At 72.6% G+C, this 55,746-nt stretch carries 52 protein-coding genes and 2 pseudogenes (1 of these 54 only partly in view); 21 read left to right on the top strand and 33 right to left on the bottom strand.

The window, feature by feature from the left end:
- Window positions 1-56: 56 nt before the first annotated feature.
- Entirely contained in the window at window positions 57-488 is a 432-nt protein-coding gene (locus J3486_RS04035; protein ID WP_207818949.1) for an Hsp20/alpha crystallin family protein, read from the bottom strand.
- Between the two features lie 127 nt (window positions 489-615).
- On the opposite strand from J3486_RS04035, the pseudogene J3486_RS43860 reads away from it, so the two are divergent.
- The 3 genes and pseudogenes from J3486_RS43860 to J3486_RS04025 form a co-directional block, all read left to right on the top strand.
- Window positions 616-1,079, top strand: a pseudogene (locus tag J3486_RS43860) (type III effector protein); the annotation flags it as partial.
- A 246-nt stretch (window positions 1,080-1,325) separates the two neighbouring features.
- Window positions 1,326-4,121, top strand: coding sequence for an AAA family ATPase (locus J3486_RS44880; protein WP_307804675.1), 2,796 nt, complete (start codon window positions 1,326-1,328; stop codon window positions 4,119-4,121).
- A gap of 49 nt (window positions 4,122-4,170) precedes the next feature.
- The gene (locus J3486_RS04025) at window positions 4,171-6,945 is read left to right on the top strand and encodes a LuxR family transcriptional regulator (protein WP_207818509.1); all 2,775 of its coding nucleotides are present in this window, start codon (window positions 4,171-4,173) and stop codon (window positions 6,943-6,945) included.
- Between the two features lie 129 nt (window positions 6,946-7,074).
- Here the strand turns inward: J3486_RS04025 and J3486_RS04020 are convergent, their stop codons facing one another.
- The 6 genes from J3486_RS04020 to J3486_RS03995 are packed head-to-tail and all read right to left on the bottom strand — an operon-like array spanning window position 7,075 to window position 12,252.
- Complete coding sequence (locus J3486_RS04020) at window positions 7,075-7,920, bottom strand: alpha/beta fold hydrolase (RefSeq protein WP_207818508.1); 846 nt, start codon at window positions 7,918-7,920, stop codon at window positions 7,075-7,077.
- 38 nt (window positions 7,921-7,958) lie between these two features.
- Window positions 7,959-8,438 carry a cupin domain-containing protein gene (locus tag J3486_RS04015; RefSeq protein ID WP_207818507.1) on the bottom strand — a complete coding sequence of 160 codons (480 nt, stop codon included), beginning with the start codon at window positions 8,436-8,438 and terminating at the stop codon, window positions 7,959-7,961.
- A gap of 26 nt (window positions 8,439-8,464) precedes the next feature.
- The gene (locus J3486_RS04010) at window positions 8,465-9,454 is read right to left on the bottom strand and encodes an alpha/beta fold hydrolase (protein ID WP_207818506.1); all 990 of its coding nucleotides are present in this window, start codon (window positions 9,452-9,454) and stop codon (window positions 8,465-8,467) included.
- A 60-nt stretch (window positions 9,455-9,514) separates the two neighbouring features.
- A complete protein-coding gene (locus J3486_RS04005; RefSeq protein WP_207818505.1) occupies window positions 9,515-10,321 on the bottom strand; it encodes an SDR family NAD(P)-dependent oxidoreductase in 807 nt (268 codons plus the stop codon).
- Window positions 10,318-11,127: an alpha/beta hydrolase gene (locus J3486_RS04000; protein WP_207818504.1), complete on the bottom strand. Its 810-nt coding sequence runs from the start codon at window positions 11,125-11,127 to the stop codon at window positions 10,318-10,320. Before J3486_RS04000 ends, J3486_RS04005 begins: the two co-directional genes overlap by 4 nt.
- Window positions 11,128-11,187: 60 nt before the next feature.
- Window positions 11,188-12,252, bottom strand: a complete 1,065-nt coding sequence (locus J3486_RS03995) for an MBL fold metallo-hydrolase (protein ID WP_229377384.1) — start codon at window positions 12,250-12,252, stop codon at window positions 11,188-11,190.
- 320 nt (window positions 12,253-12,572) lie between these two features.
- Between J3486_RS03995 and J3486_RS03990 the strand changes: the two genes are divergently transcribed.
- The 4 genes and pseudogenes from J3486_RS03990 to J3486_RS03975 all read left to right on the top strand — a co-directional run bounded on the left by J3486_RS03990 (window position 12,573) and on the right by J3486_RS03975 (window position 15,376).
- The gene (locus tag J3486_RS03990; RefSeq protein ID WP_307804674.1) at window positions 12,573-13,346 is read left to right on the top strand and encodes a TIGR03084 family metal-binding protein; all 774 of its coding nucleotides are present in this window, start codon (window positions 12,573-12,575) and stop codon (window positions 13,344-13,346) included.
- A 31-nt stretch (window positions 13,347-13,377) separates the two neighbouring features.
- Window positions 13,378-13,554 (top strand): annotated as a pseudogene (locus J3486_RS03985) (monooxygenase family protein); the annotation flags it as partial.
- A gap of 196 nt (window positions 13,555-13,750) precedes the next feature.
- Window positions 13,751-14,365: an RNA 2',3'-cyclic phosphodiesterase gene (gene thpR, locus J3486_RS03980; RefSeq protein ID WP_207818501.1), complete on the top strand. Its 615-nt coding sequence runs from the start codon at window positions 13,751-13,753 to the stop codon at window positions 14,363-14,365.
- A 195-nt stretch (window positions 14,366-14,560) separates the two neighbouring features.
- Window positions 14,561-15,376, top strand: a complete 816-nt coding sequence (locus tag J3486_RS03975; RefSeq protein WP_207818500.1) for a hypothetical protein — start codon at window positions 14,561-14,563, stop codon at window positions 15,374-15,376.
- Window positions 15,377-15,547: 171 nt separating this feature from the next.
- On the opposite strand, the gene J3486_RS03970 is transcribed toward J3486_RS03975, so the two are convergent.
- Window positions 15,548-16,507 carry a M56 family metallopeptidase gene (locus J3486_RS03970; protein ID WP_207818499.1) on the bottom strand — a complete coding sequence of 320 codons (960 nt, stop codon included), beginning with the start codon at window positions 16,505-16,507 and terminating at the stop codon, window positions 15,548-15,550.
- A gap of 247 nt (window positions 16,508-16,754) precedes the next feature.
- On the opposite strand from J3486_RS03970, the gene J3486_RS03965 reads away from it, so the two are divergent.
- The 3 genes from J3486_RS03965 (at window position 16,755) to J3486_RS03955 (ending at window position 18,455) form a co-directional block, all read left to right on the top strand.
- Window positions 16,755-17,408 carry a DedA family protein gene (locus tag J3486_RS03965; RefSeq protein WP_207818498.1) on the top strand — a complete coding sequence of 218 codons (654 nt, stop codon included), beginning with the start codon at window positions 16,755-16,757 and terminating at the stop codon, window positions 17,406-17,408.
- A complete protein-coding gene (locus tag J3486_RS03960) occupies window positions 17,405-18,001 on the top strand; it encodes a phosphatase PAP2 family protein (protein ID WP_207818497.1) in 597 nt (198 codons plus the stop codon). Before J3486_RS03965 ends, J3486_RS03960 begins: the two co-directional genes overlap by 4 nt.
- Window positions 18,002-18,074: 73 nt before the next feature.
- Window positions 18,075-18,455, top strand: coding sequence for a BlaI/MecI/CopY family transcriptional regulator (locus J3486_RS03955; RefSeq protein WP_207818496.1), 381 nt, complete (start codon window positions 18,075-18,077; stop codon window positions 18,453-18,455).
- 192 nt (window positions 18,456-18,647) lie between these two features.
- Here the strand turns inward: J3486_RS03955 and J3486_RS03950 are convergent, their stop codons facing one another.
- From J3486_RS03950 to J3486_RS03940, 3 genes are all read right to left on the bottom strand, one after another.
- On the bottom strand, window positions 18,648-19,859 hold the full coding sequence (locus J3486_RS03950) for a PP2C family protein-serine/threonine phosphatase (protein ID WP_207818495.1): 1,212 nt from the start codon (window positions 19,857-19,859) through the stop codon (window positions 18,648-18,650).
- Complete coding sequence (locus J3486_RS03945) at window positions 19,856-21,439, bottom strand: ATP-binding protein (protein ID WP_207818494.1); 1,584 nt, start codon at window positions 21,437-21,439, stop codon at window positions 19,856-19,858. Before J3486_RS03945 ends, J3486_RS03950 begins: the two co-directional genes overlap by 4 nt.
- A 136-nt stretch (window positions 21,440-21,575) precedes the next feature.
- Window positions 21,576-21,743, bottom strand: a complete 168-nt coding sequence (locus J3486_RS03940; protein ID WP_207818493.1) for a hypothetical protein — start codon at window positions 21,741-21,743, stop codon at window positions 21,576-21,578.
- Between the two features lie 176 nt (window positions 21,744-21,919).
- Between J3486_RS03940 and J3486_RS03935 the strand changes: the two genes are divergently transcribed.
- Both J3486_RS03935 and J3486_RS03930 read left to right on the top strand, forming a co-directional pair.
- Complete coding sequence (locus J3486_RS03935) at window positions 21,920-22,348, top strand: response regulator (RefSeq protein ID WP_207818492.1); 429 nt, start codon at window positions 21,920-21,922, stop codon at window positions 22,346-22,348.
- A 103-nt stretch (window positions 22,349-22,451) separates the two neighbouring features.
- Window positions 22,452-23,669 (top strand): phospholipase D-like domain-containing protein, encoded by a 1,218-nt coding sequence (locus J3486_RS03930; protein ID WP_207818491.1) that lies wholly within the window; start codon window positions 22,452-22,454, stop codon window positions 23,667-23,669.
- 29 nt (window positions 23,670-23,698) lie between these two features.
- On the opposite strand, the gene J3486_RS03925 is transcribed toward J3486_RS03930, so the two are convergent.
- The 9 genes from J3486_RS03925 to J3486_RS03885 form a co-directional block, all read right to left on the bottom strand.
- Window positions 23,699-24,079, bottom strand: coding sequence for an STAS domain-containing protein (locus J3486_RS03925; RefSeq protein ID WP_207818490.1), 381 nt, complete (start codon window positions 24,077-24,079; stop codon window positions 23,699-23,701).
- Entirely contained in the window at window positions 24,076-25,179 is a 1,104-nt protein-coding gene (locus J3486_RS03920) for a B12-binding domain-containing protein (protein ID WP_207818489.1), read from the bottom strand. Before J3486_RS03920 ends, J3486_RS03925 begins: the two co-directional genes overlap by 4 nt.
- Complete coding sequence (locus J3486_RS03915; RefSeq protein WP_229377382.1) at window positions 25,176-26,819, bottom strand: PP2C family protein-serine/threonine phosphatase; 1,644 nt, start codon at window positions 26,817-26,819, stop codon at window positions 25,176-25,178. Before J3486_RS03915 ends, J3486_RS03920 begins: the two co-directional genes overlap by 4 nt.
- Before the next feature lie 182 nt (window positions 26,820-27,001).
- Entirely contained in the window at window positions 27,002-28,174 is a 1,173-nt protein-coding gene (locus J3486_RS03910) for a PP2C family protein-serine/threonine phosphatase (RefSeq protein WP_207818487.1), read from the bottom strand.
- 312 nt (window positions 28,175-28,486) lie between these two features.
- Window positions 28,487-28,990 carry a MarR family winged helix-turn-helix transcriptional regulator gene (locus J3486_RS03905; protein WP_207818486.1) on the bottom strand — a complete coding sequence of 168 codons (504 nt, stop codon included), beginning with the start codon at window positions 28,988-28,990 and terminating at the stop codon, window positions 28,487-28,489.
- Between the two features lie 655 nt (window positions 28,991-29,645).
- Window positions 29,646-30,416 (bottom strand): restriction endonuclease, encoded by a 771-nt coding sequence (locus J3486_RS03900; RefSeq protein WP_207818946.1) that lies wholly within the window; start codon window positions 30,414-30,416, stop codon window positions 29,646-29,648.
- Window positions 30,417-30,527: 111 nt separating this feature from the next.
- Window positions 30,528-31,100 carry a hypothetical protein gene (locus tag J3486_RS03895; protein ID WP_207818485.1) on the bottom strand — a complete coding sequence of 191 codons (573 nt, stop codon included), beginning with the start codon at window positions 31,098-31,100 and terminating at the stop codon, window positions 30,528-30,530.
- A 122-nt stretch (window positions 31,101-31,222) separates the two neighbouring features.
- Window positions 31,223-33,406 (bottom strand): hypothetical protein, encoded by a 2,184-nt coding sequence (locus J3486_RS03890; RefSeq protein ID WP_207818484.1) that lies wholly within the window; start codon window positions 33,404-33,406, stop codon window positions 31,223-31,225.
- A 116-nt stretch (window positions 33,407-33,522) separates the two neighbouring features.
- Window positions 33,523-34,545: a PHP domain-containing protein gene (locus J3486_RS03885; protein WP_207818483.1), complete on the bottom strand. Its 1,023-nt coding sequence runs from the start codon at window positions 34,543-34,545 to the stop codon at window positions 33,523-33,525.
- Window positions 34,546-34,683: 138 nt separating this feature from the next.
- On the opposite strand from J3486_RS03885, the gene J3486_RS03880 reads away from it, so the two are divergent.
- On the top strand, window positions 34,684-35,358 hold the full coding sequence (locus tag J3486_RS03880) for a class I SAM-dependent methyltransferase (protein WP_207818482.1): 675 nt from the start codon (window positions 34,684-34,686) through the stop codon (window positions 35,356-35,358).
- Between the two features lie 203 nt (window positions 35,359-35,561).
- On the opposite strand, the gene J3486_RS03875 is transcribed toward J3486_RS03880, so the two are convergent.
- From J3486_RS03875 to J3486_RS03860, 4 genes are all read right to left on the bottom strand, one after another.
- A complete protein-coding gene (locus J3486_RS03875) occupies window positions 35,562-36,473 on the bottom strand; it encodes a sucrase ferredoxin (RefSeq protein ID WP_207818481.1) in 912 nt (303 codons plus the stop codon).
- A gap of 1 nt (window position 36,474) precedes the next feature.
- On the bottom strand, window positions 36,475-37,680 hold the full coding sequence (locus tag J3486_RS03870; protein ID WP_207818480.1) for a cupin domain-containing protein: 1,206 nt from the start codon (window positions 37,678-37,680) through the stop codon (window positions 36,475-36,477).
- Window positions 37,677-38,081 carry a BatC protein gene (locus J3486_RS03865; protein ID WP_207818479.1) on the bottom strand — a complete coding sequence of 135 codons (405 nt, stop codon included), beginning with the start codon at window positions 38,079-38,081 and terminating at the stop codon, window positions 37,677-37,679. Before J3486_RS03865 ends, J3486_RS03870 begins: the two co-directional genes overlap by 4 nt.
- A gap of 189 nt (window positions 38,082-38,270) precedes the next feature.
- Entirely contained in the window at window positions 38,271-38,888 is a 618-nt protein-coding gene (locus J3486_RS03860) for a sigma-70 family RNA polymerase sigma factor (protein ID WP_207818478.1), read from the bottom strand.
- Window positions 38,889-39,108: 220 nt separating this feature from the next.
- On the opposite strand from J3486_RS03860, the gene J3486_RS03855 reads away from it, so the two are divergent.
- Both J3486_RS03855 and J3486_RS03850 read left to right on the top strand, forming a co-directional pair.
- Window positions 39,109-40,092, top strand: a complete 984-nt coding sequence (locus tag J3486_RS03855) for a MerR family transcriptional regulator (RefSeq protein ID WP_207818477.1) — start codon at window positions 39,109-39,111, stop codon at window positions 40,090-40,092.
- A gap of 97 nt (window positions 40,093-40,189) precedes the next feature.
- Window positions 40,190-41,431 carry an NAD(P)/FAD-dependent oxidoreductase gene (locus tag J3486_RS03850; protein ID WP_207818476.1) on the top strand — a complete coding sequence of 414 codons (1,242 nt, stop codon included), beginning with the start codon at window positions 40,190-40,192 and terminating at the stop codon, window positions 41,429-41,431.
- A gap of 9 nt (window positions 41,432-41,440) precedes the next feature.
- Here J3486_RS03850 and J3486_RS03845 read toward each other — a convergent pair whose 3' ends face one another.
- Window positions 41,441-42,931: a cryptochrome/photolyase family protein gene (locus J3486_RS03845; RefSeq protein WP_207818475.1), complete on the bottom strand. Its 1,491-nt coding sequence runs from the start codon at window positions 42,929-42,931 to the stop codon at window positions 41,441-41,443.
- A 197-nt stretch (window positions 42,932-43,128) separates the two neighbouring features.
- Here J3486_RS03845 and J3486_RS03840 point away from each other — a divergent pair, with 197 nt between their 5' ends.
- Both J3486_RS03840 and J3486_RS03835 read left to right on the top strand, forming a co-directional pair.
- Window positions 43,129-43,695: a DUF4383 domain-containing protein gene (locus J3486_RS03840; protein WP_207818474.1), complete on the top strand. Its 567-nt coding sequence runs from the start codon at window positions 43,129-43,131 to the stop codon at window positions 43,693-43,695.
- A 129-nt stretch (window positions 43,696-43,824) separates the two neighbouring features.
- Entirely contained in the window at window positions 43,825-44,139 is a 315-nt protein-coding gene (locus J3486_RS03835; RefSeq protein WP_207818988.1) for a hypothetical protein, read from the top strand.
- A gap of 42 nt (window positions 44,140-44,181) precedes the next feature.
- On the opposite strand, the gene J3486_RS03830 is transcribed toward J3486_RS03835, so the two are convergent.
- The gene (locus tag J3486_RS03830) at window positions 44,182-44,634 is read right to left on the bottom strand and encodes an ATP-binding protein (protein ID WP_207818473.1); all 453 of its coding nucleotides are present in this window, start codon (window positions 44,632-44,634) and stop codon (window positions 44,182-44,184) included.
- Between the two features lie 187 nt (window positions 44,635-44,821).
- On the opposite strand from J3486_RS03830, the gene J3486_RS03825 reads away from it, so the two are divergent.
- Entirely contained in the window at window positions 44,822-45,940 is a 1,119-nt protein-coding gene (locus tag J3486_RS03825) for a glutamate--cysteine ligase (protein WP_207818472.1), read from the top strand.
- A gap of 11 nt (window positions 45,941-45,951) precedes the next feature.
- Here J3486_RS03825 and J3486_RS03820 read toward each other — a convergent pair whose 3' ends face one another.
- Window positions 45,952-46,821 carry a SigB/SigF/SigG family RNA polymerase sigma factor gene (locus J3486_RS03820; protein WP_207818471.1) on the bottom strand — a complete coding sequence of 290 codons (870 nt, stop codon included), beginning with the start codon at window positions 46,819-46,821 and terminating at the stop codon, window positions 45,952-45,954.
- Between the two features lie 348 nt (window positions 46,822-47,169).
- Between J3486_RS03820 and J3486_RS03815 the strand changes: the two genes are divergently transcribed.
- The 3 genes from J3486_RS03815 to J3486_RS03805 all read left to right on the top strand — a co-directional run bounded on the left by J3486_RS03815 (window position 47,170) and on the right by J3486_RS03805 (window position 49,495).
- Window positions 47,170-47,523 (top strand): STAS domain-containing protein, encoded by a 354-nt coding sequence (locus tag J3486_RS03815; protein ID WP_207818470.1) that lies wholly within the window; start codon window positions 47,170-47,172, stop codon window positions 47,521-47,523.
- A gap of 247 nt (window positions 47,524-47,770) precedes the next feature.
- On the top strand, window positions 47,771-48,592 hold the full coding sequence (locus J3486_RS03810; protein ID WP_207818469.1) for a SigB/SigF/SigG family RNA polymerase sigma factor: 822 nt from the start codon (window positions 47,771-47,773) through the stop codon (window positions 48,590-48,592).
- Window positions 48,593-48,751: 159 nt separating this feature from the next.
- A complete protein-coding gene (locus J3486_RS03805; protein WP_207818468.1) occupies window positions 48,752-49,495 on the top strand; it encodes a dienelactone hydrolase family protein in 744 nt (247 codons plus the stop codon).
- A gap of 6 nt (window positions 49,496-49,501) precedes the next feature.
- Here J3486_RS03805 and J3486_RS03800 read toward each other — a convergent pair whose 3' ends face one another.
- From J3486_RS03800 to J3486_RS03775, 6 genes are all read right to left on the bottom strand, one after another.
- Entirely contained in the window at window positions 49,502-50,491 is a 990-nt protein-coding gene (locus J3486_RS03800) for an SMP-30/gluconolactonase/LRE family protein (protein WP_207818467.1), read from the bottom strand.
- Window positions 50,492-50,631: 140 nt separating this feature from the next.
- Window positions 50,632-51,444 (bottom strand): SAM-dependent methyltransferase, encoded by an 813-nt coding sequence (locus J3486_RS03795; protein ID WP_207818466.1) that lies wholly within the window; start codon window positions 51,442-51,444, stop codon window positions 50,632-50,634.
- An 87-nt stretch (window positions 51,445-51,531) separates the two neighbouring features.
- Window positions 51,532-52,284, bottom strand: a complete 753-nt coding sequence (locus tag J3486_RS03790; protein ID WP_207818465.1) for a hypothetical protein — start codon at window positions 52,282-52,284, stop codon at window positions 51,532-51,534.
- A gap of 27 nt (window positions 52,285-52,311) precedes the next feature.
- On the bottom strand, window positions 52,312-53,691 hold the full coding sequence (locus J3486_RS03785; RefSeq protein WP_207818464.1) for a RodZ domain-containing protein: 1,380 nt from the start codon (window positions 53,689-53,691) through the stop codon (window positions 52,312-52,314).
- Between the two features lie 132 nt (window positions 53,692-53,823).
- Window positions 53,824-55,212 carry a DEAD/DEAH box helicase gene (locus J3486_RS03780; protein WP_207818463.1) on the bottom strand — a complete coding sequence of 463 codons (1,389 nt, stop codon included), beginning with the start codon at window positions 55,210-55,212 and terminating at the stop codon, window positions 53,824-53,826.
- A gap of 165 nt (window positions 55,213-55,377) precedes the next feature.
- A protein-coding gene (locus J3486_RS03775) for an MFS transporter (protein WP_229377576.1) crosses the window boundary here: on the bottom strand, window positions 55,378-55,746 show its final stretch. The gene runs 1,092 nt beyond the window's last position; 369 of the gene's 1,461 nt are visible here — the last part of the coding sequence; its start codon lies beyond the right edge, outside the window; the stop codon is at window positions 55,378-55,380.

The following is a 55,746-nucleotide window of genomic DNA, read 5'->3' as shown; positions in this document are numbered from 1 at the left end:
GCGGAAGGCGGGTGAAGGAAGTCAGGTGCCCGCCCTCCGCACCTGTCACGCCGTTGTCAGCCGGAGATCTCTTTGGGACCGGATCCAACGCCGACGGAAACCTTGCGGGGCTTGGCACGCTCGGCGATCGGGATGCGCAGGGTGAGCACGCCCGCGTCGTAGTCGGCCTGGATCTGCTCGGTGTCGAGGGTGTCGGCGAGCACGACCTGGCGGGAGAACTCACCCAGCGGCCGCTCGGACAGCTCCATCTGCACGTCGTCGCCCTGCGTCACCGGCCGCCGCTCGGCCCTGACGGTGAGCATGTTCCGCTCGACGTCGATGTCAATCGCATCCGCGACCACACCCGGAAGGTCGAAGGCCACCACGTACGTGTCGCCCTCGCGGTAGGCGTCCATCGACATCATCGACGGGCGGGACCAGGCGCCCGGGGCCATCAGCTGCTGCGCCAGGCGGTCCAGCTCACGGAAGGGGTCAGTGCGCATCAACATGGCGAACACACCTCCAGCAGGTTCAGTCAGTGACTGCCAATGCGCTTCACGGACACCGTTGTAGCATGTCATCCAATGGATGACAATCTCGATGTCGTCCAAGTGATGACGATGGAGGACGGTGCCGCGGGAGCAACTCGCCGGTGGGGAGACCGGCCTGATCGAGTCCGCCCGCGACGCGGGGGCCAGCTGGGCCGACCTCGCCGGCCCCTCCGCGTGGCCAGCCGCCAGGCTGCCGAACGCCGCTAGCTGCGCGGCCGCCCCGGCCCCGCCGGCACCACCGGCACCACCGGCGAACAACGTGTACAGGCCACCCGCGAACGCCGCGCCACCGAACGCACCACCGCCGCCTGGGCCCGCCGGCACGCAGCGGCCCTGCGTCGCATCGCCGGTTAGCTCACCGCCCTCACCGACCTGCCCGCTCCAGCCGGCCTCCCGCTCACCCAGCTCCACACGGCCCTCGCTCATGACGACCCCACCGAGCTGATCCGCCCCCTCCACGCCGCTCGCCCTTACCTGGCCGATGCCCACCCCGAGTTCGCTGAACAACTCGACGCTCTCACACCGCCCCCGAACCCACCCGGCCGGTGACCCGGCTCCAGCCGCAGTAGGGAGACGGCGTGGAACCGGTGCCCGGCGCAGGAACAGCCGCGGTCCTGCTCCTGGGGGCCGACAACGCGTCCCACCATCACGGCCGGACCACTCCGCGCACCCGCGCCGAGACGGCATCATCAGTATGATTTCGCTGGCGTCGACCAGCGTATTCGGGGGGACCGAACCGTGAGTGTGGCCAGCGGTACGGCGGGTGCGGCTGAGGATCCTCACGGCGAGGTTTTCGTGGGGCGTCTTCGTGAGGTCGATCAGCTCTCGGCGTGCGCGGCCAAGGCGCGCGACGGTGAGGCCTGGTTGGCGGTCGTCGAGGGCGAGGCCGGGATCGGCAAGAGCGCTCTCGCGCGTCGGCTGGCGGCCTCCTTGGGGGACTTCACGGTCCTGTGGGCGACCGGTGATCCGTTGGAGACCGACCTTCCTGGTGGTGTCGTCAGCCAACTGATGCGGCGTCTGGACCGCGCGGTGGTGGCCGAGTTCCCGCTGCTGGCGCACGACGGACCGGTCGGAGTGTCACCGCATGCCGTCGGCGGTCAGTTGCTGTTGCTGCTCGGGGCGCTGCAGGAGGCCGGGGGGCCGGTAGCCGTCGTCGTCGACGACGCGCACTGGGCCGATCCGTTGTCGCTGCAGGCGTTGAGCTTCGCGCTTCGGCGGCTCTGGGCGGACCGGGTGCTGACGGTCCTGTTGACCCGGTCGCATGCCGAGCGCACGCATCAGACCCTCGACCGGCTGACCCGGTCCCTGGACCGCGCGGTGCGGATGGAGATCGGTGGGCTCGACGAGGACGACGTGGCGCAGATGGCCCGTCGGATGCTCGATGTACGTCCGGCACCGGGCCTGGTCGAGCGCCTGCACACGTACACCAAGGGGCATCCCCTCTATCTGCGGACGGTTCTGGCAGAGGTCCCGGTTTCGACGCTTCAGGACGACGAGGCGCAGCGGTGGCCGATCGCCCGGACGCTCCGGATCGGCATCACGTCCCTGCTGGAGCAGATCCCGCCGGATTCCGTGGCCCTCCTCGAAGCGATGGCGGTGCTGGACACCCGGCTGCCCCTCGTGACCGTCGGGCAGATCGCCGCGCTCGCGGACCCGACCCGCGCGGTCGGGCCTGCGCTGGCGGCCGGGCTCGCACGATGGTGGCCGGCCGAATCCGAGAGCCCTGTCGCCCTGGTGCACGCGCTCCAGCGGGACGCCATCTACGACGCGATCGCCCCGGAACGGCGCCGCGCCCTGCACGCCGCCGCTGCCGGTGTGGTCGGCACGGCCGCGGCCTGGGCCCACCGCGTCGCCGCGGCCACCTCCGCCGATGCAGGCCTGGCCGCAGAGCTGGAGCAGTCCGCGCGGGGCGAGGCCGTCGCCGGCCGCAATGCCCTGGCGGCCACGCGGTTGCTGTGGGCCTCGTCGTTGTCCGACGACCGCGCGGACCGGGAACGGCGGCTGCTGACCGCCTGCGCCCAGTCGCTGCTCACACTGCAGCCCGTGACGGCCGTGAAGTTGAGGTCACAGGTCGAGGACTGTGCGCCGGGAACCCTGCGTACCTGCATTCTCGGTGTCATGGACCTGCTGGACGGCCGCTTCGTCGCCGCCGAGGCCCGGCTCACCGAGGCCTGGCAACAGGCACTCGCCGACCCGGACTCCGGCTGGACCGCCGTCCTGGCGGGGACGTTCCTCACCGTCGTCACGATCCGGCACAGCCGTGGCGCCGAGACCGTGGACATCGCCGGCAAGACGCTGGCCGTCGGGGATCTCGACCCCGCCACGTCCGACTTCACCCGCGCGGTGCTCGCGACCGGCCGCATGTGGGACCAGGGGCCGCGCGCCGCGCTGCGGGACCTGACGCATCTGCCCACCGTGGCCGCAGAGGCGGCGGACCACCAACTGGACACACTGGCCACACGCGGAGTCATGCATCTGTTCCTGGGCCGGCTTCCCGCGGCGCGCGCCGATCTGGCGACGGTCGCCCGTCGCGACCAGCAGGGCGCGGGGTCGAAACTCAGCCATCTTTCCCTGTCGTTGCTGGCGGTCCTCGAGTATCTGGCGGGCGACTGGAACGCAAGCGAGTCCGCGGCGGAGCGGGCGCTGGCGATCGCCGCGATCCAGGACCACGTACTCGGTGACGCGCCCGCCTGGTTCGCGACCGTGTGCGTCGAGGCCGGCCGCGGGCAGTGGGAGGCCGCGCAGGGCCATGCGGACACCCTGTCCCGGGTCACCGAGGCACTGGGGTCGCCGCCCACGGAGACTGTCTACGCCGCGCTGGCCCACGCGATGCTGGCACAGGCCCGCGCCGACCACACGGCCGTACTGGGGGCGCTGGAACCATTGATCGACCGTGGGACCGCCGGCCGCGACGAGCGGATCCGCCTTCGGTTCAAACCCTTCTGGCTGTGGCAGCAGTCGCTGCTCGTCGAAGCGCTGACGGGAACGGGGCAGTTGGTTGCCGCGGCCCTCGCGCTGGACGACCTTCGTGCGGGCTATGACGGCACCGGGTACATGCGGGTCGTCCTCGCGTGGCTCAGCGGCCGGCTGGCCGAAGCCCGGGGCCGCCCGCGGGACGCCCTGGAGATCTACGCGAACGCCGCCACCGGGACGCCGGACGAGGACGGTGACACCGCTCCCCTGTTCCGCGCGATGCTGGAGCACAGTTACGGCAAGCTTCTGGTGGCGACGAGTTCCGGTTCGCGACGGGAGGCCGCGCGATGGTTCAAGTCGGCTCACGACCGGTTCGGCGCGCTGCGGGCCGCACCGTTCCTGGAGCGCTGCGACGCGGACCTGGCGGCGATCGGGCTCACCGCCTCCGCGCCGGTCCGCAGCCGCGTACCGGCGCTGACCGAGCGGGAGTTGTCGGTGGCCCATCTCGTCGCCGGCGGGCGGACGAACCAGGAGGCCGCGGCAGAGCTCTACATCAGCCAGAAGACGGTGGAGTACCACCTGTCCAACATCTACGCCAAACTGGGCATATCGTCGCGGCGTCGACTGGCGGACGCACTGCGGAATCAGCAGCTCCGCACGCCTGGACGACCGGACTAGGGTTCGTCCCTAGGGACCCCCCGGGGGGCCGGGTGATTCGCTGGGAAGCATGGCTGGACACCTCCCTGTCGACGCCCGGCGCCGACAGCTGCCGCTCACCGGTCGACATGAAGAACTGCGGGCCCTGACCGCCCTGTTGGACGGTGTACGCGACGGCATGAGTGCGGCGCTGGTCCTCGTCGGCGAAGCAGGCATCGGCAAGACCAGCCTCCTGGACCATATGGCAGGGATCGCCACGGACCTGGTCGTGGTGCGCACCGCGGGCGTCGAGTCCGAGGCACAACTCGGCTTCGCGGCGCTGCACCGCCTGCTGCGACCGTTCCTGAGCCGTCTCGACGCCTTGCCGCCTCCGCAGTACGAGGCCCTCGCCTCGGCTTTCGGACTCCTCTCCGGGCCGCCCGCCGACCGCTACCTCGTCGGCATGGCGTCCTTGACGCTTCTGGCGGACGCGGCTTCGGAGCAGCCCCTGCTGTGCCTGGTCGACGACGTGCAGTGGCTCGACCGCGAGTCGCACGACGCGCTGGCGTTCGTCGGCCGCCGGCTCGGCGCCGAGGCCGTCGGTCTCGTCGTCGCCGGCCGTGCGGACATGCCGGGGCCCGGGGCGTTCGAAGGACTCGTGGTGCTGCCGGTGCGCGGACTGGCCGACGCCGACGCGCACGAGTTGCTCGGGCGGAACGTCGCCGGGCGACTGGATCCCGCGGTGTCCTCGCGCATCGTCGCCGACACCGGCGGGAACCCGCTGGCGTTGATCGAGAGCGTCGACGCGCTCAGCCCGGCGCACCTGGCCGGAACGGCGCCGTTGCGCGAACCGCTTCCGGTCGGGGCCAGGTTGGAAACGCATTTCGGGCGACTGGTCCAGGGGCTTCCCGACGAGACCCGGTCCTTCCTGTTGCTGCTGTCGGCCGCGCCACCGGAGAACGCTCTGCTCCTGTGGTGCGCCGCAGGAGAGTTGGGCGTCCCCGCCACGGCCGCGGACGCGGCGATATCGGCCGGCGTCCTCACGCACGGCCGACGCATCGAGTTCCGTCACCCGCTCATCCGGTCCGCCGTGTACAGCGGTGCCGACGCCGGCGAGCGCCGCCGGGTCCACGCGGCGCTCGCCGCGGCCAGCGATCGGCTCCGGTTGCCCGAACGCCGGGCCTGGCACCGGGCGGAGGCGACGATCGGGCTGGACGAGGCGGTGGCCGACGAACTCGACGCGGCTTCGGAACTGGCGGGGGCCCGGGGCGGTTATGCCGCGCGCGCCGCGTTCCTGGCCCGTGCGGCTGAACTGTCGGTCACGGATCGGGCGGTCCGGCTCGTCGACGCGGCCAGGGCGCACCTCGTTCTCGGGGACCCGACCGCGGCGCAGGCCATGCTCGAGCGGGCCGAACCGCTCCTCGTCTCCGGCGACCCGATACTTCAGGCCCGTGCGCTGCACACCAGGGCGACGACCGACATCTACTTCGAGCGCATCGGAGGTGTCCTGTCGCAGCTCATGGCGGCAGCCGGCACCGTTGCCGGAACCGACCCCGCCCTGTCCCGCTCGATGCTGCGGGAAGGCCTTCTGGCGGCCTTGTGCAGCGACCACGACCCGCTCGTACTCAAGGAGTTCGCGGCGGCGGTCCTGGCCTCGCCGGCCCTGCGGTCGGCGCCGCCCGCCGGTGCCGACCTGCTCCTTCAGGGCTTCGCCCTACGGCTGCACCGTGGCTACCCGCCGGCGGTCCCCGTGCTCCGGGCGGCGCTCGCCCCCATGGGCCGGGAAAGCGACGTGCGCGAACACGGCGTACGCCTGGCGACTCTCGCCCTCTACGCCGCCGAGGAGATCTGGGACGACACCGCCGGCGACGAGGCCGCCAGGTTCCTCGAGGAACACGAGCGCCGCATCGGCGCATTGGGGGCGCTGCGGTCCACGCTGCTGGTCCGATCCACCTGGGAGCTGCGGGCCGGCCGGTTCGCAGCGGCCGCTGCCTGCCTGGACGAGTCCCAGGAACTCGCGACCGTCATAGGGCAGCCGTCGGGCCCGGCGTTCCAGGTGGAGCTCCTGGCGTGGAGGGGCCAGGAGACGGAGGCCCGGTCCGCGGCGAACGCGCTCGTCCGCGACCTGGCGACACGTCATGCGCACGGCGGTCTGGCCGACTGGGCCCGCAACTGCCTGACCGTGCTGGACCTCAGCCTCGGACGCTACGCGGAAGCCGCAGCCCACGCCGAGGTGGCTTTCGCCAACGACAACGCCGGAGCCGTGTGCCGCGCGCTGCCGGACCTCGTGGAGGCCTCGGTGCGGTCCGGCGACCACGCCAAGGCGAAGGAGGCCCTGGGGCGGTTGGAGGAGCGCGCGCCGCTGGCCGGCACGCCCTGGGCTCTGGGGTTGCTGGCCCGGTGCCGGGCGCTGATGGCCGACGACGGCCAGGCAGAGGTCTTCTTCACGCAGTCCGTGGACCTGCTCGGTCGCACGCGGGCGCGAACAGACCTGGCGCGGACGCACCTGCTGCACGGTGAATGGCTGCGCCGGCGCAGGCGTCGCGCGGACGCCCGTGTCGAACTGCGCACCGCGCATGAGATGTTCTCACGCATGGGCGCGGCGGCCTTCGCCGAGCGTGCGCGCGTCGAGTTGCTCGCCACCGGCGAGCGCACCCGGAAACGGGCCCCGCGCTCCGCGCACGAACTGACGCCCCAGGAGCGGCGGATCGCCGGGCTGGCTGCCGCGGGGTCGACGAACGCCGAGATCGCGGCGCGGTTGTTCATCACGCGCTCGACTGTCGAGTACCACCTCAACAAGGTGTTCCGGAAGCTGGACATCACCTCGCGGCGGCGGCTGCGCTCAGTGCTGGGCGAAGAAGGGTGAGCCTCGCCCAGAGCCCTCAGGGGCGTGGGCAGAACGGAACGACGCGGAACGGGACGACAGCGAACCGAACACCATGGAGAAGCGGGACCACGCGTGGTCGCGTGGTCCCGCCCAGTGAGGCGCGTCCGGTCAGTCGGTGGCCCGCGCGGCCGCCTCGATGAGGTCCGCGACGGCCCGGGGGTGCGAGACCGCCACGGCGTGCGAGGCGCCCGGGACCGTGACGGTGTGCGCGTGGGCGCGCCGGGCCATGGCCTGCTCGGCCGCCGGCGGGATGGCCCGGTCGGCGCCCGCGACCAGATACCAGGACGGTATGGACCGCCACGCCGGTGCGCTGCTGGGCGCGCCCAAGGCGGCCAGGGCGACCGGGCGTTGCGCGGCCGCCATGAGGCGGGCCTCGCGGGACGACACGTCCCCGGCGAAGACTCGTCGGAAGGACGCAGGGTCTATGGAGGCTTCCTGTCCGCCGGGGAACGTCCGCACCACGAGCGCCGACGGCAGTTGGCTGCCGGGATGGCCGCCCGTGATCTCCAGGGCGCTCTCGCCCTCGTCGGGCGCGAAGGCCGCGACGTAGACCAGGGCCTTGACGTTGGCGTGGCCCGCCGCCGCGTCGGTGATCACGGCGCCGCCGTAGGAGTGCCCAACCAGGACGACCGGCCCGGGGACGGTGTCCAGGACGCTGGACAGGTAGGCGGAGTCACCGGCCAGGTCGCGCAGCGGGTTCGCCACGCCCACGACCGGATAGCCCTCGTGTTCCAGCCGTGCCACGACGCCGTTCCAACTCGACGAGTCGGCGAAGGCGCCGTGCACCAGGACGACCGTCGGCTTGACCGTGTGGGTGGCGGTGGTGCCCGACGTGCCGGGGGCAGCCATGGTGCTTGCCGGGACGGCGACCAGCGCGGCCACGAGCGCGGCGATGGTGACGCCTTTGCGGCGTGACAGGGCCCGGCCGGACGCAGCGGGCGCGATGTCGGTCATGTCGCTCTACTTCGGGGACGTGAGGTCCGGGTTGCGGGTCACAGGGCGGGCGGCGGACCGGTGACGCGCAGGCGGAAGGCCTCGGCCGAGGCCACGACAGCCGCCAGGTCGAAAGCCGGCGGCAGGTCCCCGGCCTCGGCGACCGGGGTCCCGTTGGCCCTGAACCACTCCTCGATGCGGGCCGGGCTGAAGACGACGGCGATCCGGGCGCCCTCGGCGGAGCGGACGAGGTAGCTGTGCGGCACACCGCGCGGGCCGTGGGCGACCTGTCCGGGTGTCAGATCGTGGCGCTCGTTGCCGACGAAGAACGACACCTCACCGTCGAGGACGAACCACAGTTCTTCCTCGTTCTCGTGCGCGTGCAGGGGCGGTGCGTGGCCGCTCGGGTCCGAGAACTCCATCAGGCTCACGGCGTTGCCGGTCGCGGAGCCCGGAAGCAGGATCCTGGCCTGCCCGCCGAGGAACCAGAACGGCTCACGCTCCGGGGTCGCTTCGAAGGAGGGAAACTCTTTGATCATCACAGCTCCTGGGGCGGTGGGGCGGGTCAGGACCGGCCGAGGAAGGCGAGCAGGGCGGCGGTCAGCTCCTGGGGGTGCTCCTCATAGATCCAGTGGCCGGAGTCCGGGACGGTGGCCGGGGTGACGTCGGAGGCGTACTCCTCGACCTGCTCGCCCACGCTCTCGCCGAGGCTGCCCGAGGCGCCGATGGCGAGCACCGGCATCGGCAGGGGCGTCTTCCGGAACTGCTCGTTGTCGCTGATGTCCTGCGGGAACACGCGGAACCAGGCCAGGCTCGCCCTCATGTGCGCGGGGTCGCGCAGGTAGTGGGCGTACACGCGGATGTCGGCCGGGCTCACCGCGCCGGGGACGCCCTCGAACCCGCCGATGAATCCGGCGGTCCAGGCGACCTCGCGGCCCTTGATCATGTCTTCCGGCAGGCCGCTGGCCAGGTTGAAGAACCCGAAGTTCCACACCCCGGGCCCCTTCTCGGTCAGTGAGGGGATCTTGTAGATGCCGCGGTCCGGGATCGGGGCCTCGCTCAGGACGAGCTTCTTCACGGTGGCCGGGTACTGGGCGGCGTAGGAGTAGGCGACCATCGTGCCGATGTCGTGGCCGACGATCCGTACGTCGCTGTCCTTGCCGAGCGACACCAGCAGGGCGTGCAGTTCGGCGGCCATCGTCTTCTTGTCGTAGCCGGAGCGCGGGGCGTCGCTCTGCCCGGCGCCGGGCAGGTCGGGGGCGATGACCGTGTAGTGCTCCGCCAAGGCGGGCATGATGTCGTGCCACTCGTACCAGGTCTGCGGGTATCCGTGAAGCAGCATCAGCGTCGGTCCGTGCCCTCCGACGACGTAGTGGAGGCCGATGCCGGCGGCGCGGGTCTTGTGCTCGCTGAACCCCGCGGGCAACCGCTCGCCGGCGGACGAGGCCGACGCGGGGGCCGCCGGGGCCGCGCTGAACGTGGCGGTGCCGAGGGCGAGGAGCGCGGCCAGGGCGAGGCCCCGCAGTCGGCGGCTCTTGGGCAGGTGAAATCTCAACCGGTTCTCCGAGGTGAGGGGGTGGTGACGGAGTGGCGACAGCCCCAGTCAGGGGCTGGTTCACAGGGCGTCGGTCATGCCGCCGTCGATGACGAAGTCGGAGCCGGTGACGTTGCCGGAACACCGGCCGGCCAGGAACAGGACCAGATCGGCCACTTCGGAAGGCCGAGTGAAGCGGCCGGTGACCGCTTCGGCCGCGGCGGTCTCCGCGACGGCGCTCGGGGCCACGCCCAGGCTCGCCCCGACCGCCACGGCCACACCGTCGGCGCCCCTCCACAGCGAGGTCTCGACCGGGCCGGGACTCACCGAGTTGACGCGTACGCCCTGCGGTCCCACCTGCTTGGACAGTGCCTTGCAGAAGTTGGTCAGGGCTGCTTTGGCGGCGCCGTAGTCGATGACCAGCGGGTCGGGCAGTCGGGCGTTGACCGAGGAGACGGTGACGATGCGGCCGTCCCCGGTGGCGATCAGGTGCGGCAGCGCGCTGCGGGTGGCGCGGACGGCCGCCATGACGTTCATCGTGAACGTCCAGTCCCAGTCCGCGTCCGTAGTGGCCAGGAATCCGTCGACCCGCGGTCGCACCGCACCGACGTTGTTGACCAGGACATCGAGCCCGCCGTGCAGTTCGGCCGCGGCGGCGACGAGCGTGGCCGGCCCGTCGGGGGTGGCCAGGTCGACCTCCACGACGGTCAGTTCGGCGCCCTGCTTGATCAGGTCGTCGAGTGCCTCGCTACGGGTCCTGGTCCCGGCGACCACACGGGCGCCGGCTGCCAGGAGGCCCTCGGTGACCGCAAGGCCGATGCCCCGGCCGGCGCCGGTGACGACGGCGCTCTGCCCGGCCAGGCCGAGGTCGAAGGCGTTGCCGGTCACCGCTGCGCCTCCAGACCCTGCTGCCGCAGCCAGGCCAGCGCCGCGTCCGCCACCTCGCGCCAGCCGCTGTCGATGGTCAGCGAGTGCCCGCGGTCGGGGAAGGCCAGGAACTCGGTGACGGCCTCGGAGTGCCGGTACTGCTTCTGCGTGGCGCGGGTGACGGACTCCGGCACGGTGTGGTCCTTGCCGCCGGACATCAACAGCAGTGGACCGCGCCCGGAGTTCGCGGTGTCGACCTTGGCCGGCGAGGAGGGGCTGAAGTTCGCCGCTGCGGCTTCGAACAGCGGCTTGCCCGGCGCGGGAATGGTCCACTGCTCGTACAGTGCGTCGGACTCCTTCTCGGTCAGGGCGTTGCCGAACGCGAAGCGGAACTGCTCGGCGGTCAGGGACACCGCGCGGTGCTTGTTCGCCGGATTCTTGAACACCGGCAGCGTCGACCGCAGCGCGGACAGCGGCAGTGGCAGAACTCCCTTGATCTGGGCGGCGTCGATCGCGACGGCGGCCGCTGCCAGGTCCTGGCCGAGGAGCTTCTGCGCGATCATCCCGCCGAAGGAATGGCCGACGAGGACCGGCGGCGTCTCCATGCCCTTGATGAGCGTCGCGTAGTGGTCGACGACGTCGTCGATACCGTGGTCGGCGATGCTCTCCGGGTTGTGCCGTGCCTCCTCGACGGTGTCGGGGTCGCCGGGCCAGCCCGGCGCGGACGGGTCGTAGCCCTCGTTGCGGAACAGGTCGATCCAGGGCTGCCAGGACGTGCTGTGCAGCCACAGGCCGTGGATGAAGAGGACGGGGACGGGTCGGCTCATGGCCACTCGGCCTTTCTCGGGGACGGGCACGGCGGAGGTGCGCGGGCGTCGGTACGGGCGTCAGGGACGGGTGCTGAACGGGCCGAGGATCCCGGCGTCGATGCGGAAGGACTCGACCAAGGTCGCCGCGTTGTCGAGGGTGAACACGTCCGCGGCGGCGAGAACGCCGGTGTACTTCGCGGCCACCGGCGCGGCGGCCTGTGCCGCCACCGCGTCGAGGTATGTCTTGAAGACCGCCCAGGAATTGCCCTGGGCGCCGTACTCCTCGAAGTACGGGGTGGGGTCCAGATGCATCGACGCCCGCGTGGAGGCTTCGAGATCGGCCATGTAGGCGCGCTGGAGGTCGCCGTCCGCGCGTCTGCCGAGCCGCCCGAGGTGGCCGCCGACCAGTGTCCGCCAGGGGTACCCCATCGCTATGTCCTGGGCCCGGAGCCAGGCGGGGATGTCCTGGGACACCGCGAGGTTCTTGAACGGCACCCAGCCCGGGTACAGGATGTCGACGACCATCAGGGTCTTGTGTTCCGGGGCGTGGATGAAGATGTTGTCGGGGCTGTGGTTGGGCCCGTGATAGGCCAACTCCAGCCGTTCGCCGCCGACATGCAGGGTGTAGTGGTCCTCGAAGGTGACGGTCGGCGCCGGGCGGTTCGGGTCGTTGTCGCGCAGCAGCAGGCGCCGGCATTCGGCGTGCCCGATGCGCACCACGTCCTTGCCGAGGATCGAGGAAGCCCCGACATGGTCGGCGTGCGAGTGGGAGTGGACCAGGTGCGTGACCTTCGCGGGACGGCCGTTGGCCCGCGTCACGTCGGCGATCGCCCGCAGGAGGTTGTGCCCGATGGTCGGCGGGGCGTCGACCAGGACGACGCCGTCCCGGGTGCTGAGGAACATCGCCTGGTAGAAGCCGTCGGTGACCCAGTGGAGGTGTCCGTCGATCCGACCGACGAAGTAGCCCGCGTCGTTGAGTTTCGGCCCGGCCGCGGCGGACGGGACCGGCGCGTAGTCGGGCAGGCCGGGGACCTCGGACGCGGCGGACTCGCCCTCCAGGGCGCCGACACCGACGGCGGCAACGGGCAGCACGGCCGCCGCGCGCAGCAGAGTCCGACGGTCCGCACGAGCGCTGTGGGGCATCGGTTCCATGAAGGTGCCTTTCGGGATCGGGGATGCGGTGCGTGACACTCGGGCGGTCACGGCAGACACCTCCGGTGGCGGACACCCGGCGCGGGACGGCGTCGTCGGGTGCTGCCAGCAGGAAAACACCCGGTCGTGTCGACCCGAACCGTGGAAAGACCCCAGCGGTGGCGCGCTCCCCCGGTTCCTCAAGACTCGGGACGTGGCGGAGTCACGCGCGTCCAGCCCGTGTCGACACCGCAGGCCGGGCCGGGATCCGGACCGGCCGCGGCCCTCTTCTTCGCCCCCTGTGGTCAGCACGGAGTGGCACCCTGGGGCGCGTGCTGAACTACAATCTCGCCGTTCCCGAAGTCGATGACGCCGGTGTCCTGTCCGCGCTGGTGGCCGAGGGCGATGAACTCGACGCCCTGGTCGCGGAGTTGGACGACTGGTCGATCCCAACACCGGCGCCGGGCTGGACGGTCGCCCATCAAATGGCCCACCTCGCATGGTCGGACACGAACGTGCTCAGGGCCTTACGCACCCCGGACGCGTTCGGCGCTGAGCTCAGGCGGGCGGAAGCCGAAGGCAGCGCGTACGCGGACCGGGCCGCCGCCGCTGGAGCGGCCGCACCGCGGCCAGTACTTCTGGACCAGTGGCGGACCGGTCGAGCCGAACTGGCGGCGGCCTTGCGCGACACGCCCTGGGACCACGCCTTCCCCTGGTACATGTCGAAGGTGACCCCGGCCCTGATGACGCCCCTGCGCCTGATGGAGACCTGGGCCCACGGACAGGACGTCTTCGATGCCGTGGGCGTGCCGCACCCCCCGACGGATCGGCTGCGGCACGTGGCGTCGCTGGGAGTGTCGGGACGGGCGCTGTCCTTCGCCGCCGTCGGACTGCCCGAGCCGGCCGCCCCCTTCCGCGTCGAACTGACCGCACCTGACGGACGGACCTGGGTGTGGGGCCCCGAGGATGCGGCGCAACAGGTGCGGGGCGACGCGATGGACTTCTGCCTGTATGTCACCCGGCGTCGCTCCTGGTCCGGGACCGCCCTGACGGCGACCGGCGAGGATGCGCAGAAGTGGCTGGAGTCGGCGCGGGTCTTCCTCTGAAGACGTGTCGGGGCAGACGCCTTCCCCTCTCCGACGGGCACGCGCCGGGAAGGGGCATGTGGGGATCTGGCACGAGACGTTCATCGTCCCGTCGGGCTCCTACGGATCGGTGTACGTCGACCTGCCCGCGTACGGCCTCGGTGCCGCGACAGGTGTCGTACCGGTCGGTCGGCGCGGCGGCGCGGCGGCACGGCGGCCCAGCGTCTGAGCTGCGCGGCGAGGTAGAGGTAGGCGTCCGGTCGGCGAGAGACGCCCGCGCTCAGCCACCCCGTTCGGGAAGAGCCGCACCGGAAGAACGGTCTGCGCCGGGACCGGGCGTCCCGGCGCAGACCGCTCACTGCCCGGGCACCACGGGACGGTTCGGCGCCGCACGGTCGGATGTCGGCCCCCCTGACGCATGAGGTATGAAGACGTCCGTGACCGAAGCACCCCGCACCACCAGCCAGTACGCGTTCGTCGCCCTCGCCCCGCCCGACGACGCGAAGAACGCATTGGCGCACGCGCTGAGCCCGGCCTACGCCACGCATCCCGATCTGCGCTGGAACCGCATCGAGGACTGGCACATCACCCTCGCCTTCCTGGGCGAGCTGCCGGTGCGGGCCGTCCAGGGGCTTCGTTCGCCGCTGGCCGACCTGGCGGCTGCCCGGCCCGCCCTCGAACTGGCGCTGTCCGGTGGCGGTCACTTCGACGAACGAGTGCTGTGGAGCGGCATCGAGGGTGATCTCAACGGTCTGCACGAGCTGGCCGACGCGGTACGGGCGCGGATCAGGCACTGTGGCATCACCTTCGCCGAGCGTCCGCTGCGCCCCCACCTGACGCTGGCCCGCGCTCGCCGATCCGACACCACGTCCGTCACGGCGGCGGCCTCCTGCCTCGACGGCTTCACCGGACGCCCCTGGCAGACCGAACGCCTCCACCTGGTCGGCAGCACGGTACGAGGCCACACGGGGCCACGGCGTTATCAGGACATCGACGCCTGGACTCTGGTCACCAGGAAGAATCCCCCGGCGAAACCTTGACGCAAGGACCTCTGCTGCCTTGTCCCGCCCCGTCCTTGACGTCACCAGAGAGGTGTATGAGGCTTCAGGGACGCAAGGGCCTTACGCATACCGGCCCATGAACATCGGGGGGACACCTTGGCACTCGACGGTGACGACAGAGCAGGCAGAAACGGCTCTTCCTCCCGGAGGCTCCGCTTCGGCCTGACGCTGACCGTGACGGTGGGGGCCGTCGTGGCCCTCGGCATCGGGGTGCCCGCACTGGCCGGTGCGGCGCGCTCGGGCTCGGGCCCGGACGAGGCGACGGTCTCCGCCGCGGCCGCGCCGGGTTCCGAACTGCCCGGCAAGGAGCTGCCCGACACCCCGGTCGGGGCCCAGCTCGGCGGCTCGTGGACCTCACTGCTCGACGAGAGCGACGCCCTGTCGATGCTGCGTCTGGACATTCCCGTATCGGCGAGGACGGGCGACGCGGTGCCCTTCACCGTCGGCAAGGCCGGCGTGCTCTGCACCGGCGAGGCCCGCATCACCTCGCACAAGGAGCGCTATGTGACGGTCGCCGACGCGAAGGTGACCCGCACGACGCCCACCACCGCGTCGCCCGCCTCCTGCCGGCCCGACGCGATCACCCTGGAGGGCATGGACGGCACCGTCATGTGGCGTGCCTCCTCGAAGATGTCCATCCAGATCGACCGGGCGAGCGGCCCCGCCTCCACCGTGCCCGCGGCCCTCGTGGGGACCTGGCGCGACGGCGACGAGACCGTCCGGATCGCGAAGGGCCGGATCGGCGACGCGGTCGTCACGGGCACCCGCACCGACGCGGGCAGACGCTGCACCTGGTCGGCGACGCTGATGGACACGGCCCCCTTCCAGTCGGACCCGTCCACGCACCCGATCGCCGTCGCTCCGGCCCTGTCGACGACCCCCGGCTGCAAGGCCCCCTACGCGGCGTACCGCTTCCACGTGGAGAACGGTGAACTCGTGCGCTGGACGATGGCGAGCTCCCACAAGGACCGTTTCACCAGGGCCGGTTGACCGGCCGCCGACCGCACCGGATCACGCTGTCGCCGCAGTCGGCCGAAAGGGCGGGGAGCGCGGCCATGAGCTGTGGACGATCCGTCGAGGATCGGCCCGTACCGGCTCGTCGGCCGTCTCGGCGCGGGTGGCATCGTCCATCTGACCGGGCCGGCGCCCGAGGGCGCGGGATCAGGGGCCGGTGGGCCAGTACGTCTGCGCGACCTCGACATCCGCGTGCAGATCGCAGAAGGCATCGAGGGCACCCGCCGCCGAGAGCGCCAGGCAGCACAGCAGGGCGGCGGCGACCGCCTGCCCGAGGTGACGGGCCGCGCGGCGCGGTGCGGTGGCCGCGGGCGTCAGGAGGGCGAGCACGCGCTGCGGGACGGGGCCGGTGGTGGCGCCCAGGGCCGCGCTCGGCCGGGGTGGCCGGGTGCGGGAGTCGTGTGCGGCCAGCGCGGCCCTGCTGATCGCCCTGGCCGTGAGCCTGCGGTCGCCGACCGCGGACGCCGCGGCCTCGTCGGCCAACCGCTCCAGGTGGAAGGAGAGCGCGGGCCGCAGGGCGCGCAGTGCGGGGTGCAGGATCGCGCAGAGCTGGGCCGCGCCCAGGAACAGGTGGTGCCGGCCGCGTAGGTGGGCCCGTTCGTGCGCGAGCAGCGCGTCGCGTTCGGCGGGCGCCAGGGCCTGGAGCATGGCCGAGCTGACGACGACGGACCCGCTCGCACCGCGCGTCCCGGGCAGGGCGTACGCGTAGGGGTGGTGGTGATCGTCCACGGACAGGTCGCCCGCGGTGGGCCCGAGCGCGGCCCGCGCCCGGCGCAGCTCGCGTCGCTGGCTCAGCAGCCGCCACCCGGCGCCGGCGGCGCACACGGCCAGCCCGAGGCCGGCGGCGACCGCGGCCGGTGCCGTCCACCACGAGGGTGCGTCGAGCCAGTGCGGCCGGATGTTCTCCAGCGCCGCCACCGGTGGCAGGCGCAGCGCCCCGGCCAGCAGCAGCGTGCCCAGGGCCAGCGTGCTGCACGCGGCGAGCGTCACCGCGGCGACCGACAGCGTCCACACCGCGGCACGCGGAGCGAGCCGGTCCGCGGCCCTGCGGGCGACCGGGACGGCCAGCAGTGGCACGAGGAGCGGCAACCAGACGGCGTAGTTCACGCCTCGAATTCTCCCACGTCCCCTCCCGGCCCCAGGAGCGGTCGGCCGGCCGTCGTCCGCGCGCGATCCGCGGCGCGCTGCGCGCGGGGAACTGCGCGGCCCGGACATGCGTCTACAGTGATGTAGACCGACTACTGGAATGTAGACGGTGCGGCCGACCGACGCTCGGCGCGCATCCGTGACGGAAGGAATCCGCGTGTCCGTGTGCCCCGACGGCTGCGTCGCCCTGGCTTCGCATGCCCTCGCTGTGAACGTTCTGGACGCCAGTTCCCTGCTCACCGCCTTCGGCGCGCTGGGGATCGCGTTCATCCTGTTCGCCGAGACCGGCCTCCTGGTCGGCTTCTTCCTGCCCGGCGACTCGCTGCTCTTCACCGCGGGGCTGCTGTGCGTCTCCGGCAGCGGGGACGTGCATCTGTCGCTGCCGCAGGTGCTGGTCGCCGCGGTGGCGGGCGCCTTGATCGGAGCCCAGACCGGTTACTGGATCGGGCGGCGCGGCGGCCGCGCCCTGCTGGCCCGCAGCCGGTCCCGGCGGCTCCAGGAAGGCGCGGAGCGCGCCGAGGAACTGCTGAGCCGTTACGGGCACGCCAAGGCCGTCGTGCTGGCCCGCTTCGTCCCCGTCGTACGGACGGTTCTGAACCCGCTGGCCGGAGCCCTGGACGTGCCCGTGCGCACCTTCACCGTCTGGCAGGTCGCGGGCGGCACGGTCTGGACGGTGGGCCTGGTCCTGGGCGGGTACGCACTCGGCTCGTCGGTACCGAACGTCGACCGCTATCTGCTGCCGCTGGTCGCCCTCATCGTGATCGTCTCGCTCGTCCCGCTGGCCCTGGAGCTCCTGCGCGGCCGCAAGAACCGCCGCCGCGCCGCCGCCGCGGCCACTCCCTCCGCCGGAGACACCCTGTGACCACCGCCCTCACGACCGCCGGCTACTTCGACGACTCCCTGTACACGGAGACCTCGCACCTCGCCGATCACAGCCCCGCCGTGGTGAACACGCTCGTCGCCGGGTGGTCCGACTGGGGCCTCGGCCTGTTCGCCGTCCTCATGATCTGGGCGTGGCTGCGGGCGCGCGCGGCCGGGCGGCCCCGACTGCCCGCGCTCGCGGTCCCGTTGATCGTGGTGGTGGCGTTCCTGGCCAACGACGTGGTCAAGAGCCTGCTCCAGGAGCAGCGGCCGTGCCAGGTGCTGCGGGTGAACCTGGTGGAGGCGTGCCCGGCGCTCGGCGACTGGTCGTTCCCCAGCAACCACGCGGCGATCGCCGCGGCGGCGGCCGCGGCGCTGTGGTTCGTCGACCGTCGCATCGCCCTGATCGCGGTGCCCGCCGCCCTGGCCATGGCCGTCTCCCGGGTCTGGATCGGGGCCCACTATCCGCACGACGTCGCGGCCGGTCTGCTGCTCGGCGCTCTCGTGGCCTCGGTGCTCGCGGGCTGGGCCGTGCCCCGGGTGACCCGGCGCCTCGGCGACCGGGTGACCGCCTCCGGGGCACCGGCCCGATGAGCCCGGGGACGGACCCGTCGCGAGAGGGGAACAGATGTCGGAACAAGGCGGCCCGTCTGCGAGAATGCCCGGTATGACTGAGCAGCACGGGGAGCGTCGGCCGGCGGGAGAGCTCGAGGCCGATGTCCTGGCCGCACTGTGGGCCGCCCGCGGTCCGCTCACTCCGAACGAGGTGCGGGACATGCTCACCGCCGCTCTCGCCCGCACGACGGTCACCACGATCCTGACGCGTCTGTACGAGAAGGATCTGGTCACCCGCACCCGCAAGGGCCGTGGTTATGCCTACGCCCCCGTGACCGACGGCGCGGGCCTGCACGCCCGCCGGATGCACGCGGAGCTGAACCGCGGCGAGGACCGCGGCAGCGTCCTGGCCCGCTTCGTCTCCGATCTCGCCCCGGAGGACGAGGCCGTGCTGCGCTCGCTCCTGGAGAGCGAAGGTCCGACGCAGCCGTAGCCCTTCCGGTTCGACGGCACCGGACCGGCACGCGCCACGTACCAACACGACAGCACCGGACCAGTACGCGTCACGCAGCAACACGACAGCACCGGACCGGCACCCCTCACGCAGCAACACAACAGCACCGGACCGGCACGCGTCACGTACCAACACGAGGACACGTATCGGCCGCTCCCGGCCGACGGTGGATCAGCGCACGACCAACCGCGCGCGCTGGGCCGGGACCGTCGGCAGGCCGGACCAGTCCAGGCGCAGGACGGCGAGGTCGTCCGTGTGGCGGCCCGCGTTGCGGATCCGGACCTCGTCGAGGATGCGGTCGAGATGGGTCCCCGCGTCGGTGCCGCCGCACGCGTCCATGATGGCGAGCAACCCCTCGACACCGAGCCGGTCGGCGCTCTGGTCGACATGCCCCTCGACCAGACCGTCCGTGTACAGGTGCAGCGAGCCGGAGGGCGGCAGCGGGACCACGGTGGCCGGCCACTTGTGCAGTCCGGGCGCGATACCGAGAGCCACCCCGTGCTCGATGGCGAGCTCACGCGTGTGCCCGTGGGACGTCAGGAGCGGCGCGTGGTGCCCCGCCAGATGCAGGACGGCGGTCCCCCTGGTGCGGTCCAGGGTGATCAGGGTGCAGGTCGTGAACAGGTCGTCCGCGCTGCGTTCCGCTATGTGCATCTGCTCCAGCAGGTCCAGCAGCTCCGCGCCGCGATGCCCGCCCAGCGTCAGTGAGCGCCATGCGATGCGCAGGCACACGCCGAGCGCTGCCGCGTCCGGGCCGTGACCGCTGACGTCGCCGATGACGGCGTGGACCTGCCCGTCGGAAGTCTCCACCACGTCGAGGAAGTCGCCGCCGAGCAGCGCCTGTTGCCGCCCGGGGAAGTAGCGGCTGGTGGCCACGACCTCCGGGGAACGCAGGATCGGGGCGGGCAGCAGACCCCGCTCCAGGCGGGCGTTCTCCTCCGCGCGCAGCTTGCCCGCCTGGAGGTTGGCGTTGGCCCGTTCCGCCTGCTTGCGGTGCATGGCGTAGCGCACGGCCCGCTGCAGCAGCTCCGGCTCCACCTTGCCCTTGACCAGATAGTCCTGGGCGCCCGCGGCAAGGGCCTCGACACCCGCCTGGGACTCGGCGAGACCGGTGAGCACGATGACCGCCGCGTCCCCGGCCGCCTTCAGGAGAGCGGTGACGGCGCCGACCCCGGACGCGTCGGGCAGGTGCAGGTCGAGCAGGACACAGTCGGCGGGCGCCGCCGCGAGCGTCTCGCGGGCCTCGCCCAGGGTGCGACAGTGCGCCAGTTCGTGGTCGAGGTCGGTGTCGAGCAGCAGCTCCTCGACCAGGAGGGCGTCTCCCGCGTCGTCCTCGACCAGCAGGATGCGGCAGAGTGCTGACGTACCGTCGAACGCTGTCATCGCAGCAGCGATCCTTCGCTGTCGGCCGCCGTCTGGGCGGACGGTTGCAGGGGAAGCGTGAAGCTGATCGAGGTGCCTTCGCCGTCGACGGAGTCGACACCGATGGTGCCGCCGTGGAACTCGACGGTCTTCTTGCACATCGCCAGGCCTATGCCGGTGCCGGGATAGGCCTCGCGGGTGTGCAGCCGCTGGAAGATCACGAAGACCTTCTCGCGGAACTCGGGGGCGATGCCTATGCCGTTGTCCCGTACGGTGAACCGCCACATGTCGCCCTCCTCGCGCACGCTGACGCGGATGCGCGGAGGGCGGCCGGGGGCCCGGAACTTGATGGCGTTGGACAGCAGGTTCTGGAAGAGCAGGCCCAGTTGGCTTGCATCGCCGTACACGGTCGGCAGTTCGTCGTGCTCGATGCGCGCGCCCGATTCCTCCACGGCGACGCTCAGCGCGTCGACGGCGCTGTCGAGACAGTCCTCCAGCGTCACCGACCGCTGGTCGTGGACGCGGCCGACGCGGGAGAACATGAGCAAGTCGTTGATGAGGACCTGCATGCGGTTGGCGCCGTCGACGGCGAACCCGATGTACTGATCGGCCCGTTCGTCCAGTTTGTCGCCGTAGCGCCGCTGGAGGAGCTGGGTGAAGCTGGAGATCTTCCGCAGCGGTTCCTGGAGGTCGTGCGAGGCGACGTACGCGAACTGCTCCAGCTCGGCGTTCGAACGCTTCAGTTCCTCGGCCTGTTGGTCCAGGAGCACGCGCGCCTCCTCGCTGCGCGCCAGCTCCTCCACCAGGCGTACGCGCATCGACTCGACGTCGTGCGCCAGTTGCTGGAGATCGGCGGGTCCGGTCGCGGGCACCTTCCGGTCGAAGCGGCCGCTTCCGACCTCGCGTGCCGCGGCGCCCAGGAGCGTCAGCGGGCCGGTCACCCCGCGCCGCAGCGCGTAGAAGATGACGCACATCATGACGGCGATCACCAGGGCGATGGCGGTGAACAGCCACGTCCGCAGGCGCTGCGCCGTGGACAGGTCGTCGCCCGCGCGCGTGCGCGCGTCCCGCAGGTGATCCTGCTGCCGCGCCAGGGCGTCACGCACCTGGTCGAACAGTCGCTTGCCGTCGGCGGCCCGGTCCGAGGCGACGCGCACCGCGTCCTGGCCGGACGCGGCGGCGATGGGCTGCGCCACTCGCTCCTGCCAGGCCCGCACGTCGGTGCGGACCGTCCGCAGGTCGGCCGCGGCCTCCGTCGACCCGTCGACGAGCCGGTCCAGTGCCTCCAGCGCGGTCGTCTCGGCCGCCTGCCCCTGCGTGTAGGGCTTGAGGAAGTCGCGGCGCCCGCTGAGTCCGTACCCGCGCACGCCGGTCTCCTGGTTCACCAACGCGGCTTCCAGACGTACCGCGCTGATCAGTGCCGGGGTCCGGTTGCGGACCACCTCGTCGGTCAGTCGCGAGGTGGTGGCGAGCGCCCAGGCGCCCAGCGACCCGAGGACCAGCAGCAGCACCCCACTGGTCGCGACCCCGATCGTCAGCCAGCGCCGCGTCGTCCAGCGGGCCGCGCCCGCCGGACCGCGCCGGCTTCTGCCAACGTCCATGCTCCGTGCGCTCCTTCGACCTTCACCAGCCGCGCCGCCACCGGCGACGGCCCCGATACGATACGGCACCCGACAACACATGTTGTCGTCGCATACCGCCTGACGCTACGGTGCGGGCATGCCAGGAAATGATCCGTCAGCACTCCCTGGACATCACGTCTTCGAGGAGCTGGCCGTCCAGGCCGTCCAGGCTCTCGTCGCCGAACTCGAGCCCAGAGTCGGTTACGTCCCCGGTCACGACCACTGTGACGAGGCGCGCCACAGCGCACTGCGCCGGCTGCGCGTACTGACCCACCTTCAGCATGCCGTCTCCGCACTGGAGAGTGAGACAGCCCGTGAAGCCGCCGCCGCAGGCGCCGGTTACCCTCAGATCGGCGAAGCGACACACCTCAGCCGTCAGGGGGCGCGCCGCCGCTGGCCGGGACTCGCCCAGCTACCGGCCCGCCCGTACCCCCCTCACTCCCCCCGGAGCGCAACACCATGATCGCAAGTTCTCGTTCGTACGACGTTCTGCTGGTCGAGGACGACCTGGCCGACGCCCTGCTGATCCAGGACGCGCTCGCCCAGCACAGCACCCGCAACCTCACCCAGGTCGCGGACGGCATAGAGGCACTGGAGCACCTGCGCTCCCCCGACACGCCGCTGCCCGACCTGATCGTGCTGGACCTCAACATGCCCCGGATGAACGGCAGGGAGCTGCTCCGCATCCTCAAGGACGACGCCGATCTGCGCGCCATCCCGGTGGTCGTGCTCACCACCTCGGCCGCTCCGGACGACGTGACCGACGCCTACCACCAGCACGCGAACGCGTACGTCACCAAGCCGGTGAACCTGGAGGACTTCGAAGCGGCCGTACGCAGCATCGACGCGTTCTACCTGGACACGGCCGCCAAGCTGCCCCGCTCCTGACCCTCCGCGGTCGCCGCGGCTCCACCGGCGAAAAGGCGGAGTGAAGGGAACGTGACGGGGCAATGGATGTCGTGGCCCTGCCCCCGAGTTCCCCGGAGCCATCGTGACCACGAGCATCCAGGCCCCCACAGGTCCCGCCGCCGAAGACTCCGGCGCAGCGGGTGCGCCGGATCCTCGGCAGCGGCTGCGGCGGCGCCTGGAGCGGCTGATAGGCATCGCCGCGACCGAGGGGAACGCGCTGACGCCGCTGCGCAACGGTGACGAGATCTTCCCCGCGATGCTGGCCGCCGTACACGGCGCCCGGCACACCGTCGACATGATGACCTTCGTGTACTGGCGGGGCGAGGTGGCCCGCGACTTCGCCCACGCGCTCGCCGCCCGTGCCCGCGCGGGCGTGCGCGTACGGCTGCTGCTCGACGGCTTCGGCAGCCGCACCATCGAGGAGGAGCTGCTCGTCCTGATGGAAGCGGCCGGGGTGGAGGTCGCCTGGTTCCGCAAGCCGTTGCTGCTGTCGCCGTTCAAGCAGAACCACCGGTGTCACCGCAAGGTCCTGGTCGTCGACGAGACGACGGCGTTCACCGGGGGCGTGGGGATCGCGCAGGAATGGTGCGGCGACGCCCGTGGTCCCGGCGAGTGGCGCGATACGCATGTGCAGGTGCGCGGGCCCGCCGTCGACGGCATCTGCGCGGCGTTCGCGCAGAACTGGGCCGAGTGCCACGACGAACTCTTCAACGGCCACGACCGGTTCGTCGAGCACGAGCCGGCCGGTGACGCCGTCGTCCAGGTCGTCCGCGGCTCCGCCAGCATCGGCTGGCAGGACATGCAGACCCTGCTGCGCGTCGTGATCGAGTCCGCGCAGCACCGACTGCGGCTGGCCACCGCCTACTTCTCCCCCGACGACTACTTCGTCGATCTGCTCCGCGCCGCGGCGCGGCGTGGCGTGGCCGTCGAGTTGCTCGTACCGGGCCCGCACACGGACAAGCAGGTGAGCCGGATCGCCGGCCGCCACCACTACGCGCGCCTGCTGGACGCAGGGGTCGTCGTACGCGAGTACCAGCGCACCATGCTGCACTGCAAGGTCGTCACCGTCGACGGGATCGCGGCGCTGGTCGGGTCCACGAACCTCAACCGCCGGTCCCTGGACCACGACGAGGAGGTCATGCTCGCGGTCCTGGACGAGGCTTTCGCCGCCGCGCTCGACGCCGACTACACGCGCGACGTCACGCACAGCATCCGCGTCCGGCCCGACCGCTGGGACCGCAGGCCGTTGGCCTTCCGTGCGGCCGAGCGGACGACCCGGGCGATCCGGCACTTCCTGTGAGCTGCTCCGGGGGCCGGCGCCGGCGGTGCTCAGGGCGGGCCGGGCTCGAAATCCGCTGCGGTCGACTCCCGTTCGCCGGTCGCCTCGCCGATGAGGTACTCGTAGGTGCCCGTGACGGACAGCAGTCGGTCCAGGCGCGCGGAGCGCTCGACGAGGCGCAGGGCCGCTCCCCGTTCGTCGAGCCGGCGCCGCAGCGACAGCAGCACGGACACGCCCATGGAGTCGACGGTGCCCAGCTCCGTGCAGTCCAGGCACAGCGTGCGGACGGCCGGGTGCGTCTCCAGCTCCTGGGCGACGTGCCGCGTCAACTGCTCGCTGGTGTCGTAGTCGAGCGCCCCGGCGACCCGCACGCGCAGCACGCCGTCGCGCAGGCCGAGAGTGGTGACGTTCAGGGCGGCGTAGAGGGTCATGCGGGCTTTCCGGGGCCGGGGACGGTCAGGAGCTTGCGGGCCTCGGCGAGGACGGCCGTGGCGCGGGGGAAGTCGCCCAGCCGTGCCAGCAGGGCGTCCAGCACGGGCAGCAGGCAGCGCGGCGGGACGCCGCGGGCGGCGAGGATGTCGGCGGTCCACACGAGGAACCTGGTGAACAGCCCTGCGTCGTCGACGTACAGGGCGGTGGCGAGGTAGCCGACGATGTGGTCGATGTCCTCGATCGTGCGCTCCAGCTGGTACGCGCTGTAGGCGCGCATCGGCGGGAACGCGTTCTCCACGTCCACGAGGGTCTGCTTGACCAACTGCCGCTTGGTCTGTCTGACCAGGGTGTACTCCTGGTCCTTGAGGTGCGGCAGATCGACGTCGGGCAGCACGGCCTCCGCGACGGAGGGTCGCCTCAGCCCCTGCTCCAACAGGGCGTGCGCGCCACGGGCGTCGGCGGCCCAGGCGGCCCGCATCCGCCGCGCGTACCGCCCTTGCGGGCCGAACGCCGCGCCTCCGGCCATCACCGGCACCCCGGCCGCCTGGCAGGCGCTGATCGCGGCGTGGGCGGTGGGCAGGTGCGTCGGGATCGAGGAGGAGAGCAGGACCGCGTCCGACACCCGGTGGTGCAGGTGGGCGACGAGGTGCTCGGAGGGCACCTGCGCTCCGAGGTAGTCGACGGTCCAGCCGCGCAGCCTGAGCACCTCGGCGACCAGACGGGCGGGCAGCGCGTGCCACTCCCCGTCGACGCAGGCCACCGTCACCCGGCCGCGTGCCGGGTCGGCCGGAGCACCGGCCATCAGGTCGGCGACGGCGGAAATGCAGCGTTCGTTGATCGCTGTCGCCGCGTGCTCCTGCGCGACCGTGATCGTGTTCGCCGCCCAGTGCAGGCCGACCCGTTCCTGCACGGGCGCGATGAGTTCCAGCAGCACCCGCTCGGCGGCGGCCGCCCGCTGCGCGGGCTCGCCCTCGCCGACGGTGGCACGGGCCAGCGCCACGGCCCGCGCGTCGTCGCAGCCGATCGCGGCGCTCCACAACTCCTCGCGCAGCGCACCGTAATCCAGTGCCTCGTCGGTGATGGTCCCGTGTGACGTCATGGTGTGAACCTGCCCCGAGTATGTCCGTCCACCGCCGTCAGATGGCTGGATCGTGGTGCGGTGATCGCCAGGAGCGCCATGTCGTCGTGGGGGCCGTCGCCGACCCACTGGGAGGCCACCATGTGGACGCGCTCGGTGATGGCCTCGGCCGGCAGCCCGGCGCACTCGCTCAGCACGGAACGCAGCCGCTCCTCACCGAACATGCGATCCCCCAGCGGGCCGCCGTGCGCCTCGGTGATGCCGTCCGAGTACAACAGGCAGGTCTCCCCGGGCTGCAGGACCACGGTCGCGGTGCTCACCGTCACCTGGGGCAGCGCCCCGATCAGGGTGCCGCGGGTCCTGGCCTCCTCCACGCTGCCGTCGGCCCGGACGATGAGGGGCGGGGGATGTCCGCCGCTGGTGAGGCGCAGGCGTACCTGCCCGTCCCTGCGCACGGCCGAGGCCAGCACCATCGTCGCGAAGCGTGTGTGGTGCGAGGTGAGCAGCGCGCTGTTGAGCAGGGTCAGTACACGGGCGTGGTCGCCGGCGAAGGGCAGCAGCGCGTGCACGGTGTTGCGGATCTTCCCCGTCAGGACCGCGGCTTCCAGTCCCTTGCCGCACACGTCGCCGAGGACCCCGAACGCCTCGCCGTCCTCGTCGTCCGCGGGATAGACGTCGTAGAAGTCGCCGCCCACCCGCTCGTTCACCGCCGACGGGCGGTAACGGCCGGAGAAGTCGATGCCCTGCACCCGCTGCAGTTTCGGCGGCAGCAGTTCGCGCATCAGGATGCTGGTGATGTGGGTCTGTTCGGCGTAGATCCGGGCGGCCGACAAGGCCGCGCCGGCGCGGGTGGCGAACAGCCGCGCGAAGGTTTCCTCGCTCTCGGTGAACGCGGCTTCCCTGCTGTGCCGCATCAGCACCACGGCGCCCGCGGGCAGCCCGTGTCCGGGCAGAGGGACCACCACCACCGAACCGATCTCGCCCGCGTCCCGGGCGAACCCCTCGGGGATGGCCCAGGACGGCGTCAGCGACGGATCGATCCACCGGGAGGGAACGGGCGGAAAGCCCAGCAACGCCTCGGACAGGCCGGGGAGTTCCTCGACGTCCACGGCGATACGGCTCTGCGTCACACTGCCGTCGGCGATGGCCCAGGTCACCGGGTGGGTCCGGCCGCTGCCGACGCCGACGATGACGGCCGCGTCAGCGAGGTGCTCCGCCGCCAGGGCGGCGGTCACCTCCATGCACCGGTCCACGTTGAGGGACGCCAGGAGTTCGCTGGAGATCTCCTGGAGGAGTCGCGAGCGGGTCCGCTCGCGCTCCAACTGCTCCAGGACCGGCCCCGGCTCGCCGCCGTCGACCAGCCACCAGGTCACCGCGCCGTCCGCGCGGCGGCTCGGCAGGGCGTCCATCGTGCGCTCGCCGAGGCGCCCCCAGGCTCCCGCGGGCACGCCGTCGTCCCTGTGCAGGAGGAAGTCGCTGTGCGCGTCGGACAGCCAGGCGGGCGCCGCGTCCACGAGGAGCGTGCCCGCGCCGGCGCCGCCGAGCAGGACTCCGGCGCGGTCGTCGCAGGACAGGATGCGGCCGCCGGGGTCCACGGTCAGTGTCGGATACGGCACACGCGAACGGGCCTGTGTGACGTTTCGGGAACTCGTCGGCTCCATGGAGGAGACCATCGCGTGGGGCCCGGCAGAAGCGGACCCCCACCACCCTTCACTGAAAGTCTGGGGAAGCAACCGGCACGTGGATCAACGGGCTTGTCCCGCTCAGGGCACGGCCGGAACCCTAACTGTTTCCATGAGGCAACAGTTTCACGTCCGGGCCCGTTCCGGCAACCACCCCTCCCTCAGCCGGACGACTCCCGGCCGAACCAGTCCAGGCACACCACCAGGGCGTCGTCGTCGGCGTGGGCGTCGAGATGCACCACGAGTTCCTGCAGAATCGCGCGGGGCACGGCGGACGCCGGAAGCAGACTCGCGGACCGTATGGCGCGGGCCAGCATCTTCTCCCCGTACGCCTCGCCGGACGCGGACAGGGCGTCGTAGACACCGTCGCTGACGAAGAACAGCCGGTCGCCGGGCAGCACCTCAAACTCCTGCGCGACGTAGTCCGTCTCCTCGAACATGCCCAGCGGCAGCTGCGCCTCGAAGGGGATCTGCTCGATCTCCCTGCCCCGCTGGAGCCACAGCTGGGGCGATCCCGCGTCCACGGCCAGCACGCGTCCGGACGCCAGGTCGAAGGAGAGCAGCAGCGTCGAGACGTACTGGCTGCCACCGTACTGCGCGTGCAGGGCCTGGTCGGCCAGGGCCGCCTGGTCGGCGATGCCGATGCCGGCCCGGCGGGCGTTGCGCAGGGCGTTGACGGCGAGGTTGGTCAGGAGCGACGCCTCGATGCCCTCCCCCATGCCGTTCGTGATGGTGAGGGTGAGGTTCTCGCTGGTCGCGGCCCAGTCGAAGTTGTCGCCGTGGATGGCGTAGGCGGGTTCCAACTGGGCGCCGATGGCGTACTCGTCGCGGGTGTAGCCGCGCCCCGGCAGCAGTTGCCACTGCATCTCGGCGGCGAGGGTGAGCCGGCCGGCCCGGCGGGCCTGCAGATAGACGTCGGTGTCCCGGTCCGCGACCACGATCTCGTGGGCGAGGATCTCGGCGAGAGCGCCGAGTTCCTGGAGGTCCTGTGACGTTGTTCGCTCTTCCGGCACGCGGACCCTGAGGATCCCGAGCCGGTCGCCGCGCACGGTCATCGGGAGGAACAGGTCGACCGCTCCCCCGTCCTCGACCGGGCGGCGCTGCGGCTCCTGGCCGGCGAAGGCGCGGCCCGCCGGTCCCGCGTCCACGGGTTGCGGTTCGGCGGTGTGCGGCAGATCGGTCACCGGCTGCAGGACGGTGAGGCCGTAGTCGGCCAGCAGCAGATCGGCGCCCAGGGCGTCGTAGTGCTCGGCCAGCGCCGCCCGCACCGCGTCCAGGAGCCCGAACGGAGCGGCACCGCGGACAGCGCGTTCCGCGGCAGGGAAATGAGTCACAGCAGCCTTCTTCGATGAACAGGCCGACTGCCGGGTTGGACGCCAGAACGGGCTTTGGCGCCGCTGGATCACCCGCCGCCAAGGAGATCTCCCCTGGCCGTGCGGGTAGTTCGCCGGGCCGACCGCGACCACGATCCCTGCGCTGCGCCGATGAGCCGGGCGGGAACGTCAAAGCACCACAAATGTTGCCGTGCGGCAAACTATGCGGAGATTCTATCCCGCTCCCGGGACAAAGAGGCAGCCTCCGTACTCTTCGCCGGAACGGGGCCCGTCGAGGGCTGAGTGCGGTCGGCTACCTGGGGTCGCAGGCGGTCAGGCGACGGTGCCCGACGGCCCTTCGGCGTCCTCGGGAACCGCGTGCAGGCCGATGTGGCCCGTGGCCGCGCGCTCGAACTGCTCCAGCCCTTCGGCCAGGGTGCGCAGATGCGCGGGGACCATGGTCTCCAGGACGACGGCGATCTCCCGCGCGCGCGACGCACGGAAGTCCTCGAGGACGACCGCGCCGCGACGGCTCAGCCGCAGCTCGACCTCGCGGCGGCTGGTGCTGCTGGCGAGCCGCTCGACCAGTCCGGCGGCCTCCAGCCGGTCACAGAGCCGGCTCACCGACGACGGCCTGGACCCCAGCGCCTCGCCCAGGGTCCGCTGGTTGACCCGCTGCCGCTCCTCGATCACCGCCAGCGCACGGAACTGCGACGGCGGGAGGGGCCCGGCCGCCGCCTCCTGGGCGCGCCCGTAGAGCACGTCGAGCAGCTCCGAGACATGGCACGCCAACTCGGCCACGTACTCGGGGGTGTGGCGGGGCAGCCCCTGGGGCATCCCAGTACCTTCCGTCAGAAAGCGCCGTCGACTGACCAAGAGGGTACCTCCGTCCGGCAACCCCGCCAGGCCCCGGCCGCACAGGAATGCCGGACTCCGCCCCGCGCATCCTCTGACCGGCACCGGCCCGCGCCAGCCCTGACCGGTACCGATCGGCGCGACACCGGCCCGGAGACGGGTTCCGGCGGCGGCGGGGCCGCCGCTAGGGTCGACGGCAAGCGCTTTCTGTCCGTGTGACGCGAGCGAGTCCAGGACCGAGGAAGGACGACGTGCCGAACGAAACCACCCGAGGGCCGCTGCCGACGGGCCCCCACCGGTTCGACTACTCCCCCTGGCTCTTCCGGTCCGACGCCGACGAGGCGGACCGTGCCCGGCAGCGGGAGATCCAGGACCGGATGACCGCGGCCCGGCCCGAGCACACGGTCGGCGAGCAGTGCTTCGTCTCCGAACTGGCCAGCGTGGACAACGACACGCTGCACCTGGGCGACCGCTCGTACATCGCGGCCGGGGCCTATCTGACGGGGTCCCGACGCCCTGCCCTACCGGCCCCGAGGCGTGCACCGCCCCGAACCGCACCCCTCGGGCGCACCGGTGCCGGTGACCGGTCGTCCCTACGACCACCGCAGCCGTCGGGGGAGTTGAGACCGAGCACCTGTCACACGGACTCCGGCGGCGCCGCGGGCCCCCAGGGCGCGGATCCCGACCCCTCGGCCCACGCCCGCAGCACCGCGCCGTCCACGCAGTGGATGCCGCACCCCGCCGCGTACTCCTGCGCCGGCGCCGTGAAGCTGCTCGTCGTCACGACGACGGGGAGCTGCGCGCCATGCACCGACCAGCAGGTTCCGCCGAAACGCTGGAGGTCCTGGGAGCCCACCTTGTGGTCGGGGGCGTACCGCTTGCACTGCACGACGACCCGGCGGCCGTCCGGCGCGACGGCGATCACGTCGGCGCCCAGGTCCCCGGCGCCGCCGACGACGCTCACGTCACGGCAGCCGTCACGTTCGCACAGGGCGGCGACGGCCGCCTCGAAGGCGTCCGGGTCGAGGTCCATGAAGTCAGGCCGCTGCGGGGCGAGTTCGACGGTCAGGCCGTCGTGCACCGGCTCCGTCCCGAAGGGCGCGGCCGGCACCTCGACCGGCGCTCCGGCCGGGACCGGTGCCAGGTCCCGGTCGACCGCGGCCATCCCGGCGCGGGCCGCGCGGCGCAGTTCACGCCCCCGCGGCATCGCCCGCCCCAGGACGTAGAACACCGGCACGGTCAGCGCGATGAGCAGACCTGCCGTGTACGGCCGCGTCCCGGCCCAGTGGGCGAAGCGCACGAAGAGCAGGACACCGGCGCAGCACACGGAGCCGATCAGCGCGAAGGCGACCACGAGGCCGGACAGTCCGCCGCCGCCCGCGGTGGCGGGGGCGGCGCCCTCGGCCATCGGGCTCGCACCGGTCTGCGCGTCGGTCCGGCGTATCGCCATGGGTGTCTCCTTCGTCCGTGCACAACCTTGTGGCGGACACATGCCCCGAGAAGCGCAGACCATGATCGACTACGGGCGTTCGCGCGGCGCGGAGGGTTCGGTGGCTCCGCGCGGCGGGCTCACGAAACCGGGACCCGCGTCGCGCAGCGCCGCGTCCATGGTGCGCAGCCGTCGGATGTTCAACCGGCTCATGTACTGCATCCAGGAGAGGAACACCACGGTCAGCACGGCGAATCCGACGGTCTGACGGACGCCCGCGGTCAGGCCCGTCAGCACGGTGATGCCCACGAACATGACGGCCAGGAAGACGAGGGCGCCCTTGCGGTGCCGCGTGCGGTGCAGGCGCTGGTCGACCAGATCGCGCATCGCCCGTCGTTCCCCTGGATCGGTGGGTGCCTCTCCGGTGCGCAGCCGCTGGTCGAGGGAGACCAGGCCGTCCGTGCCTCCAGCGGCGCGTCTCTCCTTGCGGCGCACTGCCAGCACGACGGCGCACGCGCCGACGGAGGTGAAGGCGGTACGGATCAGGACGGCGCCGAACGGGCCCTGCGGGTAGATGAGTTGGACCAGTACGGCGCCGGCGAGCACCGACAGCGCGAGCTGGGCCCAGATGTGTCGGGTGAGGAAGGCGTTGACCCGTTCCACGAGCGGTCTCCTCTGTCCGGTGACGGGGCATCCGCGTACCCCGCCCCTCGGTGCACAAGACCGTCGCGCGGGCGCAGGAAACGGAGACCCGCCCTCCGACGCACTCCTGGTCCGCCCTCGGTTCAGGAGTCGGAGCGCTCCGCGTTGAGGGCGGCGACGGCGCCCTGGGCGTCGCCGATCGTGGCGTAGTCGACGGCGACGAAGGTGACCGGGTGGCCCCGCTCGCTCTCGCACCGGTGCGCCCGGTCCAGCAGGAACGTCCGGGCGTTGACCGTGCCCGCGTCGATACGGCTGCCGCCGTTGTCGGTGATGAAGTGATTGAGCAGGAACAGCTGTCTGCCGGTGCCGCCGCGGTGCGGGGTGCAGTTCATCGCGCCCGGTGAGCGGAAGGCGAACGGCGTCTCCATGGCGTAGCGGTAGAAGTTCCGGTACCAGGCGGCGGGGCCGTCGGCCTCCTCGGCGAAGACGACGAGCCGCCGACCGCCGTCGATCATCTGTCCCAGGGTGGGCCAGGGGTGGTCGGGGTCGTCGTCGGGGGTGTACAGCAGCTTGTCCAGGCCCGCCTCGTGGAAGGCCTTTTCGGTGTCGGCGCCGGTGATCGCGTCCTGCACGATCAGCGTGAGCACTTCCGTGGGGTTCTGCCGCATCCAGGCGCCGATCTCCCGCAGCTGCGGCACGAGTTCGACGGCGCCGGCCCGGCACACGGCGTGGCACAGCCACAGTCCGTCGCGGGGCGGGTTGATCGTGTTGACGGCGCGCCGGACGAGTTCCTTCTGCTCGGCCGTGAAGTCGGAGGCGTCGAGGCGCGCGGTGATCTCCTCGGGGCGTTCCCACCGGTAGGTGTCGAGCTGCAGGGCGCGTGCGCCGTCGTTCAGTTGGGCGGTGATGCTCGGGTCCTGGAGCGGGCCGATGAACCGGTCGACGGTCGTCGACATCGCGTTGTGCGTGGTCAGATAGGCCACTTCGTCGTACGGGCGCCCGCACAGTGCGGTGCTGCCCTGGCAGCGACGCGGGGCGGACCCGGCGGTGACCAGCGGGGTCACGACGATGCCGGTGACGGCGAGGGCCGCGGCCGCGAGGCCGATGCCCCGGATGCGCCAGGCGGGGATCTGCCGGGCGCGCCGCTCGTCGAGCACGCGGCCCACGACCAGGAGCGCCGCGGCGACGACCACGGCGACCAGGGCGGTGAGCAGCGTGGTGCGGATCAGCATGCCGTGGGCGCGGGCCTGCACGTCGTCCACGAGCCGGTTCAGGGACGGCGGCCAGGAGCCGGAGGGGGTGATGACCCGTCCGTCGCCGAGCAGTTCCCCGATGCCGACGGCCACGGCGACCAGTAGGGCGCCGCCGAGCAGTGGCCAGGCCAGGGCCGTCGCTCTGCTCCCCGGCTCCGGCGGGCCGGTGACCCACAGGGCGAGCAGGCACAGGAGGAGGGCCACCGCGGCCAGTACTTCCACCAGGCCGACGCCGGTCGCCGTGTAGGGCCGGACGTCGTGCACGGCGCGCAGGTCGTTGCCGGACGCGGCGAGCGCCGGGGCGGGGTCCCAGGTGCCGCCGTCGAGGATCTGCCGCAGGTGCTGCAGGGCCGAGCCGGAGCGGTCGGTGGAGGCCTGCGCGGCGACGGCCGCGAGGGCGGTGCCCACGTCTCCGTCGGCCAGCGCGGTCTCGATCTCGGGGCGCAGCGCCGCGCGCCGGTCCTCGGGCACGGCCGCGAGGAGCGCGACGGTGACGGTCTGCGTCTGGCTCTCGGTGAGCGTCAGAGTGGGGACGCCTTCGGGCGCGCGCCCGGCGGCGAGCTCGCGCACGGCGTCCGACAGGTCGGCGGCGAACCGTGCGAAGTCCGGTTCGGGCTGGTTCTGCACTCCGGCCACCAGGTCGCCGAGGTAGACCTGGGCGAGGTCGTCCAGGTTGGCCAGGACGGGACGCAGGTCGACGGTGAGGTCCAGGTCGGGCCGGCTGCCGTTGAGGTAGCCGACGGTGGCGTCGATCTGCTGCCGGGCCAGCGCCCGGACCGTGTCGGGCGGCAGGACGAGTTTGATGTTGGAGGTCACCTGCGCCTCGGGGATCGGCAGCTGGGCGAGCAGTTGCCGGGTCACGGGCGCCGTCCGGGGGTCGACGAGGACTTCGTCGTAGAGCCGGTTGTAGGCGCGCTCCCGGTCGAGGGCGGAGGCGTAGAAGCCGGGGTCGAGCAGGGTGGCGCGCAGGCTCGCGGCCGCGACGAGGCAGAAGGTGGCGAGGGCCGCGAGGACGAAGGCCGCCGCACGGAGCAGCCGGCGCGCAACCGTCCCCCGTGTCCCGGCCGTCGTCATGGGGCCTCTCCTTCCGCCGGGCGGGCCGCGGCGCACGTGCCCGCTCCCCCGATCATGCTGCCTGCGGCCCCTGTCCGCGCCCCGGGCGGGCCGACTTCACGGTGCGGGGCGGCGGGTCACGTCTGCTTCTCCCGGGTCCAGGCGAGCAGCCGGTCGACAGGCCAGGTGGTCACGACCCGGTCGTCCGGCACTGCGCACTCCTCCGCCCGTGCGCAGCCGATCTGCTGCCAGTCGAGCTGTCCGGGCGCGTGCGCGTCGGTGTCCACGGCGAAGAGGGTGCCTGCGGCGACGGCGCGCCGCAGGAGTCGGCGCGGCGGGTCGAGCCGCTCGGGGCGGCTGTTGATCTCGACGGCGGTGCCCGCCTCGGCGCACGCCGCGAACACCGTGTCGGCGTCGAACTCCGACTCGGGCCTGCCGCGCCCGGTCACCAGCCGTCCGGTGCAGTGGCCGAGGACGTCGGCCCGGGGGTCGGTGACGGCGGCCACCAGGCGCCGGGTCATCGCCCGCGCCTCCATCCGCAGTTTGGAGTGGACCGACACGACGACCACGTCGAGGCGGTCGAGCAGTTCCGGTTCCTGGTCGAGGGAGCCGTCGTCGAGGATGTCGCACTCGATCCCGGTCAGCAGCCGGAACGGCGCCCAGCGCCGGTTCAGTTCCGCGACCACGTCGAGCTGGTCGCGCAGCCGCTCGGCGGACAGGCCCCTGGCCACGGTCAGGCGCGGCGAGTGGTCGGTGAGCACGGCCCACTCGTGGCCCAGGTCGCGGGCGGCGCGGCCCATCTCCTCGATGGTGCTGCCGCCGTCGGACCAGTCGGAGTGCAGATGACAGTCGCCGCGCAGCAGCGCTCGCAGCCGGGCCCCCGCGTCGCCGGCCACGAGCGGGGTGCCGGCCCGTTCCTCCAGCCCTTCCAGGTACGCCGGTACGCGCCCGGCCAGAGCGTCGCGGACGACGCCCGCCGTCTTGGGGCCGATCCCTCTGAGGGACTCCAGCGTGCCGTTCGCCGCTCTGGCCGCCGTCTCTGCCTCCGGAAGATCCGCGAGTACGGCGGCGGCGGTGCGAAAGGCGCGGACGCGGTAGGTCGGGGCGCGGTCGCGCTCCAGCAGGAACGCGATGCGGCGCAGCGCGTCGACCGGATCCATCTGATGATCTCCCTCAGGGCCCGCGGGTGCCGCTCCCGGCTCCCGCGTCGTCCTTCCAGCGTCACGCAGGTCTCCCCGGCAGGCATCTCGCGCCGTCGCGCGCGCGGGTTGTCAGTGCCCTGCCCTAGCGTCGCGCGCATGACCGAGCCCTCCTTTCTGACCGCTGTCCGGGAGTCGTACGACACGGTCGCCACCGTGTACGTCGAACGCGTCCCGCCGCCGGCCGCGTTGGACCCGCTGTCCCGCGCGATGCTGGCGGGGTTCGCCGAGCACGTGCGGACCGCCGGCCTTGGCCCGGTCGCGGATCTGGGGTGCGGCCCCGGCCGCATCACGGCGTACCTGGCCGGCTTCGGCGTCACCGCCTTCGGCGTCGATCTGTCGCCGAAGATGATCGAGCTGGCCCGTCACGCCCATCCGGAGCTGCGTTTCACCGAGGGGGCGATGTCGGCTCTGGACACGGCGGACGGTGCGCTCGGCGGCATCCTGGCCTGGTACTCCACCCATCACACGCCGCCGCGGTGGCTGCCGCAGGTGTTCGCCGAGTTCCACCGCACGCTGGCACCGGGCGGGTTCCTGCTCTGGGGGGACTACGTCGGCGACGAGCGGCTGCGGCCGACCAGCGGCTACGGACTGCCGGTGTCCTACGAGTCTCATCTGCTGCCCCTGGACCGCGTGGCCGCGCTGCTGGGCCGGGCGGGGTTCGTCGTCAGCGCGCGGCTGGAGCAGGAGCCGGGCGGTCTTGTGCACCGACCGCGCGCCTGCCTCCTGGCCCGTAAGCCCGAGCGGCAGCCCGAAGCATCTGGGCAAGACTAGGGCGTGTTTCGAAAGTCCCGTCGTCCGCCCGAAGGGCGGGCCCCGCGGCGTCTGGTGCGTGCGATCGCAAGGCGCCGGAGCGTCCTCATAGCGGAGCTATTCGGGCGTTTCGGCAACGCCGCAGGGGGTCCCCCCCCCCCGGCCGAAGGCTGGGGGAGTGCGTGCCAGGCGCCGCGGGGCAGGCGGGACTTTCGAAACACGCCCTAGGGGCTGTCCGGCGCGTGGGCCACGATCGACAGGGCTTCGTAGACGACGGTGGAACTCATGGACAGGCCCCGGCAGGTCAGTTGTCGTGGCGGGGTCCGGTGGGCGCGTACGTCGACGTCGTACTCCGGCGAGCGGGGCGTCGGGCCGGTGACGCGGACGCGCCAGCGGTCGCCGTCGCGCGTGGTCTCCCGGATCGCGTAGTGGTGCCGTCCCGCGGGTCCGAAGCGGCTGAGGACGGCGGCCACCGCGACCTGCTGGGGCGGGAAGAGATCGGTGTAGCCACGCAGGTGGTCGGCGTGCACACGGTCGGCCAGGTGTTCCGCGACTGCGAGGACGGCGGAGGCCGCGTCGAGGTTGCCGTAGTAGACGCCGTCGGGCACGACGACGACGTTGGCGGCGAACCGGTCGCCGCCCACGTGCGTGCACTCCCACACCAGTTCCGGCCAGCGCTCGCTCAGGGCGCGTCCCACGGGCCGCCCGCGCACGGCGCAGCAGGCGTCGTGGAGACCGTGGGCGCAGACCAGGACGACGGGTGGGCCCGCCGGATCACCGGGGGCGGCGAGGGCGGCGACGATGCCGGCGAGATCCTCGTCGCGCCGCCAGGTGCCCCAGGTCTGCCGGTGCGCTCCGTCGGCCGCGTACCGCAGGACGGCCCATCGCTGCGGCCCGTCGGGCCTGCGGCGCCCGTGGCGTCGGACGAGCAGGATCCGGGCCCGCAGGGCCTGTGCCGCGGTGAAGACGTGGCGTTTGGTCTCCGGTTCGAGGGGGAGGCCGTCGAAGCCGTTGGGCGGCCAGCCCCCTCGGTACTCGACGAGGATCCAGGTCGAACCGTAGGGGGCGGTGCCCGCCGGCGGGTCGTTGCGCAGGCGGGCGGCGTCGGCGCAGAAGAACCGTGCTGCCGCGCTCATGTCATGGCCCGTCGGGCACCAGGACGCCCACGCGCAGGAGCCGGGCCACGAGGTCGAGGCCCAGTTCGCCCGCGGTGCGGGGCCGGCCGTCGAGCAGGTGGCGCACGGCCGCCAGGTCCGGTTCCGGGAAGTCGAGCCAGCCGACTCGCGTGTGCAACCGCCGCTCTTCCAGGCGTGGTTCGAGGGATCCGCGCAGTCGTACGCGCGAGTCGGGGCCGAGGCCGTCGACGGCGCGGAGCTGGGCCAGCGGTCCGAGCGGCGCCGGGCGGGCCTGGCCGCGCCGGGCGCGGTGGAACAGGGGCGCCGGATCCGTGTGGCTCAGGGCGGCGAGGAGCCGTTCGCGGACCAGGGAGAGTTCGTCGGCCGGTCCCTCGGTGCCGAGCGGCAGGGACTCGCGCATCTGGGGGTCGTCGCGCAACAACGCCAGCGCGGCTTGGGCGAGTTGCTCGGCCAGGGCGTGGCGGGTCCAGGTGTGGACGCCGAGCGTCAGGTGGATCGAGACCGCGCCCTGCGCCTGTGCGGCGTGCAGCCAGCCCCGCGGCAGGTAGAGGACGTCGCCCGGGGCGAGGACCGTGTCGAGGTGGGCGTCGCTCTTGGCGGCCTCCTCGACCTCGGAGCGCCGCTCGGTCCAGGGTTCGTCGCGCAGGGGGTCGCGCCGCACCGGCTCATGGATGATCCAGCGTTTGGTGCCTTCGATCTGTACGACGAAGACGTCGTGGACGTCGTAGTGGTCGTCGAACCCGCGGTTCTGCGGCGGCGTGACGTAGGCGTTGGCCTGCACCGGGTGCCCCAGCTCCGTGCCGAGCCGCGCGGTGAGGTCGGCGACCGGCTCCCAAGTGCGGTGCAGTGCCTGGAGGACGAGGGTCGCGCCGTCGGCGAAACTGCGCCACAGGGCGGTGTCGTCGGCCTGGTCCGCGACGGTCGCGCCGACGCCCGCAGGGGCGGTGAACGACGACGCCGGGAGCGTGGCACCGTTCTTGGCGACGCGCAGGAAGGGGGTGCGCAGACCGCGCCGGGAGATCAGTTCGTCGACGGCGTCGGCGGAGAACAGGTCGCTGAAGTCGCTTGCCCCGCGGGTCAGCAGGGGTGAGCGCCCCCAGTGGTCGCGGGCGAACTCCTGTCGGTCCAGGTCGGTCAGCAGCGTGCCGAGGACGCCGACGCCCGGTGGGGTGTCGGCGTCCCGGAGCCTTGCCGGCGAGCTGGTCAAACGGCCCTGCCCGACTCGTCGTCGGCCGCGCCGTCGGCACCTCCGTCATGCACACCGGGCACACCCGACGCGCCCCCGTCCGCAGGACCTTCGGCGCCACCGTCCGCACCCCCGTCATGGACACCGGGTACGCCCGCGGCACCGCCGTCCGCAGGACCTTCGGCGCCACCGTCCGCACCCCCGTCATGGACACCGGGCACGCCCGCGGCGCCACCGTCCGCGGGGCCCTCCGCCCCGCCGTCAGCGCCGCCGTCCTGCACTCCCGGAACGCCCGCGGCACCGCCGTCCGCAGGACCTTCGGCGCCACCGTCGGCGCCACCGTCATGGACACCGGGCACGCCCGCGGCGCCTCCGTCCGCGGGGCCCTCCTGCTGGTTCGGGTCCTGATCGGGGTTCGTCATGTCTCCTCCTGGAAATGGGCGGTGGGATCCGGTTGGTTCGCTCGTGTACCCCGTGTCCCTCCCTCTTCACCAACCTCACCCACATCGCTCGCGCCAGCAACTCCACTCGATGAGCCGGTGGGCGGGACGGGATGCCAGGGGGAGCCCGGTGCCGCTCACAGCCGCACGGCGACGAGTTCCGTGCCGCGCTCAGCCGCCGTCCGCGCTCCCGAGCTGCTCGCGCAGGCGGAGCATGCCGCGCCTTGCATGACTCTTCACGGTGCCCAGGGGCCAGCCCGTGAGGGTCGCGATCTGCGTCTGGGTGAGGTCGTCGTAGAAAGTGAGCTCCAGGACCCTGCGCTGCGGACCGGGCAGGCGCGCGAGTTCGCAGGTGATGACGACCTTGTCCAGCACGTGCTGGACGTCGCTCTCGCGGGCCGGCACATCGACCGCCAGCGCCGAGCCCGCGGCGCCGACGAGTTCGGCCCGCCGGGTGCGCAGGCTCAGGGCGTCGGCGATCTTGCGCCGCGTGATGCCGACGAGCCAGCCCCCGAGCTGTCCGCGCCGCGGGTCGAATCCGCCCCGACCCCGCCACGCGGCGAAGAAGACCTGCTGCGTGACGTCCTCCGCCTCGCGCGCGTCGCCGAGCGAGCGGTACGCCAGAGTGTGGACCAGCGTGCCCCAGCGGCGGTAGGCGCCTTCGAGGCAGGCCTCCCGGCCGTCCGACAGGCCTGCGGCGAGCTCCTCGTCGGTCAGTTCGCCCTGGGCCGTGCGCGTGGTCGGGTGCTGCTCCGGTGCGGCTTCCGCCGTCGTCAGTAGTGCAGGCATGACCTTGTCCCTTCGGCGTCGGCTACTGCGTCAACTCTCGCGATCAAAGGTCACGCCATCGACATGCAACGTAGTTGCATCGTTTTGCCGGATGCCGATCCTGTTCCTCTGTTTTCTACGGTCATTGGCGGCCCTGGAACACGACGGAACCGCAGTCGACACGCCGGCCGAAGCGAAAGGGAGCAGGTGCGCAACGATCCCGCACCGATATGCTCGGCTCATGAACCGTCCCGAAACCGGCCGGCGGCCGGACGCACCGGACGACGGCGTCGCCCGGCTCACCTCCGGCATGGTCGCCCAGCGTCTCGGCGTGTCGCCCACGACGCTGCGCTCCTGGGACCGGCGCTACGGCCTGGGTCCGGCCCGCCGCAACGAAGGGCGGCACCGGCGCTGGTCCCCCGAGGACATCGCCGTCCTGGAGACCATGTGCCGGCTGACCGCCCAGGGGGTGCCGCCCGGCGAGGCCGCCCGGCTGGCCAGGAGTGGCGCGGCCCCGTCGGACGACGAGCCCCCTGCCGACCCGGCACTCGACGACGCCTCCCCCGACGAGGCGTCCGACCCCCGCCTGGGCCCGGTGCGTCCCGAGTGCCGTGGTCTCGGACGCGCGGCGGTGCGGCTCGACACCGACGCCGTGGAGGAGCATCTGCACTCCTTCCTGCGCGGGCACGGGGTCGTCGCCGCCTGGGAGGAGCTGATGATGCCGACCCTGCACGCGGTGGGCCGCAAGTGGGAGACGGGCGGCGACCGTTATGTCGAGGTCGAGCACTTTCTGTCCTGGCACGTGTCCACCGCCCTGCGCACCGCACCCTTCCTCGTCCCGCGCCCGGCCCGCCGGGGTGGCCCGCCCGTGCTGCTGGCGTGCACGCCGGGCGAGCAGCACACCCTGCCGCTGGAGGCGGTGCACGCCGCCCTGGTCGGCGAGGGGATCCCAGTACGGATGCTGGGCGCGGCCGTCCCCGCCGACGCGCTGCTGGAAGCGGTGCAGCGCACCGGTCCGGCCGCGGTGACGCTGTGGTCCCAGACCCGGTCCTCGGCCAGTGCGGCGCTCGCCGACCATCTCGTACGGACGGGGTGGGGGCTCAAGGGTGCCCGCCGCAGACCCGTGATCCAGCTCGCCGGGCCCGGCTGGCGGGGAGCGTCCGTGGAAGGGGCCTCGTATCCGCACAGCCTCACCGACGCGGTCGCCGCCCTGCGCGGTCCGTGAGCGGCGCCGGGACGCCTGTGCGCATCCGTGGACGCGGGCCGTGCCGAACACCTGGGAAGCGGCACACACCGTGCCGAGAGGTGAGGGAGGTGGTTCCGTGGCCGTGTTCGGAGAACCCACGGACGTCCTGGTGATCGGTGCCGGGCTCGCCGGGCTCGCCTGTGCCCGGGACCTGCTGGCCGCGGGCGTCGGCGTACGGGTCGTGGAGGCCGGCGACGAGGTCGGCGGGCGGATGCGGTCGGACCGGGTGGACGGCTTCGTGGTGGACCGCGGGTTCCAGGTCTTCAACACGTCGTATCCGCAGGTCCGTCGGCGCCTCGCCCTGAAGGACCTGCGGCTTCGGCCCTTCACCCCCGGGGTCCTGGTCCACGACGACTCCGGGCGCTTCCGGTTCAGCGACCCGACGCGTCGTCCGGGAACCCTGCCGGACCTGCTGCCCGGCCGGTTGGCAGGACCGCGCGACCTGGCCGCCCTGGCGCTCCTGTGCGGCCGCGACATGCTGCTGCCCGCGCGCCTGCTCAAGTGGCGCGCCGGGACCACCACGCGGGCCGCGCTCTCCGCGGCGGGCATCTCCGACGCGCTGGTCGAGCGGCTGTTCCGCCCGTTCCTGTCCGGGGTGTTCCTGGAGGAGGGCCTGGAGACGTCGGCGCGGATGTTCCATCTGGTGTGGCGGAGCATGCTGCGGGGCACGCTGTGCCTGCCCGGCGAGGGCATCGGCGCGGTCCCGCGGGCGCTGGCCGCCGCCCTCCCCGAGAAGGCCGTCGAGCTGGAGTGTCCCGTTGCCGGGCTCACCGACGAGGGTGCGGCGACCGTCGAGGGACGGGAGCTTCCGGCGCGTCACGTCGTCGTCGCCACCGGTCCCGGATCCGTCGCGTCCCTGCTCCCCGAGGTGGAGCTGCCGCCGTACCGCGTCGTGACGACGTACTTCCACGTCGCCCCGGCGTCGCCCCTCGACGAACCGACGCTGCTCGTCGACACGCGGCGGCGCTTCCTCAACACCTGTGTGCTCAGCGACGTCGTGCCCGGCTACGCCCCGGCGGGTCACGCGCTCGTCGCCACGTCCGTGCTGGGCCGGGACGCGGCGGGCCGTGAGCGCGGGGTGCGGGCCGCGCTCACGGACGCGTACGGCGTGGACACGACGGGCTGGGACCTGCTGACCGTGCGCACCGTGGAGGACGCGCTTCCCGCCATGGAGCCCCCGCAGCCGCTCAGTCGCACGACGCGGGTGGCGACGGGCAAGTACGTGTGCGGGGACCACCGGGCGACCGGTTCCGTGCAGGGCGCGCTGGCCTCCGGGGCGCGGGCCGCGCGCGAGGTGCTGCACGATCTGCGGCGCTGACCGGGCAGGTCAGGGCGGGGCGTCCCGGCGCTCCCGGTCCTCGCGCAGCACCTCCTGGAGGTCCGTGAGCCGGTCCAGGCCCCGCACGGGCTGGGCCATCCGCGGGTTGTGCTCCAGACGGGCCCGGTGCCGGTGCAGGAAGGCCCAGTACCCGGCGGTGAACGGGCAGGCCCGCTCGCCCGTCCGCTCGGTGGGCCGGTACGCGCACCCGCCGCACAGGTCGCTCATCCGGTTCACGTACGCGCCGCCGGACGTGTACGGCTTGGTCGTCATGCGGCCGCCGTCGGCGTACTGCGACATGCCGACGACGTTGGGGACCATCACCCAGTCGTAGCCGTCGACGAAGCAGCGGTGGAACCAGTCGGTCACCGCCTCCGGGTCCCAGCCGCGCTGGAGCGCGTGGCTGCCGAGGAGCATCAGACGGGGGATGTGGTGCGTGTAGCCGGTGTCGCGCACCTGGGCCAGCGTGGTGGCCAGGCAGCGGGCGTGCACCGCGTCCGCGTCCAGTTCGAGGAACCAGTCCGGGAGCGGCTCGTGGTGGCGCAGCGCGTTGCGGTGCCGGTAGTCCTCGCCGAAGTACCAGTAGAGCTGCCAGACGTACTCGCGCCAGCCCGCGATCTGCCGGACGAACCCCTCCACACTGTGGACCGGGGCCTGGCCCGCCCGCCAGGCGGCCTCGGCGCGTTCGACGCACTCCGCGGGGTCCAGCAGGCCGAGGTTGAGCGAGGACGACAGCAGGCTGTGGCTCATCACGGGGTCCTGCGCGAGCATCGCGTCCTCGTGCGGCCCGAACCCGGCGAGCCGGTGCTCGACGAACCGTCGCAGCGCGGCGAGCGCCTCCCGCCGCGACGCGGGGAAACCGCGCGGGCCGTCCCGGCCGACGAAGCGCACCGCGCCCTCGCGCTCCCAGCGGTCCAGATCGTGCCGCACCTCTTCGTCGATCTCGTCCTCGCGGGGCCGGTAGGGGGCCGGGGCGCCCAGGGTGCGCTCCCCCTTGGGCGGCGGTTCGCGATTGTCGTGGTCGTGGTTCCATCGCCCGCCGGCCGGGCCGTCCCCGTCCATGAGGAGGTCGTGCTCCCGGCGCACCCACCGGTAGAAGTTCTCCTGGCGCAGCTGTCGCCCGTCGTGTCCGTCGGCCCAGGCGCGGAAGGCGTCCTGGGGGACGAGGAAGCCCCGGGCGGGCAGCACCGTCACGCGGTCCAGCGATCTCACCAGCCGCAGTGCCGCGTACGACGTCGGGTGGTGCGCCGTCACCGGGGAGTCACCGACCGCCTCGCGCAGTCCGTCCCGGTAGGTCTCGGCCCGGACGTAGCGGACGCGGTCACCGAGTTCGGCGGCGCGGTGCCGCATCGCGGACAGCACCAGGTGCGCCTTGGCGCGGTGGAAGCGGCGGCGCCGCAGGACCGAAAGCGCCTCGATCATGACCACGGGCACATCCGGATCGGACGGCAGGAAGTGCGGTCCGAGCTGGTCGCCGAAGAGCCAGTGGGGGTCCGTCATCGCGGTGTCTCCTCGTTCGCGCCGCCCCGGCCCCGGTCGCCCGGCGGCATCGCAGATCCTTCCGTGTGCCGCTGCTGCCCGGATGCGTTCGCCGCGCCGCTGCAACCGTTTGCCCGATCACCGCGGAAGTGGGGTCGAGCGTGCCGAGCATCGGCTCGGCCGGGAGAGGGGCGCTTGCGAACGAGGGAGATTGCGTCATGAAGCTTCGCGATGAACTGCCCGTCGACCACCGGCTCGCCCAGGTGTACCGGTACGGCGCTGGATTGTGCGGCGTGATCCTTCTGGTCTTCGGCTGTCTGGGCTTCGCGGATCAGCTGAGCCCGTTCAACACGGATGGCAGCCGGATCGCGGGAATGTCGACCAACGGGGTGCTCAGCCTGATCTCGGTCGTCGTGGCCCTGATCCTGATCGGCGGTGCCGTCGTCGGGGGCAATGTCGCCTCGACCGTGAACATGACCGTCGGCATCCTGTTCGTCCTCAGCGGCTTCTTCCACCTCTTCGTCCTGGACCGGCCCGCCAACGTCCTGGGATTCGGCATGTCGAACGTGATGTTCAGCTTCGTGATGGGGCTGCTCATCGCTTGCTTCGGCATGTACGGGCGTGTGTCGAGCAAGCTGCCGCACGACAACCCGTACTGGCGCCGCCGGCACCCGCGTGAGGCCTCCCGCGAGTCCCTGGCCGCCCGCCGGGGCGCCGCGCAGCCGGCCCTCACCGGGGCGCCCGGCTCCACGACGGCGCCCGCCGTCCGCTCCGTCCGGAACTGACCGGCCCGCCCGCGCAGGCCGGTACGTTTCGCCGCGCACGGTTCGGCAAGGCGCACGGCCGACGATGATCACCGCTGTCCGGTGATCCGGGCCGACCGGTCGCGCACTGCGCGGCGGAGAGGAGACAGGGTGGGATCGAGCGGAGCCCCGGACAGGACCGGTCGCCTTCCGCGGCGCTCGTGGCTCGGCGCCGCGGTCGCGGCGGGTGTCACGGGTCTCGCGGGATGCGGGAGCGCGGACACCGCGCAGGACACTCCGCGCCGCTCACGCACCGCTCTGCCTGCGCGGTCCTCCTCCCCCACCGCCTCGCCCCGGCCCACCCGGCGCCGCCCGGAACTGCCCCGGGGCGGGCGCCGGGTCTTCCCCGAGCACCGGCTCGTCGGGTACTGCGGTCTGCCCGGCGCCGCCGCGCTGGGCCGTCTCGGCACCGGCATGTACGAGTGAACCCGCGCCCGGAACGGGTTGGTTCCGGACGTTCCGGGGCGCTCAGCAGACCGGCAGCCACGCCGTGATGATCTTGCCCCGGCCGTCCGGCAGCGTTCCCACCGCCGTCCGCGTGGTGACCTTCCCGACCAGGGCCCAGCCGAACCCGCCCGGTTCCGCACCGGCGCGCTCGGGAGAGACGGGCACGGCGGAGCTCGCGTCGCCGACCTCGACGGCCACCTCACGCCCCTCGACGCGGACCTGGAACCACATCAGGCCGCCACCGTGCCGGAACGCGTTGGACACCAGCTCCGAGCAGACCAGCTCGGCATCGGCCAGCCGCACCGCAGGGGCAGCGTCCAGGCCATGGGCCGCCGCGCACCGCTCTACGGCCGCGCGCACCCGGGCACGGGCCTGTGCTCCCGTCAGGTTCAGCGGGGTGAGGGCCGGGGAGGCATCGCGGTGCGCCTCCCGGTCGGGGAGCGCGCTCACCTCTCGGCTGTGCGGCGCGGACATGCCCGGCATTCTCTCATCCCGCTCTCATTCGGCCACATCCGTACGTCTGTTCCTCATGATCCTCACAGACTCCACGACCGAGCGTCACACCCGAGGACGCGCGGCGCCTTCCCCGCTCGGTTTCGGCGAGTGGCCGACGGGACACCTGCACCTCAACATAGAGGACAAACAACGGGAGTCGTGACGAATGCGCAGTGTAGGTGTGGAGGAGGAACTGCTGCTCGTCGACCGCGAGAGCGGCGAGCCGCAGGCCCTGTCGGGTGCGGTGCTTGCGATGGCCGACCGCGACGACGAGGGCGAAGGCGCCGCCGGTGACACCACGACCGGCTCTTTCGAGGCCGAACTCCATCGCGAACAGCTGGAGTTCAACACGCGTCCGCACCGGTCGACGGCGGAGCTCTCCGAGGAGATCGTCCGCCGGCGCACGGCCGCCGCGGAGCACGCCGACCGCGTCGGCGCGGCAGCGGTCGCCCTGGCCACGTCGCCGCTGCCGGTGAACCCCACCGTCGGTACGGGTCCCCGGTACCGGTGGCTCACCGACGAGTACGGCATCACCACGCAGGAGCAGCTCACGTGCGGCTGCCACGTGCATGTCTCCGTGGACTCCGACGAGGAGGGCGTGGCGGTGCTCAACCGGATCCGTCCCTGGCTGTCCGTGCTGACCGCGCTGAGCGCCAACTCGCCCTTCTGGCAGGGCAAGGACTCCGGATACAGCAGCTACCGCAGCCGAGTGTGGGGCCGCTGGCCCTCCGCGGGCCCCGTCGAGCTCTTCGCCGACGCGGCCGATTACCACGAGCAGATCCGCGCGATGGTCGCCAGCGGTGTCCTGCGGGATCCGGGAATGGTCTACTTCGACGCCCGGCTCTCCGCGGATCACCCCACCGTCGAGGTGCGCGTCGCCGACGTCTGCCTCGAACCGTCGACGACGGTGCTGCATGCCATGCTCGTCCGCGGACTGGTCGAGACGGCGGCACGCGCGTGGCGGGCCGGGGAGCCCGCTCCGCCGCACCCGGTGACGCTGCTGCGGCTCGCGACCTGGCGGGCCGGCCGCTCGGGCCTCGACGGCGAGCTGGTGAGCCCGCTGGACATGCGTCCGGTGCCCGCCGCCCAGGCCGCCCGGTCCCTGCTGGAGCACGTGCGGCCCGCACTGGACGACGCGGGTGACTTCGACGAGGCCCGCGAGCGGCTGACGCGGCTGCTGCGCGAGGGCAACGGCGCCGTCGTCCAACGCGCCGTGATGCGCCGCACCGGCAGCCTGCGCGACGTGGTCGCGGACTGCGTGCGGCGCACCCATGGGGGCCTGTGACGCTGTGACGGCTACGACGTGGTCATCAGGGCGCTGCGCAGCTTGGCCAGCACACGGGAGATGAGCCGTGAGACGTGCATCTGCGAGCAGCCCAGCACGTCGGCGATCTGCTGCTGCGTCCGCTCCTCCACGAACCGGAGATGGACCAGCTGCCGATCTCGCTCGCTCAGGTCCGCGACGATCGGCGCCAACGCGTGGAAGTTCTCGACGAGTTCGAAGCGTTCCTCGTCGAAGCCGATGAAGTCGGCGAGGGCGGTCTCGGACTCGTCGTCCTTGCCCATCACCGCGGCGTCGAGCGACACGGCGTTGTAGCCGTTGACCGCCTTCTGCACCTCGGCGACCTCACCCGGGTCGAGCTGCATCAGCTCCGAGAGCTCCTGTGTCGTCGGGGAACGGCCCAGACGGCTGCGCAGTTCGTCGGTGGCCCTGGCCAGCTCGACCCGGGCCTCCTGGAGGCGGCGCGGCACGTGCACGGCCCAGGTGGTGTCACGGAAGAACCGCTTGATCTCACCGGTGATGTACGGGACGGCGAACGAGGTGAACTCGACCTCGCGGGTCAGCTCGAACCGGTCGATCGCCTTGATCAGGCCGATCGTGCCGACCTGGACGATGTCCTCCATCTCCTGCGGCCCGCGGTGCTTGAAGCGCGAGGCCGCGTACTGCACGAGAGAGAGGTTCATCTCGATCAGCACGTTGCGCACGTACTGGTACTCGTGCGTGCCCTCCTCAAGGCGGGTCAGCCGATCGAAGAAATGCTTGCCCACGGCCCTCGCGTCCTTGGGCGCGATGGACGTGGGGTCGGCGTACGCGCGGTCCACAAGCTCCTGCGCTGTGCTCGGTGCGGCCTGCGCGTTCTGCTCGTGTGCCGTCACGGCGATCATGAGTGTGTCCCCCTCTGCGGTGGCTGAGCTGCGACGTTCCCTCCTGTACCCCCGAAGTCGGCAAGCATTCACAATGATCGTCAAGGTAGTTCGGGAAACTCCCCGGCGAGTCCTGTCCGGGCCGACCGGCTCTGCGGAGTGCGGGCTCCACGGTCCTGGCGTGGTCGTTCGCGCAGGTGGCGGAACCGCCGCCGCCTCTCACGAACAGGGGTCGGCTAAGGTGAACGCGGCGCTTGGGACAGCAGGCGCGACGGCTGTGCGCGCCCCGCGCCGTTCCGGACGGCGACATGCGGTGGGCCGACGGCCGATCCTGCCCGCCTTCACCGTGTCACGAGGTCGTACGTACTCATGCAGCCCGCCGATGAACACCCCCCTGTCATCCATTCCGGTCAGCACGGCCCGATCTGGTTGATCGAGGTCTCGGGTGACGTCGACTGCACCGCCCTCGACGCCCTGGCCGAGGCGACCGCGCAGGGGCTGCGCGAACAGCCCGGACCGCTCGTCATGGACCTGGGCGACCTGCGCTTCGCCGACTCCTCGCTGCTCAACCATCTGCTGAACGCACGGGCGTGGCGGCGTCTGATGCTCGTGGACGTGCCCGCGCAGATGCTGCGGGTGCTGGAACTCACCGGCACGGCCGAGGTGTTCGAGATGCACGCCGATGTCACGGCCGCGGTGGCCGCCGCACAGACCGACGGCTGAGTGGTACCCGCGGTCCGGGAGCCGTGCGTCCGTCCGGCGAGCGTGCTCCCCGGCACGGCCCGGTTCTCCCCGATTCACGTCCGTTCCCCCGGATCCGTGTCCGCCCTGTTTGGGTACGAACGCCCCGGGCAAGCGGATCCCGTGCTTCGGACCGGAGGCGCGCCATCGGGACCGTTCGTCGACTGCCCTGCCTACAAGGGAGTCGGGTCGGCCCGCCGCCACTGCTGACTGCCCCCGAGGATCGCTGATGCCTACTTCTCACGCCGCACAGACGTCCACCGCCACGGCGCCCGCCACCCCGACCCGTCACCCGCACGACGACGCGCCCGCGACGGCTGCGCAGTTCGCCCGGCTCGTGACGCTGCCCGAGGGCGAGGAGCGTCAGGCGCTCATAGCCCGGCTCGTCGAGTCCTGGCTGCCGATGGCGCACCGCATCGCGGGCCGCTTCCGCAACAAGGGCGAGAGCCTGGAGGACCTGCAGCAGATCGCCGCCATGGGGCTCCTCAAGGCCGTGCGCCGCTACCAGCCGGACCGTGGCGCGTTCGAGAGCTATGCGGTGCCCACCATCACCGGTGAGCTGCGACGCCATTTCCGCGACCGGATGTGGGACGTGCGCGTGCCCCGGCGCGTCCAGGAGCTTCGCAACAAGGTGCGGGTCGCGCGCCGCGACCTGATGAACGGTCCCGAGGTGCAGGGTGAGCCGTCCCTCGCGGCGCTCGCCGAGCGCACCCGGCTCAGCACGGACCAGGTCCGTGAGGGCCTGGAGGCGCTGGAGAGCTACAGCGCGCTGTCCCTGGACACGCAGTTCGACGCGAACGGGGACGGGTTCAGCCTCACCGACACGCTGGGCGCGCAGGACCCGGCGTACGACATCGTCGTGGACCGTGAGGCCGTGAAGGCGGGACTGCGCGAACTGCCGGAGCGCGAGCGCGCCATCCTGTATCTGCGGTTCTTCGAGGACATGACCCAGTCCAGGATCGCCGAGCGGTTCAAGATCTCCCAGATGCACGTGTCGCGTCTCATCGCCCGCAGCTGTGCCCGGGTCCGCGACCGGGTCGAGGCGGCCTGAACCGGCGCGGTCGGCTAGGCTCACCGCCATGACGACCGGGACGGCCTTGCGCCACTCACGATGCGGCGACCCGGTGCCTCACTGAGCGCCGCGCGGGCTCCGCCTCCGTCGTGTCGACCAAGGGTTCTGCTCAACCTCCTCGACACGACAGGAAGTTCCTTGCTCACCAAGACACTGCAGATTCCCACCGCCGACGGACAGGCCGACGCGTTCGCCGTTCTTCCCGACAACGGCGAGCGGCACCCCGGGGTGCTGATGTACGCGGACGGTCTCGGACTCCGCTCCGTGGTGCGGGAGTTGGCCCGCGAACTCGCCAGGCACGGGTACTACGTGCTCGTCCCCAACTTCTTCTACCGGCACGGCCGGGCACCGGTGGTCGCGCTTCCCGCGTTCATCGGGGAGGAGGACCGGCCGGCGGTCATGGCTCAGGTCATGCCCCTGGTCGCGGCGCACACCGTCGAGCGCACCCTGAGCGACGCCGAGGCGTTCCTCGCGTATCTCACGGCGCAGCCCGAGGTCACCGACGGGCCGGTCGCGGTCACCGGCTACTGCATCGGCGGCCTGCTGGCGCTGCGCACCGCCACGGCCCATCCCGACCGGGTGGCCGCGCTCGCCGCGTTCCACGCCCCGGTGGGCGCCGACGGGCCCGAGTCCTTCGGCACGCTCACCGCCGAGGCGCACTTCGGTCATGCCGCGACCGATCTGACGCCGGAGGCCCTCGACGAGCTCAACTCCGCGTTGGACGCGGCGGGGGTCCGGCACATCTCGGAGATCTACCCGGGCACCGTCCACGGCTTCACCATGTCCGACACCCAGGCCTTCGACGCCGACGGGCTGCGACGGCACTGGGAGCGGCTGCTGCCCCTGCTGCGGCGCACGCTGGTCGAGCGCGCGGGATCCTGACCGAGGTCAGTGCCCGTCCGCCGGGGCCTCGTCGTCCCGGGGGACGGGCAGGGGCGGTTCGCACACCGTGAGATGACGCTCCATCAGACTGCCGAGGACCAGCACGCCGGCGGTCTCGGCGACACTGGTGATCATGCGGCAGCCGATGCCGGTGCGCCGCAGGTCGTGGCGGATCTCTCCGGTCGGGGCGAACGCGAGGACACGGGCCACCCGCGGCAGCGGCGGCCGGACCCGTTGTGCGGCCGCCGCCGCCGCGCCGCGGGCGTGCCGGGGCAGTCGACGGGCCGATTCCAGAAGAGGGTTGACGGGTGCGGCGAGTGCCACCCAGACGTCTCCCGAGGGGCTGGTGGTGAGGTTGTCCGGGTAGCCGGGCAGCCGGTCCCGCCACCTTTCCGTCTCTCCGGCGCGCGGCCCGGTCAGCCAGTGGCACAGGAGCCGACGTGCCCCCGTCTCGGCTACGACGAGATGCGTGCCGTCCTCGGAGAGCACGACCCCGTTCGCGAACTCCAGCCCGTCGGCGAGGACTTCGGGTTCCCCACCGGGCTCAAGCCGCATCAGGCGGCCCGTGGCGGTGCGTCCCGTCAGGTCGGCCCGCCAGTGGGAGAGCGGGTTGCGGCTGCTGGAGGAGGTGAAGTAGAGGGTGCCGCCCGTGGCGACGGCGACGTTGCTGCACACGCGCAGCGGCCGCCCGGCCACCCGGTCCGCGAGCACCTCGGCGCGGCCGCCGTCCGGCGGCAGCCGCAACAGCCCGGCCTCGGCGTCGCACACCAGCAGCCCGCCGTCGGGCAGCACCGCAAGCCCCAACGGCCGTCCGGGCACCCGCCCGATCTGTCCGACGGCGTAGGGCGGTGTCACCCCGACGCGCAGGATGCGGCCGTCCTCGATGCCGGTGACCACTCCCCCGCGTCCGTCCGGCGCGACGTGCTCGGGCCCGTCGCCCACCGGGACACGGCGCCGCACGACCAGGGGCTGGGGCGGCACGCGCAGGGCCCTCATGCGGTCGGCCGTCGGTCGGGCGTACGCAACGTCATACGGTCCTCCGGGAGTTGTGACGGGTGACGGGCCGGGGAGCGGGTGCCCTCGCTGCTGCGGCAACGGCTCGTGGCGCCGCCCGCGTGGCGGTCGCGGGAGGCCACTCACCGCTTGCGGGCCACCCCGCACACGCCGACGTCCACGGCGCCCTGTATGTCGTAGGCGGTCGCGGCTCCGTCCGGGCGCCAGGCGGAGGGCGGCACGACGCCCGGTTCCACGAGGTCCAGGCCCCTGAAGAAGGCCGCGATCTGCGCGGGCGAACGCAGGTGGTAGGTGTTCGCCGACTGCGCGTTGTAGGCAGTCACGGCGGTGTTCAGGGCCGCGTTGGTGTCGACACCGTCGCTCAGGGCGAGATAGCTGCCGGAAGGCAGGGCGTCCAGGAGGGTGGCGACCAGATCCGCGGGACGGTCGTCGTCCGAGAGCTGCCCCATGATGCCGAGCAGGGTCAGGGCGACGGGCTTGTCGAAGTCGAGGGTCTTCGCCGCCTCGGCGAGGATCCGCTCGGGGTTGCGCACGTCCTCGGACAAGTACGCGCACGCTCCCTCGGGGCTGCTGGTCAGCAGGGCGCGGGCGTGGACCAGGACGAGCGGGTCGTTGTCGACGTAGACGATCCTGCTGTCCGGGGCGATGCGCTGGGCCACCTCGTGGGTGTTGTCGGCGGTGGGCAGCCCGGTGCCGATGTCGAGGAACTGCCGGATGCCGGCCTCGCCCGCCAGATGGCGGACGGCACGCGAGAGGAACACCCGCTGCAGCCGTGCCACGGCCGCGAATTCGGGGAAGGTCGACAGGATGACGTCGCCGACCTCGCTGTCGACCGGGTAGTTGTCCTTGCCGCCCAGCAGGTAGTTCCAGACCCGGGCCGAGTGCGGGCGGTCCGTCCGCAGGGTGCCGTTCACGGCAGCGCTCTCATGATCCATGGGCACAGCTTCACATTCGGCGAGCACTGAGAGGGTCAACTTCGGTGGAACGGTGTCGAGTTCACCGGTGTCGTGGGCACGGGGCGGTCACTCCTGGTCCCAGACGGTCGCCTCCACGTTGAACTCGTACGGTCCCGGCACGCTGGTGAAGGTGACGTACCCGAGGCGCCCCTCCCAGGTGCGCAGGCATGCGGTCGTCCCCTTGCGGACGGCCAGTGCCCGGCGCGCGAGGCGGCCGCTCAGCTCCGCGCACTGCTGGTAGGTCGGCGGGCGTGCGCCCTCCCAGGACGCGATGGCGTTGGCGACGACCTCCCCTGCGTGGCAGTCGCATTCGAGGCCGAGGTCGCCGATCACCGCGTACGTCGGCGGCACCTGGTCGAGCCACCACCCGGTCGGTTCGCCGGTGCTGCGCAGCAGGAGCGCGCCGTGCCAGCGCACCTTCACCGCGGGGGCCGCCGGGCCGGGCGTGCGGGGCGCTTCACTCGGCGGCTCCGTGGTGTCGTCGGAGCGGGAGGGCTCGGGCGGCGCGGTGGTCGGCGAGGGCGGGCGGGACGAGGTGGACGCCGGGGGCGGGCTCGGTGAGGGCTGGGCCGAGGCGGTCGGCGGGACGGTGACCGCTCCCCCGCCGCGCGGCGAGCCGCCCGCGGCCGACAGGCTCTGCCCGTAGAGCAGCGCGCCGAGGATCAGCGCGAACACGCCGATCGCGGCCACGGCCCAGCGCAGCTTCGGCTGGGTCAGGGCCGGGACCTCGGTGCCGCCCAGGCTGATCGACTGGCCGATGATCGCGGCGGCGAGCAGCACCAGACCGACGACCCACAGTGTCCCGATGATGCCCAGCATGGCGCCCTCCCCGTCGCGTACGGACGCTTATGCCCCCGGGTCGCCCCGGGTATAGGTCAGCCGCTCGACCTGGCCGCTCCGGAACTCGTCCGCGATCTCCTGTCCGTTGACGACGAGCCGGAAGGCACCCGCGTCACCGAGCACCAGGTCGATCTTGCTCGGGTCCGTGAAGGTCCTCGTCCGGCCCTGCTCCAGGATTCCGTCGAAGAGCAGTTCCCCGTTGTGGTCCTTCACCGACAGCCAGCTGCGCCCGTCCTCGGCGGTCGCCACGACGGTGACGCGGTCCTTGGGAGCCGGGAGCGCGGGCTCGGACGACGCCGGCGAGGAGGGCGTCGCGGAGGCGGACGGGGGCGTGGCGGCGGACGTGGCCGGCCGGGACGGCGAGGCGGTGACGGACGTGCCGCCGCCCGCCTTGCCGTCGTCGCCCCCGTGCCGGTTGAGGGCGAGGAAGCCTCCCGCCAGTGCGCTCGCCACGGCCGCCGCCGCGATCAGCAGGACGAGCGGGCGTCGGCCGCGGCCGACGGGTGCCGTGCGGCGCGGAGCGAGCGCGAGGGTGTGCGGGTCCGGGGCGGGCCGGGGCGGCTGGTCGGCGACGGTCGCCGGACCGGGCTCACGCTCGGGCCCGAGGGAGTCCAGGAGCGCCCCGGGGGTGGGGCGGTCGGCGGGGTTCTTGGCCAGGCAGGCGGCGACCAGCGGCCTCAACTCCCCCGGGACGGCGGAGAGATCCGCGGGCTCGTGCACCGAGCGGTACATCAGCCCCATGGGGGTGCCGGTGCCGAACGCACTGCCGCCCGCCGCCGCGACCAGGACCGCTCCGAGCGCGAACACATCGGCGGCGCCGGTGACTTCGTCGCCCTGCGCCTGTTCGGGTGCGAGGTATCCGGGGGTGCCGAAGGCCGTCCCGGTGGCGGTCAGCCGTGTCGACTCCACCGCCCGTGCGATCCCGAAGTCGAGAACGCGGGGACCGTCGTCGGCCATGATGATGTTGCCCGGCTTCAGGTCCCGGTGGACGAGTCCGCAGCCGTGCACGGCCTGGAGCGCCTCGGCCAGCGCCGCCGCGAGCGACCGCAACTCGGTCTGCGCCATGGGGCCCTGACGGTCGATCAGTTCACCGAGGGTGGGGCCGGGGATGTACGCGGTGGCCAGCCAGGGCGCCGTCGCGTCGGGGTCCGCGTCGACGACGGGGGCCGTGTGAAAGCCGCCGACCCTGCGGGCGGCCTCGACCTCGGCGCGGAACCGCTCACGGAAGTGCGGGTCCGCCGCCAACTCGGGCCTGGCCACCTTGACGGCGACGGCTCTGCCGCCCCGTGACCGGGCGAGGTAGACGGTACCCATGCCGCCCGCGCCCAGTTCCCGCTCGACGGTGTAGCCGCCGATCCGCCGCGGCAGCTCCGCGCCGTTGCCCATGCTCTGCACGCCTCCCCTGCGTACGGTCGCCCGTACGTGACGCCTCCGGTTCAGCAGCGTAGACGAAGACAGCGCCGGGGCAGCAGGGGTGGCGTGAGGCGCCCGGGCCGGTGAACTCCCCGGCTCCCGTGATCAGTTGCCGCGGCGCACCCGGGCGGCCTTGCGGGCCTCGGCGAGCTTGCGGGCGTCGTTGCTCTTGCGGGACGCCCTGCCGCCGGAGCCGGTCTTCGCGCTCTTGGTGTCCTTCGTACTGCCCAGACCGCGGAACGGGGTGTTGTGGTTCTTGGGCTTCTCCGCGGCGGAGCTGCCGTCGAGAGGGGCCCCGGAGGGCGCCTTGGCCCCGGTGATCCGGCTCAGCTCCGCCTCCCCCGACCGCACCTTGGTGACCTTGGCGGTGATGCCGGCCTCCGCCATGACCTGGCTCGTCTCGCGGCGCTGCCCGGACAGGACGAGGGTGACGACGGTGCCGGAGCGGCCCGCGCGAGCCGTGCGGCCCGCGCGGTGCACGTAGTCCTTGGGGTCGGTGGCCGGGTCGACGTTGACCACCAGGTCGAGGTCGTCGACGTGCAGGCCGCGGGCGCCGACGTTCGTCGCGACGAGCGCGGTGATCCGCCCTTCCTTGAACTGGGCGAGGGTGCGGGTGCGCTGCGGCTGGGCCTTCCCGCTGTGCAGCGCGGCGGCGGCCACGCCGCTGGCCCGCAGATGAGCGGTGAGCCGGTCGACGGCGTGCTTGGTGTCCAGGAACAGCACGACACGGCCGTCGCGGGCGGCGATCTCCGTGGCCACGGCGTACCGGTCGGGGCCGTGCACGACGAGGAGGTGGTGCGCGATCGCGGGGTGCGCGTCGGAGGCGGTGTCGGCCTCGTGGACGGCGGGGTCGCGCAGGTAGCGCTGCACGAGTTCGTCGACGTCGCGGTCGAGGGTCGCGGAGAACAGCATGCGCTGTCCGTCGGGGCGCACCTGGTCGAGGAGTTCGGTGACCTGCGGCAGGAAGCCCATGTCGCACATCTGGTCGGCCTCGTCGAGGACCGTGATGCGGACGCGGCCGAGGCGGCAGCCCCTGCGGGCGACCAGGTCGTGCAGTCGGCCGGGGGTGGCGACGACGATCTCGGCGCCGTCCCGCAGGGCGGCGGCCTGCCGTGCGACGGAGACGCCGCCGACGACCGTCGCCAGGCGCAGTCGCAACGCTTCGGCGTACGGGGTGAGCGCCTCGCCGACCTGCTGCGCGAGTTCCCGGGTGGGGACCAGGACGAGGGCGAGGGGCTCCTTGGACTCGGCGCGCCGGCCGGCCGTCCGGGCGAGGAGGCCGAGGCCGAAGGCGAGCGTCTTGCCGGAGCCGGTGGGGCCACGGCCCAGCACGTCACGTCCCGCCAGCGCGTTCGGCAGGGCCGCGGTCTGGATCGGGAAGGGCACGGTGACGCCCTGCTCGTCGAGCACGCGCAGGAGCGGGGCCGGGAGCCCGAGCCCCGTGAAGGACGGGGTGTCCTGCTGCCGGTCGTCGGCACGTGCTGAGTCGCTCACTGAAAGCCTTCCTCCGAAGGGACCTGGCCGGACCGAACCGAGGAAGGCGCGGCGGGGGACGCGGCCCGGCCGGGGCTCCGGGCGGAGCTCCGGCGCGGGGCGCTGCAAACGCTCGACGCTAGCACGGGGCGTGCGGGCCGCGCCTCCCGCGACCGGTGGCCCGGCTCAGGCGGCGGCGCCGACCGTGTCCTCGTCGGGCTCCGGGAGGCGGGAGAGCGGGCCGCGCGTGTACTGGGCGGCGACCAGCGCGGAGGCCTCCTGCGGCGTGGAGACGGAGGGCGGGGAGCCCTCCAGCGGCTGCCGGGCGGTCTCCTTCGTGAGCAGGACCGCGATCACGCCGACGGCGGCCGCGAACATGATGTAGAAGGCCGGCATGAGGTTGTTGCCGGTGGCGCTGGTCAGGCCCTCCATGGCGAGCGGGGTGGTGCCGCCAAAGAGGGAACCCGCGACGTTGAAGGAGATCGCGAGCGCCGAGTAGCGCACCTCGGTCGGGAAGAGCGCGGGCAGCACGGCGGACATCGTCGCGAGGAACGT

Origin of the sequence: Streptomyces sp. VRA16 Mangrove soil (genome assembly GCF_017377775.1) — a bacterium.
In the GTDB taxonomy this organism is placed as follows: domain Bacteria; phylum Actinomycetota; class Actinomycetes; order Streptomycetales; family Streptomycetaceae; genus Streptomyces.
This window is presented reverse-complemented; position numbering and strand designations above follow the sequence as displayed.

What these genes read in the sequence shown, in the direction of transcription:
- J3486_RS04035 (WP_207818949.1), bottom strand. Translation starts at nt 488, where the DNA reads ATGTTGATGCGCACTGACCCCTTCCGTGAGCTGGACCGCCTGGCGCAG.
- J3486_RS04025 (WP_207818509.1), top strand. Translation starts at nt 4,171, where the DNA reads ATGGCTGGACACCTCCCTGTCGACGCCCGGCGCCGACAGCTGCCGCTC.
- J3486_RS04020 (WP_207818508.1), bottom strand. Translation starts at nt 7,920, where the DNA reads ATGACCGACATCGCGCCCGCTGCGTCCGGCCGGGCCCTGTCACGCCGC.
- J3486_RS04015 (WP_207818507.1), bottom strand. Translation starts at nt 8,438, where the DNA reads ATGATCAAAGAGTTTCCCTCCTTCGAAGCGACCCCGGAGCGTGAGCCG.
- J3486_RS04000 (WP_207818504.1), bottom strand. Translation starts at nt 11,127, where the DNA reads ATGAGCCGACCCGTCCCCGTCCTCTTCATCCACGGCCTGTGGCTGCAC.
- J3486_RS03995 (WP_229377384.1), bottom strand. Translation starts at nt 12,252, where the DNA reads ATGCCCCACAGCGCTCGTGCGGACCGTCGGACTCTGCTGCGCGCGGCG.
- thpR (WP_207818501.1), top strand. Translation starts at nt 13,751, where the DNA reads ATGAAGACGTCCGTGACCGAAGCACCCCGCACCACCAGCCAGTACGCG.
- J3486_RS03955 (WP_207818496.1), top strand. Translation starts at nt 18,075, where the DNA reads ATGACTGAGCAGCACGGGGAGCGTCGGCCGGCGGGAGAGCTCGAGGCC.
- J3486_RS03950 (WP_207818495.1), bottom strand. Translation starts at nt 19,859, where the DNA reads ATGACAGCGTTCGACGGTACGTCAGCACTCTGCCGCATCCTGCTGGTC.
- J3486_RS03945 (WP_207818494.1), bottom strand. Translation starts at nt 21,439, where the DNA reads ATGGACGTTGGCAGAAGCCGGCGCGGTCCGGCGGGCGCGGCCCGCTGG.
- J3486_RS03940 (WP_207818493.1), bottom strand. Translation starts at nt 21,743, where the DNA reads ATGCTGAAGGTGGGTCAGTACGCGCAGCCGGCGCAGTGCGCTGTGGCG.
- J3486_RS03935 (WP_207818492.1), top strand. Translation starts at nt 21,920, where the DNA reads ATGATCGCAAGTTCTCGTTCGTACGACGTTCTGCTGGTCGAGGACGAC.
- J3486_RS03925 (WP_207818490.1), bottom strand. Translation starts at nt 24,079, where the DNA reads ATGACCCTCTACGCCGCCCTGAACGTCACCACTCTCGGCCTGCGCGAC.
- J3486_RS03920 (WP_207818489.1), bottom strand. Translation starts at nt 25,179, where the DNA reads ATGACGTCACACGGGACCATCACCGACGAGGCACTGGATTACGGTGCG.
- J3486_RS03915 (WP_229377382.1), bottom strand. Translation starts at nt 26,819, where the DNA reads ATGGAGCCGACGAGTTCCCGAAACGTCACACAGGCCCGTTCGCGTGTG.
- J3486_RS03905 (WP_207818486.1), bottom strand. Translation starts at nt 28,990, where the DNA reads ATGCCCCAGGGGCTGCCCCGCCACACCCCCGAGTACGTGGCCGAGTTG.
- J3486_RS03900 (WP_207818946.1), bottom strand. Translation starts at nt 30,416, where the DNA reads ATGGCCGAGGGCGCCGCCCCCGCCACCGCGGGCGGCGGCGGACTGTCC.
- J3486_RS03890 (WP_207818484.1), bottom strand. Translation starts at nt 33,406, where the DNA reads ATGACGACGGCCGGGACACGGGGGACGGTTGCGCGCCGGCTGCTCCGT.
- J3486_RS03885 (WP_207818483.1), bottom strand. Translation starts at nt 34,545, where the DNA reads ATGGATCCGGTCGACGCGCTGCGCCGCATCGCGTTCCTGCTGGAGCGC.
- J3486_RS03880 (WP_207818482.1), top strand. Translation starts at nt 34,684, where the DNA reads ATGACCGAGCCCTCCTTTCTGACCGCTGTCCGGGAGTCGTACGACACG.
- J3486_RS03875 (WP_207818481.1), bottom strand. Translation starts at nt 36,473, where the DNA reads ATGAGCGCGGCAGCACGGTTCTTCTGCGCCGACGCCGCCCGCCTGCGC.
- J3486_RS03865 (WP_207818479.1), bottom strand. Translation starts at nt 38,081, where the DNA reads ATGACGAACCCCGATCAGGACCCGAACCAGCAGGAGGGCCCCGCGGAC.
- J3486_RS03860 (WP_207818478.1), bottom strand. Translation starts at nt 38,888, where the DNA reads ATGCCTGCACTACTGACGACGGCGGAAGCCGCACCGGAGCAGCACCCG.
- J3486_RS03855 (WP_207818477.1), top strand. Translation starts at nt 39,109, where the DNA reads ATGAACCGTCCCGAAACCGGCCGGCGGCCGGACGCACCGGACGACGGC.
- J3486_RS03845 (WP_207818475.1), bottom strand. Translation starts at nt 42,931, where the DNA reads ATGACGGACCCCCACTGGCTCTTCGGCGACCAGCTCGGACCGCACTTC.
- J3486_RS03840 (WP_207818474.1), top strand. Translation starts at nt 43,129, where the DNA reads ATGAAGCTTCGCGATGAACTGCCCGTCGACCACCGGCTCGCCCAGGTG.
- J3486_RS03830 (WP_207818473.1), bottom strand. Translation starts at nt 44,634, where the DNA reads ATGTCCGCGCCGCACAGCCGAGAGGTGAGCGCGCTCCCCGACCGGGAG.
- J3486_RS03825 (WP_207818472.1), top strand. Translation starts at nt 44,822, where the DNA reads ATGCGCAGTGTAGGTGTGGAGGAGGAACTGCTGCTCGTCGACCGCGAG.
- J3486_RS03820 (WP_207818471.1), bottom strand. Translation starts at nt 46,821, where the DNA reads ATGATCGCCGTGACGGCACACGAGCAGAACGCGCAGGCCGCACCGAGC.
- J3486_RS03815 (WP_207818470.1), top strand. Translation starts at nt 47,170, where the DNA reads ATGCAGCCCGCCGATGAACACCCCCCTGTCATCCATTCCGGTCAGCAC.
- J3486_RS03810 (WP_207818469.1), top strand. Translation starts at nt 47,771, where the DNA reads ATGCCTACTTCTCACGCCGCACAGACGTCCACCGCCACGGCGCCCGCC.
- J3486_RS03800 (WP_207818467.1), bottom strand. Translation starts at nt 50,491, where the DNA reads ATGAGGGCCCTGCGCGTGCCGCCCCAGCCCCTGGTCGTGCGGCGCCGT.
- J3486_RS03795 (WP_207818466.1), bottom strand. Translation starts at nt 51,444, where the DNA reads ATGGATCATGAGAGCGCTGCCGTGAACGGCACCCTGCGGACGGACCGC.
- J3486_RS03790 (WP_207818465.1), bottom strand. Translation starts at nt 52,284, where the DNA reads ATGCTGGGCATCATCGGGACACTGTGGGTCGTCGGTCTGGTGCTGCTC.
- J3486_RS03785 (WP_207818464.1), bottom strand. Translation starts at nt 53,691, where the DNA reads ATGGGCAACGGCGCGGAGCTGCCGCGGCGGATCGGCGGCTACACCGTC.